At 70.6% G+C, this 55,786-nt stretch carries 49 protein-coding genes, 3 tRNA genes and 3 pseudogenes; 28 read left to right on the forward strand and 27 right to left on the reverse strand.

Annotated elements, in window-relative coordinates; all coding sequences use genetic code 11:
- The first annotated feature begins 256 nt into the window (after positions 1–256).
- The 7 genes and pseudogenes from ACFWP7_RS04420 to ACFWP7_RS04450 all read left to right on the forward strand — a co-directional run bounded on the left by ACFWP7_RS04420 (position 257) and on the right by ACFWP7_RS04450 (position 4,841).
- Positions 257–1,380, forward strand: a pseudogene (locus tag ACFWP7_RS04420) (TIGR03364 family FAD-dependent oxidoreductase).
- Positions 1,381–1,403: 23 nt separating this feature from the next.
- Positions 1,404–2,090 carry an HAD family hydrolase gene (locus tag ACFWP7_RS04425; protein ID WP_384375788.1) on the forward strand — a complete coding sequence of 229 codons (687 nt, stop codon included), beginning with the start codon at positions 1,404–1,406 and terminating at the stop codon, positions 2,088–2,090.
- Positions 2,087–2,283, forward strand: a pseudogene (locus ACFWP7_RS04430) (ATP-binding cassette domain-containing protein); the annotation flags it as partial. The gene ACFWP7_RS04425 and the pseudogene ACFWP7_RS04430, both read left to right, overlap by 4 nt.
- A pseudogene (locus ACFWP7_RS04435) lies at positions 2,284–2,446 on the forward strand (2-aminoethylphosphonate ABC transporter substrate-binding protein); the annotation flags it as partial.
- A 246-nt stretch (positions 2,447–2,692) separates the two neighbouring features.
- Positions 2,693–3,472, forward strand: a complete 780-nt coding sequence (locus ACFWP7_RS04440) for an HAD-IIA family hydrolase (protein ID WP_384375791.1) — start codon at positions 2,693–2,695, stop codon at positions 3,470–3,472.
- 159 nt (positions 3,473–3,631) lie between these two features.
- Positions 3,632–4,174, forward strand: a complete 543-nt coding sequence (locus ACFWP7_RS04445; RefSeq protein ID WP_384375794.1) for a hypothetical protein — start codon at positions 3,632–3,634, stop codon at positions 4,172–4,174.
- A gap of 40 nt (positions 4,175–4,214) precedes the next feature.
- On the forward strand, positions 4,215–4,841 hold the full coding sequence (locus ACFWP7_RS04450) for a class F sortase (RefSeq protein WP_384376113.1): 627 nt from the start codon (positions 4,215–4,217) through the stop codon (positions 4,839–4,841).
- 393 nt (positions 4,842–5,234) lie between these two features.
- Here ACFWP7_RS04450 and ACFWP7_RS04455 read toward each other — a convergent pair whose 3' ends face one another.
- On the reverse strand, positions 5,235–6,005 hold the full coding sequence (locus ACFWP7_RS04455) for an ANTAR domain-containing protein (RefSeq protein ID WP_384375797.1): 771 nt from the start codon (positions 6,003–6,005) through the stop codon (positions 5,235–5,237).
- Between the two features lie 318 nt (positions 6,006–6,323).
- Here ACFWP7_RS04455 and ACFWP7_RS04460 point away from each other — a divergent pair, with 318 nt between their 5' ends.
- Positions 6,324–7,301, forward strand: coding sequence for a glycoside hydrolase family 6 protein (locus ACFWP7_RS04460; RefSeq protein WP_384376116.1), 978 nt, complete (start codon positions 6,324–6,326; stop codon positions 7,299–7,301).
- Between the two features lie 61 nt (positions 7,302–7,362).
- Here ACFWP7_RS04460 and ACFWP7_RS04465 read toward each other — a convergent pair whose 3' ends face one another.
- From ACFWP7_RS04465 to ACFWP7_RS04475, 3 genes are all read right to left on the reverse strand, one after another.
- Positions 7,363–9,300, reverse strand: coding sequence for a galactose oxidase-like domain-containing protein (locus ACFWP7_RS04465; RefSeq protein WP_384375800.1), 1,938 nt, complete (start codon positions 9,298–9,300; stop codon positions 7,363–7,365).
- The gene (locus ACFWP7_RS04470) at positions 9,297–11,249 is read right to left on the reverse strand and encodes a glycosyltransferase family 2 protein (RefSeq protein ID WP_384375803.1); all 1,953 of its coding nucleotides are present in this window, start codon (positions 11,247–11,249) and stop codon (positions 9,297–9,299) included. Before ACFWP7_RS04470 ends, ACFWP7_RS04465 begins: the two co-directional genes overlap by 4 nt.
- Positions 11,250–11,654: 405 nt before the next feature.
- A tRNA-Lys gene (locus ACFWP7_RS04475) sits at positions 11,655–11,728 on the reverse strand.
- Between the two features lie 315 nt (positions 11,729–12,043).
- Here ACFWP7_RS04475 and ACFWP7_RS04480 point away from each other — a divergent pair.
- The 8 genes from ACFWP7_RS04480 (at position 12,044) to ACFWP7_RS04515 (ending at position 20,965) form a co-directional block, all read left to right on the forward strand.
- Positions 12,044–12,967, forward strand: coding sequence for a peptidoglycan-binding protein (locus ACFWP7_RS04480; protein ID WP_384375806.1), 924 nt, complete (start codon positions 12,044–12,046; stop codon positions 12,965–12,967).
- A gap of 58 nt (positions 12,968–13,025) precedes the next feature.
- Positions 13,026–14,243 (forward strand): SPFH domain-containing protein, encoded by a 1,218-nt coding sequence (locus ACFWP7_RS04485; RefSeq protein WP_384375809.1) that lies wholly within the window; start codon positions 13,026–13,028, stop codon positions 14,241–14,243.
- Between the two features lie 155 nt (positions 14,244–14,398).
- Entirely contained in the window at positions 14,399–15,016 is a 618-nt protein-coding gene (locus ACFWP7_RS04490; protein WP_384375812.1) for a lytic polysaccharide monooxygenase, read from the forward strand.
- A gap of 155 nt (positions 15,017–15,171) precedes the next feature.
- On the forward strand, positions 15,172–15,684 hold the full coding sequence (locus ACFWP7_RS04495; protein WP_384375815.1) for a DUF3592 domain-containing protein: 513 nt from the start codon (positions 15,172–15,174) through the stop codon (positions 15,682–15,684).
- A gap of 49 nt (positions 15,685–15,733) precedes the next feature.
- Entirely contained in the window at positions 15,734–17,395 is a 1,662-nt protein-coding gene (locus ACFWP7_RS04500) for an AMP-binding protein (RefSeq protein ID WP_384375818.1), read from the forward strand.
- Between the two features lie 72 nt (positions 17,396–17,467).
- Entirely contained in the window at positions 17,468–18,658 is a 1,191-nt protein-coding gene (locus tag ACFWP7_RS04505; protein WP_384375820.1) for a sensor histidine kinase, read from the forward strand.
- Between the two features lie 5 nt (positions 18,659–18,663).
- On the forward strand, positions 18,664–19,296 hold the full coding sequence (locus ACFWP7_RS04510; protein ID WP_384376119.1) for a response regulator: 633 nt from the start codon (positions 18,664–18,666) through the stop codon (positions 19,294–19,296).
- A gap of 346 nt (positions 19,297–19,642) precedes the next feature.
- The gene (locus tag ACFWP7_RS04515; protein WP_384375823.1) at positions 19,643–20,965 is read left to right on the forward strand and encodes a M18 family aminopeptidase; all 1,323 of its coding nucleotides are present in this window, start codon (positions 19,643–19,645) and stop codon (positions 20,963–20,965) included.
- 124 nt (positions 20,966–21,089) lie between these two features.
- On the opposite strand, the gene ACFWP7_RS04520 is transcribed toward ACFWP7_RS04515, so the two are convergent.
- The 6 genes from ACFWP7_RS04520 to ehuB all read right to left on the reverse strand — a co-directional run bounded on the left by ACFWP7_RS04520 (position 21,090) and on the right by ehuB (position 25,343).
- Positions 21,090–21,163: transfer RNA gene (locus ACFWP7_RS04520), tRNA-Lys, on the reverse strand.
- Positions 21,164–21,261: 98 nt separating this feature from the next.
- On the reverse strand, positions 21,262–22,020 hold the full coding sequence (locus ACFWP7_RS04525) for an IclR family transcriptional regulator (protein WP_384375826.1): 759 nt from the start codon (positions 22,018–22,020) through the stop codon (positions 21,262–21,264).
- A gap of 225 nt (positions 22,021–22,245) precedes the next feature.
- On the reverse strand, positions 22,246–23,046 hold the full coding sequence (gene ehuA / locus ACFWP7_RS04530; protein ID WP_384375829.1) for an ectoine/hydroxyectoine ABC transporter ATP-binding protein EhuA: 801 nt from the start codon (positions 23,044–23,046) through the stop codon (positions 22,246–22,248).
- A gap of 10 nt (positions 23,047–23,056) precedes the next feature.
- Complete coding sequence (gene ehuD, locus ACFWP7_RS04535) at positions 23,057–23,707, reverse strand: ectoine/hydroxyectoine ABC transporter permease subunit EhuD (RefSeq protein ID WP_384375832.1); 651 nt, start codon at positions 23,705–23,707, stop codon at positions 23,057–23,059.
- The gene (gene ehuC, locus ACFWP7_RS04540) at positions 23,704–24,423 is read right to left on the reverse strand and encodes an ectoine/hydroxyectoine ABC transporter permease subunit EhuC (protein WP_384375835.1); all 720 of its coding nucleotides are present in this window, start codon (positions 24,421–24,423) and stop codon (positions 23,704–23,706) included. Before ehuC ends, ehuD begins: the two co-directional genes overlap by 4 nt.
- A complete protein-coding gene (gene ehuB, locus ACFWP7_RS04545) occupies positions 24,420–25,343 on the reverse strand; it encodes an ectoine/hydroxyectoine ABC transporter substrate-binding protein EhuB (RefSeq protein ID WP_384375838.1) in 924 nt (307 codons plus the stop codon). The genes ehuC and ehuB overlap by 4 nt, the downstream gene beginning before the upstream one ends.
- 107 nt (positions 25,344–25,450) lie before the next feature.
- Here ehuB and ACFWP7_RS04550 point away from each other — a divergent pair, with 107 nt between their 5' ends.
- Positions 25,451–25,963 carry a DUF3830 family protein gene (locus tag ACFWP7_RS04550; protein ID WP_384375841.1) on the forward strand — a complete coding sequence of 171 codons (513 nt, stop codon included), beginning with the start codon at positions 25,451–25,453 and terminating at the stop codon, positions 25,961–25,963.
- Here ACFWP7_RS04550 and ACFWP7_RS04555 read toward each other — a convergent pair.
- On the reverse strand, positions 25,960–27,363 hold the full coding sequence (locus ACFWP7_RS04555; protein ID WP_384375844.1) for an amidase: 1,404 nt from the start codon (positions 27,361–27,363) through the stop codon (positions 25,960–25,962). The genes ACFWP7_RS04550 and ACFWP7_RS04555 overlap by 4 nt on opposite strands.
- 84 nt (positions 27,364–27,447) lie before the next feature.
- Positions 27,448–28,395: a D-2-hydroxyacid dehydrogenase gene (locus tag ACFWP7_RS04560; RefSeq protein ID WP_384375846.1), complete on the reverse strand. Its 948-nt coding sequence runs from the start codon at positions 28,393–28,395 to the stop codon at positions 27,448–27,450.
- 204 nt (positions 28,396–28,599) lie between these two features.
- Here ACFWP7_RS04560 and ACFWP7_RS04565 point away from each other — a divergent pair, with 204 nt between their 5' ends.
- The 3 genes from ACFWP7_RS04565 (at position 28,600) to ACFWP7_RS04575 (ending at position 31,570) form a co-directional block, all read left to right on the forward strand.
- A complete protein-coding gene (locus tag ACFWP7_RS04565) occupies positions 28,600–29,385 on the forward strand; it encodes an aspartate/glutamate racemase family protein (RefSeq protein ID WP_384375849.1) in 786 nt (261 codons plus the stop codon).
- Positions 29,382–30,113: a decarboxylase gene (locus ACFWP7_RS04570; RefSeq protein WP_384375852.1), complete on the forward strand. Its 732-nt coding sequence runs from the start codon at positions 29,382–29,384 to the stop codon at positions 30,111–30,113. Before ACFWP7_RS04565 ends, ACFWP7_RS04570 begins: the two co-directional genes overlap by 4 nt.
- Before the next feature lie 365 nt (positions 30,114–30,478).
- Positions 30,479–31,570: an LLM class flavin-dependent oxidoreductase gene (locus tag ACFWP7_RS04575; protein WP_384375855.1), complete on the forward strand. Its 1,092-nt coding sequence runs from the start codon at positions 30,479–30,481 to the stop codon at positions 31,568–31,570.
- A 9-nt stretch (positions 31,571–31,579) separates the two neighbouring features.
- Here the strand turns inward: ACFWP7_RS04575 and ACFWP7_RS04580 are convergent, their stop codons facing one another.
- Positions 31,580–33,616, reverse strand: coding sequence for an EAL domain-containing protein (locus ACFWP7_RS04580; RefSeq protein ID WP_384375858.1), 2,037 nt, complete (start codon positions 33,614–33,616; stop codon positions 31,580–31,582).
- Between the two features lie 297 nt (positions 33,617–33,913).
- Here ACFWP7_RS04580 and ACFWP7_RS04585 point away from each other — a divergent pair, with 297 nt between their 5' ends.
- The gene (locus ACFWP7_RS04585; protein WP_384375861.1) at positions 33,914–35,308 is read left to right on the forward strand and encodes a M6 family metalloprotease domain-containing protein; all 1,395 of its coding nucleotides are present in this window, start codon (positions 33,914–33,916) and stop codon (positions 35,306–35,308) included.
- 141 nt (positions 35,309–35,449) lie between these two features.
- Here the strand turns inward: ACFWP7_RS04585 and ACFWP7_RS04590 are convergent.
- From ACFWP7_RS04590 to ACFWP7_RS04620, 7 genes are all read right to left on the reverse strand, one after another.
- Positions 35,450–35,523: transfer RNA gene (locus ACFWP7_RS04590), tRNA-Lys, on the reverse strand.
- Entirely contained in the window at positions 35,514–36,116 is a 603-nt protein-coding gene (locus ACFWP7_RS04595; protein ID WP_384375864.1) for a bifunctional DNA primase/polymerase, read from the reverse strand. Before ACFWP7_RS04595 ends, ACFWP7_RS04590 begins: the two co-directional genes overlap by 10 nt.
- Before the next feature lie 274 nt (positions 36,117–36,390).
- Positions 36,391–36,780 (reverse strand): hypothetical protein, encoded by a 390-nt coding sequence (locus ACFWP7_RS04600; protein WP_384375867.1) that lies wholly within the window; start codon positions 36,778–36,780, stop codon positions 36,391–36,393.
- A 184-nt stretch (positions 36,781–36,964) separates the two neighbouring features.
- The gene (locus ACFWP7_RS04605) at positions 36,965–38,311 is read right to left on the reverse strand and encodes an AAA domain-containing protein (protein WP_384375870.1); all 1,347 of its coding nucleotides are present in this window, start codon (positions 38,309–38,311) and stop codon (positions 36,965–36,967) included.
- Positions 38,308–39,903, reverse strand: a complete 1,596-nt coding sequence (locus ACFWP7_RS04610; RefSeq protein ID WP_384375872.1) for a hypothetical protein — start codon at positions 39,901–39,903, stop codon at positions 38,308–38,310. The genes ACFWP7_RS04605 and ACFWP7_RS04610 overlap by 4 nt, the downstream gene beginning before the upstream one ends.
- Complete coding sequence (locus tag ACFWP7_RS04615; RefSeq protein ID WP_384376122.1) at positions 39,894–41,054, reverse strand: hypothetical protein; 1,161 nt, start codon at positions 41,052–41,054, stop codon at positions 39,894–39,896. Before ACFWP7_RS04615 ends, ACFWP7_RS04610 begins: the two co-directional genes overlap by 10 nt.
- Positions 41,005–42,054 (reverse strand): phosphatase PAP2 family protein, encoded by a 1,050-nt coding sequence (locus ACFWP7_RS04620; RefSeq protein ID WP_384375875.1) that lies wholly within the window; start codon positions 42,052–42,054, stop codon positions 41,005–41,007. The genes ACFWP7_RS04615 and ACFWP7_RS04620 overlap by 50 nt, the downstream gene beginning before the upstream one ends.
- Before the next feature lie 332 nt (positions 42,055–42,386).
- Between ACFWP7_RS04620 and ACFWP7_RS04625 the strand changes: the two genes are divergently transcribed.
- Positions 42,387–42,983, forward strand: coding sequence for a histidine phosphatase family protein (locus ACFWP7_RS04625; RefSeq protein WP_384375878.1), 597 nt, complete (start codon positions 42,387–42,389; stop codon positions 42,981–42,983).
- Positions 42,984–43,018: 35 nt separating this feature from the next.
- Here the strand turns inward: ACFWP7_RS04625 and ACFWP7_RS04630 are convergent, their stop codons facing one another.
- On the reverse strand, positions 43,019–44,557 hold the full coding sequence (locus ACFWP7_RS04630; RefSeq protein ID WP_384375881.1) for a hypothetical protein: 1,539 nt from the start codon (positions 44,555–44,557) through the stop codon (positions 43,019–43,021).
- Between the two features lie 310 nt (positions 44,558–44,867).
- Between ACFWP7_RS04630 and ACFWP7_RS04635 the strand changes: the two genes are divergently transcribed.
- Together ACFWP7_RS04635 and ACFWP7_RS04640 are read left to right on the forward strand one after the other, a co-directional pair.
- Positions 44,868–45,305 (forward strand): hypothetical protein, encoded by a 438-nt coding sequence (locus ACFWP7_RS04635; protein WP_384376125.1) that lies wholly within the window; start codon positions 44,868–44,870, stop codon positions 45,303–45,305.
- 104 nt (positions 45,306–45,409) lie between these two features.
- On the forward strand, positions 45,410–46,330 hold the full coding sequence (locus ACFWP7_RS04640; RefSeq protein WP_384375884.1) for a spermidine synthase: 921 nt from the start codon (positions 45,410–45,412) through the stop codon (positions 46,328–46,330).
- A gap of 17 nt (positions 46,331–46,347) precedes the next feature.
- Here the strand turns inward: ACFWP7_RS04640 and ACFWP7_RS04645 are convergent, their stop codons facing one another.
- Entirely contained in the window at positions 46,348–46,863 is a 516-nt protein-coding gene (locus tag ACFWP7_RS04645) for a hypothetical protein (RefSeq protein WP_384375887.1), read from the reverse strand.
- Positions 46,864–47,027: 164 nt separating this feature from the next.
- Here ACFWP7_RS04645 and ACFWP7_RS04650 point away from each other — a divergent pair, with 164 nt between their 5' ends.
- The gene (locus ACFWP7_RS04650; RefSeq protein WP_384375890.1) at positions 47,028–47,717 is read left to right on the forward strand and encodes a response regulator transcription factor; all 690 of its coding nucleotides are present in this window, start codon (positions 47,028–47,030) and stop codon (positions 47,715–47,717) included.
- A 28-nt stretch (positions 47,718–47,745) separates the two neighbouring features.
- The gene (locus ACFWP7_RS04655) at positions 47,746–49,122 is read left to right on the forward strand and encodes a sensor histidine kinase (RefSeq protein WP_384375893.1); all 1,377 of its coding nucleotides are present in this window, start codon (positions 47,746–47,748) and stop codon (positions 49,120–49,122) included.
- Positions 49,123–49,169: 47 nt separating this feature from the next.
- Here ACFWP7_RS04655 and ACFWP7_RS04660 read toward each other — a convergent pair whose 3' ends face one another.
- Genes ACFWP7_RS04660 through ACFWP7_RS04670 form a run of 3 tightly spaced genes read right to left on the reverse strand, consistent with a single transcriptional unit; the run spans position 49,170 to position 51,283 of the window.
- Positions 49,170–49,403, reverse strand: a complete 234-nt coding sequence (locus ACFWP7_RS04660; protein ID WP_384375896.1) for a hypothetical protein — start codon at positions 49,401–49,403, stop codon at positions 49,170–49,172.
- A gap of 12 nt (positions 49,404–49,415) precedes the next feature.
- Positions 49,416–50,564: an FAD-dependent oxidoreductase gene (locus ACFWP7_RS04665; protein ID WP_384375899.1), complete on the reverse strand. Its 1,149-nt coding sequence runs from the start codon at positions 50,562–50,564 to the stop codon at positions 49,416–49,418.
- 11 nt (positions 50,565–50,575) lie between these two features.
- Complete coding sequence (locus ACFWP7_RS04670; RefSeq protein WP_384375902.1) at positions 50,576–51,283, reverse strand: TetR/AcrR family transcriptional regulator; 708 nt, start codon at positions 51,281–51,283, stop codon at positions 50,576–50,578.
- A gap of 274 nt (positions 51,284–51,557) precedes the next feature.
- Here ACFWP7_RS04670 and ACFWP7_RS04675 point away from each other — a divergent pair, with 274 nt between their 5' ends.
- On the forward strand, positions 51,558–53,036 hold the full coding sequence (locus ACFWP7_RS04675; protein WP_384375905.1) for a cellulose binding domain-containing protein: 1,479 nt from the start codon (positions 51,558–51,560) through the stop codon (positions 53,034–53,036).
- Between the two features lie 174 nt (positions 53,037–53,210).
- Here ACFWP7_RS04675 and ACFWP7_RS04680 read toward each other — a convergent pair whose 3' ends face one another.
- Complete coding sequence (locus tag ACFWP7_RS04680; RefSeq protein ID WP_384375908.1) at positions 53,211–54,059, reverse strand: helix-turn-helix transcriptional regulator; 849 nt, start codon at positions 54,057–54,059, stop codon at positions 53,211–53,213.
- A 153-nt stretch (positions 54,060–54,212) separates the two neighbouring features.
- Between ACFWP7_RS04680 and ACFWP7_RS04685 the strand changes: the two genes are divergently transcribed.
- Positions 54,213–54,992 carry an NAD(P)H-dependent oxidoreductase gene (locus ACFWP7_RS04685; RefSeq protein ID WP_384375911.1) on the forward strand — a complete coding sequence of 260 codons (780 nt, stop codon included), beginning with the start codon at positions 54,213–54,215 and terminating at the stop codon, positions 54,990–54,992.
- A 435-nt stretch (positions 54,993–55,427) separates the two neighbouring features.
- Here ACFWP7_RS04685 and ACFWP7_RS04690 read toward each other — a convergent pair whose 3' ends face one another.
- A complete protein-coding gene (locus tag ACFWP7_RS04690) occupies positions 55,428–55,688 on the reverse strand; it encodes a hypothetical protein (RefSeq protein WP_384375914.1) in 261 nt (86 codons plus the stop codon).
- Positions 55,689–55,786 lie beyond the last annotated feature (98 nt).

Here is a 55,786-nt window from a genome sequence, read left to right on the forward strand (position 1 = left end):
CTGATCCTCCGCCGCCCTGCCCACTTGCGCGGCTGATCCTCCGCCGCCCTGCCCACTTGCGCGGCTGATCCTCCGCCGCCCTGCCCACCTGCGCGGCTGATCCTCCGCACTCCTTCCTGGGCGTGGCTGCGGCCACCCGGCTCACCCCCTTTTGTAACGAAAACATAACAGGTCTAGCCCAAGCGTAATAGGCGGTTCACCATCTGGATGCTGTGCGGTCCCTTCCGATTCCCCCCTTCCGAGGAGCGTTGCCGTGGTGAGAGTGATAGTCGTCGGAGCTGGAGTGGTGGGCACCCTGCATGCCTGGCACGCAGTGGAGCGCGGCCATGAGGTCGTGCAGATCGAGCGTGAGGCGGAGGCCCGCGGGGCCTCCCTGCGCAACTTCGGGCAGATCTGGGTCAGTGGCCGCGCGGGTGGAGAGGAGCTCGAAACCGCCCTGCGGGCACGGGAGTTGTGGGAGTCGATCGGGGCGCGCGTCCCGGGGATCGGCTTCCGAGCGAACGGGTCCCTGACCCCCCTGCGCGGCGAGCGCGAACTCGCCGTCGCCGAGGCGGCCGCGGCCCGCCCGGATGCCGCCGCCCGCGGCTACAAGTTGCTGACGGCGGGCGAGGCGCGCGCCGTGAACCCGGCGCTGCGCGGCGCGTACGACGCCGCGCTGTACTGCGAGCGTGACGCGGCCGTCGAGCCGCGCGTCGCCCAGCTCGCCCTCCGGGAGGAGCTGCGGAGGTCGCCGCGCTACACCTTCCTGCCGGGGCGCGAGGTCCGCGATGTGGTGGATGAGCACGCGGTCCGTGACGACCACGGGGATGTCCACCGCGGTGACGCCGTGGTGCTGTGCACGGGGGCCTGGCTGGGCGGTCTCGTACGGGAGTTGGCCGGGCCTGAGCTGCCCGTCCGGCGCGTGCGGCTGCAGATGATGCAGACCGAGCCGCTGGGCGAGCCGCTCACCACCTCGGTCGCCGACCCGGACAGCTTCCGCTACTACCCCGCCTACCGCGGCGAGGCGCTCGACCGGCTCAACTCCGGTCAGCCGCAGGCCGAGACCGCCGCCGCCCACCGTATGCAGCTGCTCATGGTGCAGCGCGCGGACGGCGGGCTGACCATCGGCGACACCCACGAGTACGAGCACCCCTTCGCCTTCGACACCGTCGAGGAGCCCTACGACCACCTGACCGGCGTGGTCGAGTCCTTCCTCGGACGGCCGTTGCCGAAGATCCGGCGGCGCTGGGCCGGGGTGTACGCGCAGTGCACCGACCCGAGCCGGGTGGTGCCCGGCAGCGGGTGCGGGACGGGGTGTGGCTGGTCACCGGGCCCGGCGGGCGTGGCATGACCTGCTCACCCGCGATCGCGGAGACGACCGCCAACGCACTGGGATGGTGAGGGAATTGACCCGGGACACAGTCATGGACATTCGACTCGTGGTGCTCGACATGGCCGGCACCACCGTCGCCGACGGCGGACTCGTCGAGCGGGCATTCGCCACGGCCGCGGGGAAGTTGGGCGTCGAGCCCGGTTCCGCCGACCACGCGGAGAAGCTCACCTACGTCCGGGCCACCATGGGCGAGTCCAAGATCTCCGTCTTCCGGCACCTGTTCGGGGAGGAGACGCTCGCCCAGCGGGCCAACTCCGCCTTCGAGAAGGCGTACGGCGAACTCGTCGACGGCGGGCTCATCGCACCGATCGGCGGTGCGCGCGAGGCGATCGAGGAGCTGGCGGACTCCGGGCGGACGGTCGTGCTGACCACCGGGTTCGCCCGGGTCACCCAGGACGCCATCCTCGACGCCCTGGGCTGGCGGGAGTTGGTGCCGCTCACGCTGTGCCCCGCCGACGCCGGGGGGCGCGGGCGGCCGTATCCCGACATGGTCCTTGAGGCGTTCCTGCGGACGCGGGCCGCGGAGAGTGTGCGACAGGTCGCGGTGCTGGGCGACACGTCGTACGACATGCTCAGCGGCGTACGCGCCGGGGCCGGGGTCGTCGCCGGAGTGCTCACCGGGGCGCACGGGGAGTCGGCGCTGCGGGCGGCAGGAGCCATGTCCGTCCTCGGGTCCGTCGCCGAACTGCCGTCCCTGCTCCAGGGAGTCGGATCATGAGCGGCCGCATCCGCTTGGCGAACGTGTCCGTCGCGTACGGCGGGACCACCGTCCTCGACTCGCTCGACCGCACCGTCGAGCGAGGCGAGGTTACGGCGCTGCTCGGGCCTCCGGATCCGGCAGGACGACTGCGCCGTGTGCCGTCGCCGGGTCCGTACGGCCTGTCTCGGGGCGGGTGTTCCTCGGCGGGCGCGGCGGCTTCTCCGCGCGTCAGGACATCAAGGCCACCGACGCGATCGCGATCGCGCTCACCAAGCTGATGGCCGACGTGGAGATCTTCGAGCCGGGACTGGTCCCACAACGACAAGAACCTCACCTCGTACGTCGAGGCCTGGAAGTCGGCGACCGGCGGCTGACCGAGGCCTGGAAGTCGGCGTCCGGCGGCTGACCGAGTGGGCGAGAGGTCCGCGAACCGGCGGCTGGCCGAGGGCGGGAAGTCCGCGAACCGGCGGCTGGCCGAGGGCGGGAGGTCCGCGAACCGGCGGCTGGCCGAGGGCGGGAAGTCCGCGACCGCAGCTGATCGCAACGGCTCGCTAGGCTGGGGATACGCAGCACGGCACCGCGCAAGTCGCGCAGTACGGCGTACGTCAGGAGATCGGCACATGGCAGAGCGCAAGCCCACCGAATCGTGGCTCACCGACATGGACGGTGTGCTCATCCACGAGGGTGTGCCGATCCCCGGCGCCGACGCCTTCATCAAGAGGCTGCGGGAGTCCGGGAAGCCCTTCCTCGTCCTCACCAACAACTCGATCTACACCGCCCGTGACCTGCACGCCAGGCTCCAGCGCATGGGCCTGGACGTGCCGGTCGAGAACATCTGGACCTCTGCCCTCGCCACCGCCAAGTTCCTGGACGACCAGCGGCCCGGCGGCACGGCGTACGTCATCGGTGAGGCGGGCCTGACCACGGCGCTGCACGACATCGGGTACGTGCTCACCGACCACGAGCCTGATTACGTCGTTCTGGGCGAGACTCGTACGTACTCCTTCGAGGCCATGACCAAGGCGGTCCGGCTGATCAAGGGCGGCGCCCGTTTCATCGCCACCAATCCGGACGAGACCGGCCCGTCCACGGAGGGTCCGCTGCCCGCCACCGGCGCGGTCGCCGCGCTGATCACCAAGGCGACCGGCAAGCAGCCGTACTTCGCCGGGAAGCCGAATCCGCTGATGATGCGGACCGGCCTGAATGCCATCGGGGCGCACTCCGAGACCAGCGCGATGATCGGTGACCGGATGGACACCGACGTGCTGGCCGGTCTTGAGGCGGGCATGGAGACGTTCCTGGTGCTCACCGGGCTGACCACGCCCGCCGAGATCGAGCAGTACCCGTACCGCCCCTCGAAGATCGTGAACTCGATCGCGGACCTCGTCGACCGCGTCTGAGGCGCTGCCCAGAGGATGAGCACACGGTGAGCACGCTGTGGGCACGCCGTGATCTAAACCGGTCGGGACCCGGACAGGACCCGTACGGAGCAGTCGTGCCCCTCTGAAGATGCGATCCCGCGCCCCTAGGAGGAGTCTCCAGGTATCTGGAGGTTCACGATGCGCTCACTGCGAATCACTCTCTGTGCCGGTGCGATGGTGGCGGCCGTGTTCACCCCCACCGCCCACGCGGCCGACGCGGGCGTCCGGGTGACGCCCGCCTCCCCGGCTCCCGGCAGCGACGTCCAGCTGCGGGCCACGGGCTGCGCGGGGCAGACGGGTACCGCGAAATCGGCCGCGTTCGTCGCGGATGCGCAGCTCACCGGCAAGGACGGCGCACTCGCCGGCGAGACCCGCGTGCCGACCTCGCTCCAGCCCGGCACCTATGACATCAAGGTGAGCTGCGACGGCCACGACGACAAGATCAAGGGCTCGGTCACCGTCGCCGGCGGCAGCGCCGGTCCCTCCGCCGCCGCCTCGCCGGTCGCACCCGTGCACGCGGGCGGCGGCGGTGCCGCCACCCAGCTCGCCATGGTGGACGCCCGGCAGACCGGCCCCGGCACCTGGCACGCGGTGATCGGCCTCGTCCTGGCGAGCGTCGCCGCCGTGGCCGTGGCGGTACGCAGCGCCCGCCGGAGCCGGCACGGCGACGCCCGCGACTGACGTGTCCGGACAGGAACGCTCCTCCACCGCCGGGCGCCTGATGACGGGTGTCGCCTGGGCGGTACTGCTGCTCGGGCTGTGGCTGTGGGGTCGCGAGGTGACGGACGTACGGCCCGGGACATCAGCGCCGACCACAGGGGACATGGCGGCGGTCGGACGGCCGCCTGAGATACAACTCCCGCCCGCACGGCCCCCGTTGGGGGACGCGAAGCCGCAGCGGGTGGACATTCCCGCGATGGGGGTGCAGGCACCCGTCGTGGCCCGCGGGCTCGATCCGCAGGGCGCGATCGACCCGCCGCCCTTCGACCAGCCGGGAGTTGTCGGCTGGTACGGCGCCGGGGCGACACCAGGGGCGGCCGGGACCGCACTGCTCGTGGGGCACGTCGACACCGAGACCAGGCCCGCGGTTTTCTACCAGCTCAGCACGGTACGGCCAGGCGAGATCGTCCGGGTGATCCGCGACGACGGGACCGTCGCCGAGTTCACCGTGGACGACGTACAGGTCCTCTCCCGTGACCACTTCGACGCTCAACAGGCCTACGGCACCCGGCAGTCGGGGCGGGCCGAGCTACGGCTCATCACCTGCGGCGGCACCTTCGACGCGACGAGCCGCACCTATACGGCGAACGTGATCGTGTCGGCGTACCTCACGGGCAGTGGACTCTGACCGAGCAGGGGGCCTTCCCGCCCGAGCACGCGCCCGCCGCCGCTCCACCGGCTCACCTGGCCCGGTCGACGACCCGCTCCCCCCGGGGCCGCCGACCGGGCTGGTCCTCGACCGCGCGCGCTCGGGCTGCGGGAGAAACCCGGCGTCCTGCGCGGGAGGTAAGGGGACCAGTCCGCGGATGGCGCGGTCCGGCCGGCCGGCCGGGGACCGGGGCCGTGTGAGGCAACTGTAGAGCGGATCAGCGTTCTGGCCTAGGGTCTTTCTGCCGCCAAGTCGACAGCTCGTCACGCGTGTGGTTCGTGCAGGTGGAGTGCGCTTTACGGACCGGACCTGGACCGGTTCCGGGCCGGTCCAGGCCCGTTCCCACAGTCTTACGACGGTTGCCCGGCAGTCTTACGACGGTCGCCCGCCCGGCCCTCCGCCCAGTTCCTGCCGGTCCACCGAGCCGTCGATCACCCCCGTCGCGACCTCGTCGAGCGGCAACCGGTGCCGGCGTGCGTACTGCCGCAGCGTGAGGAACGCCTGATCGACCCCGGTGTTCCAGCGCTCGGCGAGTATGCCCTTCGCCTGCTCGATGCGCACGCGGCTGGACAGGGCACCCTGCAACTGCCCCGCCAGGCTGCGGTACTGCGCGTACACCCGGTGGTTCTGTAGTCCGACGGCCGCCGCGTCGGCCAGGGCCTGGGCCAGGTGCACGCTCCAGTGGTCCTCGGGCGGGGAGGCGTGCTCGGGCAGGGTGGGCACGAAGACGTTGAGCGCGCCGAGCAGCGTCTCGCGGCGGCGCAGCGGGACCGCGAAGGTCGCGGCGATGTCGTGGCGCAGCGCCCGTTCGGTGAAGTCGGGCCAGCGGGCGGCGGCATGGGCGACGCTGATCGAGACGGGCGCGACCGGGCGGCCGGTGCCGTAGCTGTCCAGGCAGGGTCCGCCGAGGTGCTGGACGGCCAGCAGATCGAGCGCGACCTCCTGCCGGCGGGTGCTCCCGGCAAGGGAGACCGCCTCGCCGCCGTCGATCAGCATGACGCCGGCGGCCCGCGCGCCCAGGATCTCCACGCAGTGGTCGGACAGGCGCTGCAGATAACGCCCGGCGTCGAAACTGTCGGACAGCGTGTCCGAGGCCTCCAGCAGGGCCGATACAAGCAGCGTCTCCCGGGTACTGAGGTGCATGTGACCTACCCCGATTCCGTCGTCCCCCGGCTCCCGGCTCAGCCCGCACCTACCCGGAGGCCCGGGGCTGTAACAGCTCTCCACCAAGGCTCGGCTGATCTCGTGGGCGAGGCGAGACGTATGTCAGGATTGACCTTTCGGACAGTGCACCCAAGGGGGAGTTGGATGTACGGCAGCATGCACGGGGTGCTTTTTCGCGCCGCCGGGGCGCTGAAGCCGGTGTCGAGAGCCCGATCGTGCTCAACCCTTCGGGCCTCCGCGCGTTCGGACTCTCGACACCGGCGCGCCCCTTTGGCGGTTGCACGGGCGTCCGTGGCGATGGCGGGGGCGGCACTGCTGCTCGCGGGGTGTTTCTCGTCGGGGGGCGACGGCGACGAGAACAACGGCTCCGGTGCCGGCGTCACACAGCAGCCCAAGGACGCGGACCCGTTCTGGGTCAACCCGGACGGGAACGCGGCAGCGCAGGTCGCCGCGTACGTGAAGGCAGGCAAGGACGACGACGCCGAGCAGATCCGCAAGATCGCCCAGCAGCCGACGGGCGAGTGGATCGGCCCGGAGAACCCGGAGCAGGAGGCGCGCGGCTTCACCGAGGCCGCCGCGAAGGCCGACCGGGACGCGCTCCTGGTCCTCTACAACATCCCGCACCGCGACTGCGGCCAGTTCTCGCAGGGCGGCGCCGCCGACGGCAACGCCTACCGGGCCTGGATCGACGGGGTCGCCAAGGGCATCGCGGACCGGCCCGCCACGGTGATCCTGGAGCCGGACGCGGTCCTGCACCTGGTCAACCAGTGCACCCCGGAGGAGTTCCACGAGGAGCGCTACGACCTCCTCAAGGGCGCCATCACCGCGCTCAAGGCCCTGAAGAACACGAAGGTGTACGTGGACGCGGGCAACGCGGGCTGGGGCCACCCCGACCAGATCTTCGAGCCCCTCCAATGGGCGGGCATCGAGGCGGCGGACGGTTTCTCGGTCAACGTCTCGAACTTCTACACGACCGCTGACTCCATCGCGTACGGCAAACAGCTCTCGGCCAAGGTCGGCGGCAAGCCCTTCGTCATCGACACCAGCCGCAACGGCAACGGTCCGTACACGGAGGGCGAGGCCGACGAGAACTGGTGCAACCCGCCGGGCCGCGCACTGGGCGAGACACCGACGACCAAGACCGCCGATCCGCTCGTCGACGCGTATCTGTGGGTCAAGCGGCCGGGGGAGTCGGACGGCGAGTGCAAGGGCGGGCCCAAGGCCGGTGAGTGGTGGGTGGATTACGCACTGAAGCTCGCGAAGGCCTCGAGCTAGTCCGTACGTGCTTGGGGGCGCCCTCCGCGAGCAGCGGACGGCGCCCCCAAGCACGGAGAAACTAAGGAACCTTCACCCACTGCGCCTTGCTGGGCGTCCCCTCGTCATCGGTGACGAACAGCATGTACCACCCGGATTCGACCAGGTTCCGGTTCTTGGGAACCGTCACCGTGATCCCGTCCGCCGTCTTCTTCAGATCCAGCGCGATGGAACGCTGGTCGGTGTCGGTGACATGGGTGGACGCGCTCGGCCGGATCAGCCGGGCCGTCTTGATGGACGAGGCGTGCTGCGTCTTGAAGGTGCCCGAGTCGCCGCGGGCGATCGTCTCCGGGCCGCCGGAGAGGGTGGGCTGCGAGCCGTGGAACAGGTACGGCGGCGTGTAGATCTCGATGCGCTGCTCGAACACGCCGGGCTTGGTGTCGGCCGCGTCGGCGTACAGCGAGTCGGAGCCGAAGAACATCACGCGGCCGTCGGGCAGCAGGAGCGAGCCCGAGTGGTAGTTGCGGCCCACCAGCGGGTCGGCGACCTGGTTCAGCGCGCCGGACTTCGCGTCGTAGATCCGCGCCTGAAGGATGTTGGAGTCGCCGCGCCCGCGGTAGTCCTCCGAGCCGCCCGAGATCAGCACGGTGTCGTCGGGAAGGATCGAGGACTGCGGGTACCGGGTGCCCTTCTCCAGTGACGGCCCGTCCACGAACGCCGGGTCGTCCGCCAGCAGGTCGATGATCCGGGTCTTCTCGCTGGACTTGTCGGACTCGCCGACCCCGCCGCCGCCGATGACCATGTACTTCTCGTCCTGCGCGGGCGGCAGCAGCACCGTCCCGGAAGTCTCCAGCAGGTTCGGGTCGCTCATGCCGGGCAGCTTCGTGAACTTGTTGGTGTCCAGGTCCCAGATGCCGGGGTCGCGGCCGACGTCGTCGGGGCCGTAGCCCGCGTTCGAGCCGGAGTAGAAGAGCTCGCCGGACTGCATCAGTGAGATCGCCGGATAGGTCGGGAACTGCCGGATGCCCTGGGTGTACGTCCACTTCTTGGTCTTCGGGTCGTAGACCTCGTTCTTGCCGGGGACCAGCTGGCCGATCTCGTCCAGACCGGAGAGGCTGAGGACCTTGCCGTCCGAGAGGGTGGTCAGCGTCGGGTACCAGCGGGCCTCGTTCATCGGGTCGACCTTGATGTACCGCTCGGCGACCGGATCGAACTCGTAGGCGTCCCTGATTCCCTGGAAGTCCTTCTTGTCCAGGGCGAGCTTCTCCGCGATGCCGTACGTGTTGCGGGCGTCGGTGCCGGTGAGGCCCTGGACGCGGTAGTTGTCCTGGGTGCCCGTCTCGTACTTGGTGCCGCTCTGCTGCGCCTCGACGTAGATACGGCCGAGGCCGGGGTCGTTGCGCAGGAACGCGCCGGTGTCCGGGTCGAAGACCTTCGTGGCGCGCGGGACGAGTACCGGGTCCTTCGACACGAAGGTCTTGCCGTTCTCCTTGCCGGTGAACTTGGTGCCCGCGGGCAGGGTGATCGGCTCGTCCGGGTTTTCGTTGTGCACCACCATCAGACCGCCGGCCTTGGTGACGTCACCCTTCATCTTCTCGTAGCGCTTGGTGCCGCCCGCGATCAGCAGATTGCCGTTGGCGAGCTGGGTGTGGCCCGTGCAGAAGAGGTCGGCCGGGGTGGGGACCTTCTTGATGGTGCCCTTGACCGGGTCCCAGATCCGGGTGTCGAACTTCTTCGCGTCGAAGTTGTCCTGGTCGTTGCCGGAGCCCGCGATCAGCAGGATCTTGCCGGTGTGCAGCAGGGCCGCGTGGATGGTGTTCTGGCGGAACTCCTCGGGGAAGTCGATGACGTCCCAGTGGCCGTTCTCCGCCTTGTACTCCGACTTGTTGATCTTGTACTGGTGGTACTGCTCCGTCCCGAAGCGATAGAGCCACGGGCCGTTCATCCCGGCCAGCGCGAGGACCACCGCCGCGCCTATCGCAAGACGACGGGCACGGCGGCGGCTGGCACCGTCTTTCATTTCTGGTGTCCCCCAAGGGAAATCTGCATGGTCTGGTCGTTCCCGCTGTTCGCGGCGGCCCACTGGGGCTTGTGCTGCGGTGCGTGCGGGGCGTGCTGTTCCTGCTGGGGCACCGAGGCCTGCGGTGGCAGCGGGGCCGCCTCCGGCTCTCCCGGCTTGGGCTTCTTCCTGTCCTGCCGCATCGTCCAGCGCCAGGCGAAGATCGGCGAGGCGGTGATCAGCAGGGCGAAGGTGGCCCAGATGATCATCGCGGGGTGGGCGTGCCCGAGCAGGATGCCGGCGGTGATCGAGCCGGCGAAGACCAGAATGAAGAACAGGTGGATCCGGAAGGTCCCGAACAGCGTGTCGGGGCTCGCCGAATCGCCCTTGGGGGTCACCACGAACTTGCTCTTGCGGCGCAGTACGGCGTCCATGAGCGAGCGGGCGTAGATCGGTGCGGAGAGCGCCGACATCATCATGCCCGCCACCCCGCCGCTGCCCTCGGGCTCGTGCGGCGAGACGTTGTGGCGGCGGTTCCAGATGTAGAGCCCGATCTGCAGCGCCGACGCGTTGCCGTAGAGCATCAGCCAGACCGTCGGGTCGATGTTCACACCCGAGGCGCCCAGGCCCAGGAACAGCGCGCAACTCAGGGCCGCGAGGATCCAGTTGAGGGCCGACATCGGGTAGAAGATGATCATCATCGTGTAGTTGAAGAGCTTGCTCGGCGGCAGTGAGTACCAGCCCTTCCAGTACTGCTTGAGGATCGTCTCGTACGTCCCCCGCGACCAGCGCAGCTGCTGGGTGAAGAAGTCCGTCCAGGCGTTGGGCCCCTCGCCGACCGCGAGCACGTCCGGCGTGTAGACCGAGCGCCACTTCCTGCCGGTGGCCGGGTTCTTGGCGCGGTGGATCTCGAAGCCGGTCGCCATGTCCTCGGTGATCGAGTCGTACAGACCGCCGATCTGCTTCAGCGTCTTGATGCGTACGGCGTTGGAGGTGCCCACGAACATAGGGGAGCCGTAGGCGTTACCGGCGCGCTGGATCAGGGCGTGGAAGAGGAACTGCTGCGACTCGGCGGCCTTGGTGATGACGTTGTCGTAGTTGCCGTACACCTGCGGGCCGATGACGAAGCCGACGTCCGGGTCGCGGAAGAAGCCGAGCATCCGCTCCAGGTAGTTGGGCAGTGGCACGTGGTCGGTGTCGACCGAGGCGAAGTAGTCGTAGTCGCCGCCGTGCGCGTCCAGCCAGGCGTTGTAGTTGCCGTGCTTGGTCTTGGCGCGGTGCGGGCCCTTGGGCATGTTCCACTTCGCGATGCCCTTGCGGGAGAAGTGGTGCACGCCCAGGCGCGCGCAGACCTCCTTCACCTCCGGGTCGTCGCCCTCGTCCAGGAGCCAGATGTGCAGAAGACCCCGGTGGCGCAGCTTGACGGCTGCCTCCAGGGTCTTCGTCACCATGCCGAGGGGCTCCTTGCCGGGTACGAAGGAGGTGAGGAAGGCGACTCTGGTGCCGGTCTCGGGCACCACCGGGATCGGGTCGCGGGCGACCAGGGTGGCGTGCGCGTTCGACAGCACGTTCATGCAGCGGAAGAACTCGATGAGGCCGATCGAGACCAGCATCACGATGTCGAGGGCCGGCAGGAAGTCGTACGCGGGATAGTCGCGTTCGGTCCAGTGCGCGGGCTGGAGCAGCCAGACGAGCAGGACCACCGAGAGCAGCGGCGCGGCACCCAGCATGAGCGCCGCGCGTATGCGGTGCGGCTCCTGCGACAGGAGTGTGCGGTACTGCACCTTGTACGGTTTGGTCGGATCAGGTTGCGTGAGGGGCCCCGCGAGCCGGCTGTAGTGCTCGTAGTCGTATCTCGGCAGCGTCTTCTTGATTCTTCGGAAGCCGCCCGTCCGGTGCGATGGCACCCTGAGCTGTGTTGTCTCTGACGGGTCGAAGTCCTGTCGGGCGCCCGTCGGCGTCGACGTCATGAGTCATCCCCCCGCACGCGGATGTCCGCGTGTTCGTCGGTTCAGTCGTCCGTTCGGGTCCCCCTCGACCGTCCCGGACGCATCACTGGCAGGCCAGCGTCACCACATCATCTCCACCACAGAGACATGGAACGACGACCTTCCGGTTGCATGATGCCCCCCTCGGCACCTGTTCGTGAACGGGGCCCCATCCATCCCCATCGCACGTGCAGCCGGCCTTACCCCCAACTGTCAGATATCGACAGTCCCTTGAAGCCCAGGGTTCTACGTCGCACATCATGATCGCAAGATGCGAAACGCGGTGTTAACCGGTCATACGCGCTAATTGAGACGCGTGTACGACGAAGGGGGCGTAGTGGCACACGACGAAAGACCCCTCGCCGCTGCGAGGGGTCTTCCGATCGGTGCGCCGCCAGGGACTCGAACCCCGGACCCGCTGATTAAGAGTCAGCTGCTCTAACCAACTGAGCTAGCGGCGCGTGCTGACGCGGAAACTCTACCTGACCTGGAAGGGTGCCCCGGCCCCGTGGCCGGGTGCGGGCGGCCCCCTGCGCACGCCCTTGTACATCATTCGGACCGTCAACATGCGACACCGGATGACAGTTGAGAAACTGTCGCCTGTGCACAAGCGCGGAGATTTCGACCTGGAGTGTGAGGGGATTCGCATGAAGGCTCCGGTATTCGAGGAATTCGATGCCGCGAGTGACTGCGACTGCCCCGGATGCGCGCAGTGGCGACGCATCATGCCCTGTTCCTCGTCCCCTTCCTCTTTCCCTCCCTCTTCCTTTTCCTGTGTGTCCGGTGCCGTGGGCCGTCCGGCGGTCCGCAGGGCTCTCGTCCTTGCCGCGGCGGCGAGTACGGTCCTTGGCGCGGGCCCCTCGATCACGGCGGTCGCGGCCGCCCACGGACCCGCCCGGCCGGGCATCCCCGCAGGTGACGAGCCCGGCACCCCGCAAGGCGGCAAGGCCCCGCTGCACGGCCCGGCGGGGAGACCGTCCACCGCCACCAAGCCCGGCACCGTGTCCAAGGCACCCGCGACCACCCGGGCCGAGATCATCAACCGGGCCAAGACATGGATCGACGCGGACGTGCCGTACAACATGAACGAGTATTGGTCGGACGGTTACCGGCAGGACTGCTCCGGATTTGTCTCGATGGCCTGGAACCTTCCGGGCAACGAATGGACCGGCAGTCTCGACACCGTCAGCGACCGTATTACCCGCGACGAGCTCCAGCCCGGCGACATTCTCCTCTTCCACAACCCGGTGAACCCCGAGAAGGGCTCGCACGTCGTCATTTTCGGCGGCTGGACGGACTACACGCACACCTATTACATCGCTTACGAGGCGACACCTCCGCACGCCCGGAAGCAGGCCACTCCGTACGCGTACTGGAAGAACTCGGACCGCTATCTGGCCTACCGCTACAAGGGCCTGACGGAGAGCGCGAGCGGGGCGAAGCCGTCGGCGGAGAAGGGGCCCGGCCGCTTCCCGGGGGCCGCGTACTTCGGGCCCGGCGCCAACAACAAGTACGTCACCCAGCTGGGCCGGCTCCTCGTGGAGCGCGGCGCGGGCCGCTTCTACACCTCGGGTCCCGGCCCCCGCTGGTCGGCCGCGGACGGGCGGGCCACCCAGGCGTTCCAGCGGGCGCAGGGCTGGCGCGGCGGTGCGGCGGACGGCTACCCGGGACCGGAGACCTGGCGGCGGCTCTTCTCCTGAGCCTTTTCCGATCCCCACTTCTCGTGAATCTTCCAGGCGCGGAGGCATGGAGGCAGATATGAGTACGACGACTTCACACACCCCGGAGTCCGGACATACCCCGGAGTCCGAAGGGCCGTCCTCCCGGGCGCCCGGGCCGGATTCGGCGCCGGAGCGCGGCGGCGTGCGCGAGGGCGGCACGCGCTCCACCCGGCTCATCCACAACGAGGCGACCACCGAGATCCCCGTCCACCTGCTGTTCAGGGACGATCCCGAGCCGGTGTCCGTCCCGCTCGGGCCCGCCGTCGTGGGGCGGCGGCGCGGTACGGGGGAGCAGCCGCGCATCCGGCGCCCGGTGCCCGGTGCGGCCCCCCGCCCGATGCCGGAGATCGACCCCGAACTGGTGGAGCGCCCCGCACGGGTGCTGCCCGGAGCGGCGGGGGTGCTGGCCGGTGCCTGTGGGCTGGCCGGATGTGTACTCACCTCGTGGTGGGCGGGCGCCCTGCCTCCCTCGGTGGCTCGGGCGTTGGAGCTGCCGGGGCACGGCGGCGCCGGGCTCGGACCGGCGCAGTGGGCGGCGTACGCCGGGGCGGGCGCGCTCGGTCTGTTCGGCTTCGGCGGTCTGGCCCGGGGGCGGACCGGGCGGGCCTGGGTGCTCGGACTGTTCGGGCGCTACCGCGGCACGGTCCGGCGTACCGGACTCATGTGGGTCAACCCGCTGGTGCTGCGCCGCCGGGTCGACGTACGGCTGCGGCACTGGCGCAGTGAGCCGATGTCCGCGGTCGACACGAACGGGGTCGCGCTGCGGGTGGTCGTGCTCGTCGTCTGGCGGGTCAGGGACACCGCGCGCGCCACGCTCGGGGTGGAGGACCACGAGACGTATCTGCGCGAGTGCGTGGAGGCGGCGCTCTCGCGGGTGCTCTCGCGGCTCCCGGCCGAACTGCCGCCCGCTGTGGTCAAGGACGCGACCCTGCGCAACACCGAGGCGGTCGGCGAGGCGCTGACCCGGCTGGTGGCCGCGGACACGGCGCCGGTCGGCCTGGAGGTGTTCTCGGCGCAGCCCACGAAGATCGATTACGCGCCCGAGGTCGCCGCCGTGATGCAGCGCCGCCGGATCGCCGCGCTGGACGCCCAGCACCGCGACACCGTGCTCACCTCCGTCGTCGACTCGGTCGAGGACACGGTGACCCGGCTGACCGTGCGGGGGCTCGTCGAACTCGACGACTACGAACGCAAGGCGCTGGTCAAGGACTTGACGGTGGCGTTCTACACGGGCCGCAGGGAGTCTTCTTCATGAGCGGTCGGGGTACGTCTTGATGAGTGACGGGTAAACGACTTGATGATTGGTATGGACATGTTCAACAACTGGCAATAATCTAAGACTTGGTCTAGACCTGCAAGGCAGCGCGCACAGCTCATGTGAACCTCCCCCACGTCCTCAGGAGCAGCAGGATGCGCATACGTGCGACGAGAAAAGCGAAGTGGTACGCGGGCATGGTCGGCCTCGCCACGACGGGAGCGCTCGTGCTCTCCAGCGGCGGTGCCAGTGGCCACGGCTACACGGACCTTCCCCTCAGCCGTCAGAAGCTGTGTCAGAACGGCGCGGTGGCCAACTGCGGCAACATCCAGTGGGAGCCGCAGAGCGTGGAGGGCCCCAAGGGCTTCCCCGCGGCGGGTCCGGCCGACGGTCAGATCTGCTCGGCCAACCACACCGAATTCGGTCAGCTCAACAGCCCGACGACCCCCTCGGGCGGCGCCTGGCCGACGACCAAGGTCACTGCCGGGGCCAGCTACACGTTCCGCTGGCAGTTCACGGCCTCGCACGCCACGACCGACTTCAAGTACTACCTCACCAAGCAGGGCTGGAATGCGAGCCACGCGCTGACCCGCGCGGACCTGAACACCACGCCCTTCCTCACCGTCCCCTACAACAACGCGCGCCCGCCGGCCACGATCTCGCACAGTGGCACGATCCCCACGGGCCGCACCGGGCACCAGGTCATCGTCGCGGTGTGGACGATCGCCGACACGGCGAACGCGTTCTACTCCTGCGCGGACGTCACGTTCTAGAGCTTTTCGGGCGTCACGTTCGAGAGTGTCCTGAAGGAGCCTTGTTTTCTGAGGCTCCCTTGAGCTGCACACCCCTTCCTGGCGGGTAAGTTCCCCGCACGCCGACATGACCGTGTCGGCGTGCGCGGAACCGCACCGAAAACCGGGGGCTCGTGATGGACGTGTTCTTCTATGCCATTCCAGGGTTGATCATCGCCGCGGTGGTCTTCGCGGCGGTCAGGATCATCCGCCGCTCGCTCGACCTGCGGCGCGCCTGGAACAGCGGGCTGACCGCCGAAGCGCGCTGTCTCCGCTCGTACACCACGACCAGTGGCGGCGGTGGCGACACCTCCGTGACCACGACGCTGCACCACGTCTACGAGTTCCGGACACGCGAGGGCCGGGCGGTCCGCTTCGAGGAGCGCGGCGGCCCCTCGACAGTCATCGAGGGCGACATCGTCACCGTCCACTACACGGCGGAGCGCCCCGAGCGGGCCACCGCCCACGCGCCGAGCCCGGTCAAGGCCGCCGCGGGGACGATCGGCGTCCTGGTGTTCTTCGGCGTGATCGCCGCCTTCTGCGTCGGCTTCATGGTCACGTATCACGAGATGAGCTCGGAGTTCGGCATGCCCTTCGGGGGGCCGCACGTGACCTACCAGGAGCCTGACGTGCCCTACGAGCAGCCGTAGGTCCCGCGAGTCTCCCCATCTGACGGGCCGTCAATTATGGTTCGCCCTCATGGGATCCAAGAGGCGTACCGTCGCGGAGCTCGTACAGGAACGGTGGAACGACCACCGGCCGGGGCTGTGGTTCGAGGGGCGGGTCCTGACCCACCACCGGGTGGCGGCGGGCGCGGCGGCCCGGGCGGCGCTGCTCGCCGACCTGCTGCCGCCGAAGGCCGACCCGCCGCACCTCGGTGTGCTGCTCGACAACACCCCCGAGTACCCGATGTGGTTGAGCGCGGCAGCCCTCGCAGGGGCCGCCGTCGTCGGCATCAACCCGACCCGGCGCGGCCCCGAACTGGCCCGCGACATCCTGCACACCGAGTGCCGCGTCCTGATCACCGAACAGGCCCACCTGCCCCTGCTCGACGGCCTCCAACTCCCGGGCGTACGGCTCCTGGTGACCGACACGGAGGCGTACGCCGACCTCCTCACCCCGTACGAGGGCACGAAACCGGACGGCTCCCCGGCCTCCCCGGACGACCGTCTACTCCTCTACTTCACCTCCGGCTCGACCGGTGCCCCCAAGGCCGCGATCTGCACCCAGGGCAGGCTGGCCGCCGCGGGGCAGTCGCTCGTGGACCACTTCGGGGTGCGCCGGGAGGACACCCACTACATCTGCATGCCGATGTTCCACGGCAACGCGGTGATCGCCGACTGGGCGCCCGCGCTGGCGGCGGGAGCGGCGGTGGCGCTGCGGAGGCGCTTCTCGGCCTCCGGGTTCCTCGCGGACGTACGGGCCTGCCGGGCCACGTACTTCACCTATGTGGGCCGCGCCGTCCAGTACATCCTGGCGACCCCGGCCCGCCCCGACGACCGCGACAACCCGCTGCGCATGGGCTTCGGGACCGAGGCCGGCGCCGTCGACGCGGGCGCCTTCGAACGGCGCTTCGGGGTGCGGCTGGTCGAGGGATACGGCTCCTCGGAGGGTGGCGCGGCCATCCAGCGGACGTCCGGGACACCGGCCGGGGCGATCGGACGCGCGGCGCCCGGCGACGACCTCGCCGTGGTCGACCCGGCGACACGGCGGGAGTGCCCGGCCGCCACCTTCACCGGGAACGGCCGCCTCCTCAACGGGGCCGAGGCGATAGGCGAGTTGGTGAATCGCGGCCCCAACCCCTTCGAGGGATACTGGCGCAACCCGGACGCGGATGCCGCCCGGCGGCGCGACGGCTGGTACTGGACCGGCGATCTCTTCTACCGCGACGCCGACGGATTCCTGTACTTCGCGGGGCGCACCGACGACCGGCTGCGCGTCGACAGCGAGAACCTCGCCGCCGCCGTCATCGAGAACATCCTCGCCCGGTACGAGGACGCCGCCGCTGTGGCGGTGTACGCCGTACCGGACGCGGTCGCGGGAGACCAGGTCATGGCGGCCGTGACCCTGCGGACCGGGGTCTCCTTCGATCCGCTCGCCTTCGGCGAATTCCTGCTGTCCCAGCCCGACCTGGGGACCAAGATGGCCCCGCGCTTCGTACGGATCGTGCGGCGGATGCCGGTCACGGCGACGAACAAGGTCCACCGGGTCGGACTGCGGCGCGAGGGCTTCAGATGCCCGGACCCGGTCTGGTGGCGGCCGCCGGGGGAGTGCGCCTACCGCAGGCTGACCGAGGAGGAGATCGGGGAACTGGTCGCCGAGTACCGGGCGCGCGGGCGCGAGGAGTTGCTGACGAGGTAGGCCCTGCCCTACCGCCGATACACCCACCACTCCCCATGGTCCGTGAGGTCACGCGCCGCCTACCGTGAGCCCGTGATCCGTTCGGTGCGGTACCTCATCAGCGGCGTTCTGGCCGGCGCCCCGCTGCTCGTCGGGATGCTGCTGCTCGGCATCGCCGGAGCCGCGCTGACCCCGGTACTCGTCGGGCTGCCGCTCCTTGCCCTGCTCGCCCTGACCGGCGTGCCCGTCGGGGCGGTTGAGCGGTGGCGGCTGCGGCTCGTCGACCCGGCGCCGGTGCCCACCCCGCACCGGACCCCGGACGAGGCCGGCCCGGCCGCCTGGGCCAGGCTCCGGTTCACGGAGCAGGCGACCTGGCGCGAACTGGCGTACGCCGTGCTGCTCGCGGTCGTGCTGTGGCCGCTGGACACGGTGGTGCTGACCGTCGCCCTCGGGATCCCCGGCGCGATGATCGGAACGCCGGTGCAACTGGCCCTCACCGGCGGCGAGACCCGGGCCGTCAAGCTCTGGCTGATCGACACGTACGGGCAGGCGTTCCTGTGCGCCGCGGCCGGCGCCGTCCTCATCCTCGTACTCCTGCGGCCCCTCGCCCGGTACGCCCGTGCCCGCGCCGCCCTCACCCGGCTGCTGCTCGCACCGCGCCAGGCGGAGGGGCGGCTCGCCGAGGTGACGAGGTCCCGGGCCCGCCTGGTGGCGGCCTTCGATGCCGAGCGACGGCGGATCGAGCGGGATCTGCACGACGGGGCGCAACAGCGGCTGGTGGCGCTGAGCATGCGGCTGGGCCTTGCCCGCCTCGACGCCCCGCCCGCGCTGGCGGGGCGCCTCGCGGAAGCCCACGCGGAGGCGGATCAAGTCCTCGTCGAGCTGCGTGAGTTGATCAACGGCATCCATCCGCAGGTGCTCGCCGACTACGGTCTCGGCGACGCGATCGCCGACGCCGCCGACCGGTCCGCCGTACCCGTGGAGGTGGACGTGGAGCTGCCGAGGTTCGCCGAACCCGTGGAGTCCGCCGCGTACTTCGCGGTGCGGGAGGCGCTCGCCAACGTGGGCAGGCACAGCGGGGCGGAGCGGGCTCGGGTCCAAGGGCGCTACGAGGAAGGGCGGTTGAGGATCGAGGTGCGGGACGACGGAGGCGGGGGAGCCGACCCCGGAGCCGGCTCCGGGCTCACCGGGCTCGCCGACCGGCTGGCCGTCCTCGATGGGACACTGGCGGTCGACAGCCCGCCCGGTGGGCCGACCGTCCTGACGATGGAGATCCCGTGCTGAGAGTCGTGCTCGCCGAGGACAGCGTGCTGTTGCGCGAGGGGCTGGTGGGGCTGCTGAACCGCTTCGGGCACGAGGTCCTCGCGGCGGTCGGCGACGCGGACACCCTCCGCGACGCCGTCTCGGCGCACGCCCCCGACCTTGTCATCACCGACGTACGCATGCCTCCCGGCTTCCAGGACGAGGGCCTGCGCGCGGCGCTCGCCCTGCGCGAGGCGGACCCACGGCTGCCGGTGCTCGTGCTCAGCCAGTACGTCCAGCGCGCGTACGCCGCCGAACTCCTCGACACCGGGGACGGCACCGGCGTCGGCTACCTCCTCAAGGACCGCATCGGCCAGGTCGAGCAGTTCGCGGAGGCGGTGCGGCGGGTCGCCGAGGGAGGCACGGTCGTGGACTCCGAGGTCGTACGGCAGTTGCTGCGCCGTCGGCGCGATCCGCTGCAGGCGCTGACTCCGCGCGAGCGCGAGGTCCTCGGCCTGGTGGCCGAGGGGAAGTCCAACGGCGCGATCGCCCGCCAACTGGTCGTCACCGAGGCGGCCGTGGGCAAGCACATCGGCAACATCCTGGGAAAGCTGGATCTGCCCCCGGCGCAGGACACGCACCGACGGGTGCTGGCCGTACTGGCCTATCTACGGGACTAGGGCTAGGGCATGCCCGACCGCGCGGCGTCCGTGGATCAGTGGGTCCAAGACCGCGCGGCGTCCGTGGATCCGCGGCTCTCTGGACCCGCGACTCCGTGGATCCGCGGCTCTCTGGACCCGCGACTCCGTGGATCCGCGGCTCTCTGGACCCGCAACTCTGTGGATCAGCAGCTCTCTGGATCCGGGGATCCAAGCCCCGCAGATCCGTGACTCCGCGAGGAATCCCCCGAGCTCGACGGGGGGAGGATGCACCCCGACAACCGCGTCGGCGCCGGGCCTCCCCTCATAGGTGGTTGTCATGTGCCTGCCTGCTATGACAACCCTCGACGCCACCTGAAAGGCACTCATGTCCCCCACGCAGGACCCCGCACACGACCCTGCACACGACCCCGCGTACGACCGTCGCCACAGCGACGACCTGCTCACCTTCGTCAGGACCAGCCCCTCGCCGTACCACGTGGTGGCGAGCGCCGCCCAGCGGCTGGAGAAGGCGGGCTTCGAGGAGCTGAGCGAGAGCGACGACTGGACCGGCGCCGAGGGCGGCCGCTATGTCGTACGGGGTGGCGCGCTGATCGCCTGGTACGTCCCGCACGGCGCCCCGGCCCGCACGCCGTTCCGGATCATCGGCGCGCACACCGACTCGCCGAACCTGCGGATCAAGCCCTCGCCCGACACCAGCTCGGCGGGGTGGCGGCAGATCGCCGTGGAGATCTACGGCGGCGTGCCGCTCAACACCTGGCTCGACCGCGACCTCGGCGTCTCGGGGCGGCTGACCCTGCGCGACGGGTCGACCCGGCTGGTCCGCGTCGACAAGCCGCTGCTACGCGTGCCGCAGCTCGCCATCCACCTGGACCGGACCGTCAACGAAGGCCTCGCCCTCGACCGGCAGCGGCACATGACCCCGCTGTGGGGGCTCGGCGGCAGCGAACCGGGCGGGCTGCTCGGCCGGATAGCAGAGGAGGCCGACGCCGGCTCCGCCGAGATCCTCGGCTGGGACCTGATGCTGCACGACATCCAGCCGCCCGGATACCTCGGCGCGGACGAGGAGTTCATCGTCTCCCCGCGTCTGGACAACCTGATCTCGGTGCACGCGGGAGTCACCGCGCTGGTCGCCGCGGCCACCTCCCGGCCGCCCGCGCACATCCCCGTACTCGCCGCCTTCGACCATGAGGAGGTCGGCAGCGGTTCGGAGTCCGGCGCCCAGGGCCCGCTCCTGGAACGGGTCCTCGGTCGTGGTGTCGCGGCGCGCGGCGGCAGCGGCGAGGACTGGAACCGGGCCCTCGCGGGTGCCTTCTGCGTCTCCTCCGACATGTCGCACGCCGTCCACCCCAACTACACCGAGTGCCACGACCCCGACCACCGGCCGCTCCCCAACGGCGGCCCCGTCATCAAGGTCAACGTCAACCAGCGGTACGCCACCGACGGCACCGGCATCGCCGCGTTCGCCGCCGCCTCGGAGCGGGCCGGCGTGCCGTGGCAGCCGTTCGTCTCCAACAACGCCATTCCGTGCGGTACCTCGATCGGACCGATCACCGCGGCCCGCCTCGGCGTCACCACCGTCGACGTGGGCGTACCGGGACTGTCGATGCACTCGGCGCGCGAACTGTGCGGGGCGCGCGACCCGGGGCTGCTCGCCCGGGTGCTCACGGAGTTCGTCACGGCGGACTGAGGACAGCGGACTGAGGACAGCTGATTGAGAACGGCTGATTGAGGACAGCGGACTGAGCCCGCACCCGGCAGATGCCCGACATGCGTGAAAGGCCCCCCACATCGTGGAGGGCCTTCATCAGTTGTGCGCCGCCAGGGACTCGAACCCCGGACCCGCTGATTAAGAGTCAGCTGCTCTAACCAACTGAGCTAGCGGCGCATGACTCTCGCCTCCCGCGCTCGGCGGGCGACGACAAAAGAAATACTACCTGGTCCGCACGGGTGCTCCGGACCACCCTCTGACCGGGGAACGCCGCGCTAGAGAGCCATGGAAAGGAGCATCGGGGCCGCCCCGCGGTTCAGCGAGTCCGCCGCCTGGCGGAGCCGGTGCGCGTGCTCGACGGGCAGCGACAGGGCGAGGCAGCCGACGGAGGAGCCCGCCGTGACGGGGACTGCCGCGCAGACCGTGCCGATCGCGTATTCCTGGAGGTCCAGGACGGGGACCGTGGGCGGCTGGGCGCCGAGCCGGGACAGCAGCAGCCGTTCGTTCGTGATGGTGCGCGAGGTGAGGCGGGCCATCTTGTGGCGGGAGAGATGGTCACGGCGGCCGTCGTGGTCGAGCTGGCCGAGCAGGCTCTTGCCGATCGCGGTGGCGTGGGCGGAGGAACGGAAGTCGACCCACTCGTTGACCGCGGGGGTCGCCGGGCCGTCGGCGTACTGGGTGATGTGGATCTCACCGTCGACGTACCGGCTGAGGTAGATCGCGGCGCCGACCGTGTCGCGCAGCCTGTCCAGGGTCCGCTGGAGCTGCTCGCGCAGAGCCTGGTCGCGGCCGTGGGCGGAAGTGAGGCGGTCGAGGGCGGCACCGCTGATGTACGCGCCGTCGGCGAGCTGCTCGACGTATCCCTCCCGGCGCAGCATCAGAAGCAGTGCGGGCAGGCGGTCAGCGCTGAGTCCGGTCCGGCGGGCGATCTCGGCGTCGAGGACACCGGTGGAGTGCCGTGACACCGTCTCCAGAACGCGGAGGGCGTCCTGGGCCGAGTGGTACGGCGCGATCGGCTCGTGCTTCAGCGCCACGGTTTCCCCCTGGCTTTCTGGGCCGTATTTCGGACAGCTGAGCTTCCACCACGATAGCCGTCAAAGCCCTTACTGTGAGCGTCCGTTGACGAGATTGGTGGCGCGCCCCCGCCCGCTCAGCAGGAACGCGCCACGCTGGCATATGCCCATGTCATGACACCTGGGGCATGCCCCAGGACCCGGACCTCGCGGCTTCCCGTACGCGATCGTGTTCACTCCCCGCAATCAGAGGACCGCACCGAGGAATTCCCGGGTCCTTTCCTGGCCGGGATCGCTGAAGATCCTCTCCGGCGGCCCTGACTCGATGACACGGCCGGAATCGAACATAAGGACCTGGTCCGAGATGTCCCGGGCGAAATTCATCTCGTGGGTCACGCAGAGCATCGTGATGTCCGTGGTGTGGGCGATGTCACGGAGGACATCGAGGACTCCTGCGACCAGTTCCGGGTCGAGCGCGGACGTCACCTCGTCCAGCAGCAGCACCTGCGGGCGCATCGCCAGCGCCCGCGCGATCGCGACGCGCTGCTGCTGGCCGCCGGACAGCTGACCCGGGTGCGCGTCCCACTTGTCGGCGAGACCAACCAGGTCGAGCAGTTCGCGGGCGCGCGCCTCGGCCTCGTCCTTGGACAGCCCGAGGACGGTGACGGGCGCCTCCGTGATGTTCCTGCCCACCGTCATGTTCGGGAACAGGTTGAACTGCTGGAAGACCATCCCGATCTTCTTGCGGACCTCGCGGATCTCCTTCTCCCCGGCCGGGAAGAGCCGCTCCCCGGCCACCGTGATCGTGCCCTCGTCCGGCTGGGTCAGCGTCATCAGCATCCGCAGGATCGTCGTCTTGCCGGAGCCGGAGGGCCCGATCAGCGTGACGTGCTTGCCGGAGGCCACGGAGAAGTCCAGCCCGTCGAGGACGGTGTTGTCCCCGAAGCGCTTGGTGACGTGGTCGAAACGGATCAGCTCGCTGCCGTCCACCGCCGGATTCGCCGCTTCCACGGAATGCGTTTCTTCCACGGGGTCGGTCTCTTTCATGGGATTCGTGTCAGCGGACAAGACGTCGCTCCAAAGCTCGCAGGAGGAGGGAGGCCGGATAGGAAATGAGGATGAAGGCCACACCGATGACCGTCAGCGGCTCGGTGAACTGGAAGTGCTGCTGCGAGAACAGCCGCGCCTCACCGAGCATGTCCAGCACCGTGATCGCCATCAGCAGCGGTGTGTCCTTGAGCATCGAGATGACGTAGTTGCCCAGGGCAGGGACCACCCGCCGGATGGCCTGCGGAAGGATCACCGCCGTCCAGGTGCGCGCCACGGGCAGGCTGAGCGCCATGGCCGCCTCCCACTGGCCGGCGGGCACGCCCTCGATACCGGCCCGGTAGACCTGCATCGTGTACGTCGAGTAGTGCAGCCCGATCGCGACGACACCCGTGGTCAGCGCGGAGAACGTGATGTCCCACTCGGGCAGCACGTAGAAGAGGAAGAACAGCTGCACCAGCAGCGGGGTGTTGCGGACGAACTCCGTGACGACACCGACCGGCCAGCGCACCAGCCTGCTCGGCGTCCGCATCAGCAGCGCCCACACGAGCCCGAGCGCGAAGGAGATCACCGAGCCGAGGGCCAGCGCCTGGAGGGTGACCAGCAGCCCGTCCCAGAAGTGCGGCATGAAGTCGCCGACAGCGCTCCAGTCCCAGGTCATACGGCACCTCCGCCGACTCCGGTGGTCTCGGCCCGCCGCAGCTCACGCCGGGTCACGCCACGCGCCGGCGCCTTCCCGATCCCGGCCTTCAGCCGCTTCTCCAGCCCGCGCATGATCCGCGTGAGGAGGAAGGCGATCACGAAATAGATCAGCAGGATGTACGAGTAGATCTCCGCGCTCTCCTGCAGGGCCAGCCGCACCAGGTTGCCGCTGAACGCCAGGTCGCCCATCCCCATGATCGAGACCAGGGCCGTGCCCTTGAGGAGCTCGATCAGCAGATTGCAGAAAGAGGGGATCATCTCGGGTATCGCCTGCGGCAGCAGGATCAGCCGCATCCGCTGCCAGGGCGTGAAGCTGAGCGCGACACCGCCCTCGCGCTGCGCGGGATCGACCGCGTTCAGCGCGCCGCGCACGATCTCACTGCCGTACGCCCCGTACGTCAGCCCCAGCGCGAGCGTGCCCGCCCACATCGGTACGAGCTGCCAGCCGAACGCGAGCGGCAGCACGAAGTACACCCAGAAGATCATGATCAGTGCGGAGGTACCGCGGAACACCTCGGTGTAGAAGCCCGCGAGGAAGCGGACGATCCACCGACGGTGCGTGCGCGCGATGCCGACGACGAAGGAGACGCCACCGGCCAACAGGGCGCTGAAGAACAGCAGTTGGACGGTGACCCAGACTCCTTCGAGTACGAGTTCCCAGAGTCCCGAGGTCATCCGCGGCACAACTCCTTCGCGGTCATGTCGGTCATCTCGGCCTTGGTGAAACCGAAGGGCTGAAGGATGCGGAACAACTCACCGCTGGCCTTGAGCTTCTTGAGCTCCACGTTGAAGGCGTCCCGCAGCTTCGTCTCGGTCGGCCGGAACGCGAAGCCGCCGCCGTCCACGTGCGGCTTGCCGCCCACCAGTGGCGCGAAGGCCTTGGTGCTCTCGGCCTTGGCGGACTTCTTCACCGTTTCACGCGCGGCCAGCGCGGTCCCCGCGAAGACGTCGGCGCGGCCCGCCTCGACAGCGTTCAGCCCGGCGACCTGATCCGGCACGATCAGGATGTCGCTCTCCTTGTATCCGGCCTCGACGGCGAACTGGATGTCGGCGTAACCGGTCCCGGTCGCGAACGTGGCCCCGGCCTCGACGACGTCCTGGTAGTTGTGCAGGTTCTTCGGGTTGCCCTTGCGCACGATGAACGCGTCGAGCATCTGGTAGTCCGGGTCGGAGAAGATGACCTGCGCACAGCGCTCGGGGTTGATGTACATCCCGGCGGACACGACGTCGAAGGTCTGCGCCTGCAGCCCGGGGATCAGTGAGCCGAACTCGATGGGAACCGGCTGGACGCGATCCACCCCCAGCCGCTTGAAGATGACCTTCGCGAGCTCCGGCGCCTCACCGGTCAGCTCGCCGTCGGTGTCGATGTAGCCGAACGGGATCTCACCGGCGATACCCAGCCGTACGACACCCTGCGCCCTCAGCCGGTCGAGCAGCTCGCCGCCTCCCGCGCCGGAGGCCGTGGCGACCCGGCTGCAGCCGGCCGCGCCCAGCGCCCCGACGGCACCGATCGCGGAAGCGCCGGCGAGCAGAGCCCGCCGGCTGGGCCTTCGTCCCTGTCTGTCCTGTGCGTCTTTCCCAAGTGGTGGAGCCATGGGCGCGCGGCTACCCGAGTCGATGCGACTTATTCGGATCGATTTCAGCCCCGTACGGCTCCTTGCGTCCCTGACGCCCCCTTGACCGCGGCGGGACCATGGAATGCATGACCGACCGCGATACCGCACGGCACATCGAAATCTCCCTGGTCAAGCGGGGAGTCCACTGCACGGCGAAACTGCTCGACGACCGCGCGCCGATCACCTGCGCCGCGGTGTGGGACGCCCTCCCGCTGAGCGGCGACGTCTACCACGCGAAGTACGCGCGCAACGAGATCTACGCCCTGTTCCCGCCCTTCGCACCCGCCGAACCACCCCTGGAGAACCCGACAGTCACCCCCATACCGGGTGATCTGTGCTATTTCGCCTTCGCGGGTACCGAGCTGGGCACGAAGGCGTACGGCTACGAAGCCGGCGTACGCCCCGGCACCACCGTCGTCGACCTCGCCCTCTTCTACGAGCGCAACAACCTGCTGCTCAACGGCGACGTCGGCTGGGTGCCGGGCATCGTCTGGGGCCAGGTGACCGAGGGCCTCGACGCGATGGCCGAGGCCTGCAACGACCTGTGGCGCTCCGGGGCGCTGGGGGAGACGCTCAGCTTCCGGCGGGCCGAGCGTTAGGCGAGCTCGGGAGCGGGGACTCCCGCAGCGCCCGCCGTGTACAGCGCGTGCGCCGTCCGCAGGACGAGGTCGTCGCGGTGGCGGGCGGCCACGATCTGCAGGCCCACCGGAAGTCCGTCGCCGTCCACGCCGACCGGGACCGTCGCCGCGGGCTGCTGGGTGAGGTTGAAGGGGTACGTGAAGGGGGTCCAGCCCGTCCAGCGGCGGTGGCCCGACCGAGCGGGGACCTCGACGCCCGCCTCGAAGGCGGTCAGCGGGAGCGTCGGTGTGACCAGGATGTCGTACGACTCGTGGAAGAGGCCCATCCGCCGGCCCAGGTCCATGCGGACGTCCACCGCGGCGAGGTACTCCAGTGCGTTGTGGCGGGCGCCGAGATCGCGGATCTCACGGAGGCCGGGGTCGAGCAACTCCCGCTGGTGGGGCCCGAAATGCTGGGTCAGGCGGGCCGCGCCGGAGAACCAGAGCGTGTGGAAGGCGTCCACCGGATCGGTGAAGTCGGGGTCGGCCTCCGAGACATGGGCGCCGAGCCCCGCGAGCCGCTCCACCGCCCGCCGTACCGCCGCCGCGACGGCCGGCTGGACCGCGACCTGCCCGCCGAGCGAGGCCGAGTACGCGACCCGCAGCCCCCGCACCCCACCCTCCAGCGCGTCCACGAAGGAGCCGTTCACCGGCCCGAGCGCCGACCAGTCACGCGCGTCGGGCCCGCTGATCACGTCCATCATCAGCGCGGCGTCGGCGGCGTCCCGGGTCAACGGCCCCACATGCGCCAGCGTCCCGAACGCGCTCGCCGGATACAGCGGCACCCTGCCGTACGTCGGTTTCAGCGCGAAGATCCCGCAGAAAGCGGCCGGGATACGGACACTGCCGCCCCCGTCCGTGCCGAGGGACAGGGGGCCCGCGCCCAGCGCCACGGCCGCCGCGCTCCCGCCGCTGGAGCCGCCCGCGGTGCGTGAGCCGTCGTACGGATTGCGTGTCACACCGGAGAGCGGCGAGTCCGTGACGCCTTTCCAGCCGAACTCGGGTGTCGTCGTCCTGCCGAGGAACACGGCGCCGTGTTCGCGCAGTCGGGCGACGGACGGCGCGTCCTCGTCCCAACTGCCCTGCGGATCTGTGTTCCTGGAGCCACGCAGGGTCGGGCCGCCGCGCAGCAGGAAGATGTCCTTGACCGTGACCGGGACGCCGTCGAGGAGGCCCGCGGGCTCACCACGCCGCCACCGCTCCGTCGACTCCCCTGCCTGTGCGAGCGCTTCGTCCGTGTCGAGCCGGACGAAAGCGTTCACCGCGGCCTGGGTTCGACCGGCCCGGTCGAGGGTCGCGCGGGTGACGTCCACGGGGCTGAATTCGCCCTTGCGATAGCCGTCGACGAGTTGCACGGCGGTCAGCTCGGTGAGTTCCGACATCGGCCCCTCCAAAGGGAGTACAGCAGGGTGGGTGGTGACGGGAGTTCGGTTACCGGGCTCGGCGACCGGCTTCGGTGACCGGGTTCAGTGACCAGATACGTACCCGCGCTTCTTGTCGACGACGTTCGCCAGCGGCTTCCCCGCCTCCCAGCGCTCGAACAACTCCACGAACTGCGTGCCGAGTTCATCACGCCAGCCGATCGTGTCCCCGCTCATGTGGGGCGACACGATCAGCCCGGCCACCTCCCACAACGGGCTGTCGGGACCGAGCGGTTCGTGCTCGAAGACGTCCAGCGCGGCCCCGGCGATCCACCGCTTCGACAGCGCCTCGACGAGTGCGTCCTCGACGACGAGCTGCCCGCGTCCGACGTTGATGAAGCGGGCCGACGGCTGCATCATCCCGAAGCGCCGCGCGTCGAACATGCCGTGCGTGGCCTCGGTGAGCGGCGCCGCGGAGACCACCCAGTCGGCGCGCGCCATCAGCCGGTCCAGCTCAGCGGGTCCGTGGACACCGGTGCGCGGGGTGCGCCCCACCAGAGCCGTGGTGATGCCAAGTGCCTTGAGGGACTTGACGATCGCCCGCCCGATCGGACCGGAACCCACCACGCACGCGCGGGTGCCCGCCACCCGCTGCGACTCCCGGTGCCGCCATTCCCGCCGCCGTTGCAGGTCCCAGGTCCTCGGCAGGTCCTTGGCCATCGCGAGGACCAGTGCGGCGACGTACTCCGCGATCGGTTGGTCGAAGACTCCGCGCGCGTTGGTCACCACCGTGTCGGACGCGGCGAGTTCGGGGCACATGAGGTGGTCGACCCCCGCGCTCGCCGTGTGCACCCAACGGGGTCTGGGACCCGCACCGGGCCAGGCGTGGCGCACGGCGTGCGAGCTGAAGTCCCAGACGAGCAGCACATCGGCCGCCGACAGCCGGTCGGCCAGCGTGGAGGCGTCGGCGTGCTCGACCCGCACCCGCCCGGTGAGCTTGCCGAGGCGGGGGAGCGGTTCGGCGTCGAGGACAAGCAGAGTCGTATCGGGCATCGTCGGGAAACCGTTTCGCAATACGGGTCCGCTTCTCTGAAGGGGTGCTTCGTCGAAGGGGGCTTCGCTGAAGAGGTGAGGGTGGGCCGTAGCCGTCTGAGATGCGCGGATTGACCACGCTCGCACCCGAACCTACCTTCGTCAACACGGACCCGCTCATGGTCCGTTGCTCACCCGTTTCCCTTTGTGAGGCCGGTGCCTGCCATGGACGTCTCCTTTCTCGGCGGACCCCGTCCGCAACGCGGTGTCGGCGTCGTAGCCCCCTTCGATTTCGCCCTCGACCGCGAGCTGTGGCGCTGGGTCCCGGACGATGTCTCGCTGCACCTGACCCGTACCCCGTTCGTGCCGGTCGAGGTCAGCCTCGACCTGGCCCGCCTGGTCTCCGAGCACGAGACGCTCGGCGACGCGGTGCGCGCGCTGAACGCGGTCGCGCCCGAGATCATCGCTTACGCGTGCACCTCGGGCAGTTTCGTCGGCGGTGTCGCGGGTGAGCGGGCGATGTGCGAGGCGATGACACGGGCCGGCGCGGTCCCCTCGCTCACCACCTCGGGCGCCCTGCTCGAAGCGCTGGACGAGCTGGGCGCCCGCCGTATCGCGCTCGTCACCCCCTACACCGTCTCGGTCACCCAGTCCCTGGAGGAGTACCTCGCCGAAGCGGGCATCACCGTGACCGGCCGCGCCTACATGGGCCTCACCAGCCATATCTGGAAGGTCCCGTACCGAGAGGTGGTCGACATGGCCCGCGCAAGCGTCCGGGACTCGGCCGACGCGCTCTTCATCAGCTGCACCAACCTTCCGACGTACGACGTCATCCCCCAGCTGGAGGCCGAACTGCGGATCCCGGTGATCTCGGCCAACCAGGTCACGATGTGGGCAGCCCTGCGGCATCTGGGTACCCGAGCCGTGGGCCCCTATCAGGCGCTGCTGGACCAATCAGCTCGTAGGGGGCCCGTACTGCCGGAACAGAACCCGCAGGAAGGTTGGGCATGACCACACTGGGATTCCTCTACCCGGGCCATTCGGCCGAGGACGACTACCCGCGCATGGAGCAGCTGCTCGGCAGCGACATCCGGCTCTCCCTCGTCCACACCGACATCGGCGAGGACGCGCACCGCGTGGACGCGCTCCTGGAGATGGGCTCGCAGGACCGGCTCGTGGCGGGCATCGAGGAACTGCGTCTGTCGGGCGCCGAGGCGGTGGTGTGGGCCTGCACCAGCGGCAGCTTCGTGTACGGCTGGGAGGGCGCCCACGAGCAGGTCCGCGCCCTCGCGCGAGCGGCAGGGCTGCCTGCCTCCTCCACGTCGTTCGCCTTCGCGCACGCGGTGCCGGAGCTGGGGGTTCGGCGGGTCGCGATCGCTGCGACCTATCCCGACGACGTGACCGCGCTCTTCGCCGCGTTCCTGAAGGACGCCGGGGTCGATGTGGTCGCGGTGCGCGCCTCCGGGATCGTCACCGCCGCGGAGGTCGGCACCTGGGGCGAGGCCGAGACCCTCGCCCTCGCCCGCGCCGCAGACCACCCCGACGCGGACGCGATCCTCGTCCCCGACACCGCCCTCCACACCGCTTCCTTCCTCCCGGCCCTGGAGAAGGAACTCGGCAAACCCGTCCTCACCGCGAACCAGGTCACCGTCTGGGAGGCCCTACGCCTGACCGACCGCCGCGTGAACGCGCCCGAGCTGGGGGAGCTGTTCACGAGGGAGCGGCGGGTGCAGGTGTGAGGGGTGGGTTTTTCGCCCCCTCCGCCCCAGACCCCGCTCCTCAGCCCCGGCCGGGGCCAAAGATTTTCAGCCCGTCCGGCGTTTGAGGAGGAGGCAGAGCCATGCCGATCCCCCAGCCGCCCGTGGGGCGGAAGTCTTCATCCCCGGCCAGCACCATCCAGCCCGTCCGGCGTTTGAGGACGAGGCCGCTCAGGCCGACAGCGGGGGTCTGGGGGCGCAGCCCCCAGATACGGGACGGGTAGGGGCGGAGGGGGCGAAAACAGCTCCACCCCAGCACCCACCCGGGCCGCCCGGGAATAAACGGAGACACCCTCCTGTTCGTAATCCGCGGACGACACAACGTACGAAAACAGGAGGCACCCCCGGTGAACGAGACGGACGAGATCCGCGGCACGGCACAGGGCACCGCCCCGGTCCCCCTCTCCGTACTGGACCTGGTCACAGTCGGCGCAGGCCACACAGCGACCGAAGCCCTCCAGACCAGCGTCAAGATCTCCCGCCTCGCAGAATCCCGCGGCTACCACCGCTACTGGGTGGCCGAACACCACTCCATGCCGGGCGTGGCATCCTCGTCCCCCGCCGTGATCCTCGCCCACCTGGCAGCCCACACGACCCGCATCCGCCTCGGCTCGGGCGGCGTCATGCTCCCCAACCACGCCCCCTTGGTCATCGCGGAACAGTTCGGCACCCTGGAGGCAATGGCCCCGGGCCGAGTGGACCTGGGCCTGGGCAGGGCCCCCGGCACGGACGGCGCGACCGCCGCGGCCCTCCGCCGCACCGAGCGCCTGCACGAAGGCGCCGACGACTTCCCCGAACAGCTCGCGGAGCTGATCCGCTTCCTGGACGACAGCTTCCCCTCCGGCCACCCCTACGCCCGCATCCACGCGGTCCCGGGCCCGATCCAGTCGACCTCCCCCGGCGGAGTCCAGTCCCCGCACCGCCCCGTGATCTGGCTCCTCGGCTCCTCCGGCTTCAGCGCCCGGCTGGCCGGAACCCTCGGCCTCCCCTTCGCCTTCGCGCATCACTTCTCGGCCCAGAACACGATCCCGGCCCTGGACCTCTACCGCGAGTCCTTCCGCCCGAGCGCCGTCCTGGACGCCCCGTACGCGCTCATCGGCGTCTCCGCCCTCGCCACGGACGACGAGCAGGAAGCCCGTCGGCAGGTGCTCGCCGCCGCACTGAACATGGTCCGCCTGCGCACCGGCCGCCCCGGCCTGGTCCCGACGCCGGAAGAGGCCGCGGCATACGAATTCAGCCCCATGGAGCAGGATTTCATCGCCTCCTGGAACGCCAACGTCATCCACGGCACCGCCGGCGAGGTCCGCGCCGGCCTCGACGACCTCCAGAAGCGCACGGGCGCGGACGAGTTGATGCTCACGTCCCACGCCCACACCGGTGACGTACGGCTGCGCTCGTACGAACTGATCGCGGACGCCTACGGGTTGCCGGGAGCCTGAACCCGCTGCTCAGACCTGACCGCAGGTCGCCGCCGCCTCCAGCAGTGCGGAGATACGATCCGGCGCCACCGGGCGCGAGTACAGCCACCCCTGCCCGGTGTCGCAGCCGATACCGCGCAGGCGGGAGGCCTGTGAGGCGGTTTCCACGCATTCGGCGGTGACCGTAAGGCCCAGCCGGTGGGCGAGTTGGATGAGGGCCTCGACGATGACCTCGTCGGCGGGGTTGGGGTGGGCGTCGGTGCCGTCGCGGCTCTCGTACTGGAAGCCCCGTACGAAGGCGCCGTCCAGCTTGAGCACCGACACCGGGAGCCGGCTGAGGTATGCCAGGTTCGAGTAACCGGTGCCGAAGTCGTCGATGGCGATGCGTACGCCCATGTCGCTGAGGGCCTGCAGGGCCTGGAGGGGACGGCCCGCCGAGCCCATCACCGCGGACTCGGTGAGCTCCAACTGGAGGAGTTGCGGCGGGAGTCCGGTCTCCGCCAGGATCTCCGCCACGTCCGCGACCAGGTCGGAGTCCCAGACCTGACGCACCGCCACATTCACACTGACGAAGATCGCTGCGGCGTCCGGGTGGTCCAACTGCCAACGGCGGGCCTGTCGGCAGGCGGTGGCGAGGACCCAGCGGCCGAGCTGCACGATCGAGCCGTCCTCCTCGGCCAGTCCGATGAACCGATTCGGCGTGAGCATTCCGAACTGGGGGTGGTTCCAGCGGACGAGCGCCTCGACTCCGCGCACGCTGCCGTCCTCCATGCCCACCAACGGCTGGTACTCCAGGGTGAATTCACCGCGCTCGACGGCGGCGCGGAGGGTGGAGGAGAGGGCCTGGCGAGTCATCCGGTGCGCGTTGCGCTCCGGGTCGAAGAGGGTCCAGCGGCCCTTGCCGTCCGCCTTCGCCCAGTACAGCGTGGTGTCCGCGGCCTGCATCAGCCCGGTCGCCGAGGTCCCGGCGGCCCGGCGTTCGACGACACCGATGGACGCGGAGACGGAGAGCCGCTGACCGGAGAGGTCGAAGGGCGCCTGCAGTGACTTGAGGACGGACTCGGCGAGGTCGGCCAACTGCTCCGTTCCCGTGGAGTCCTCGACGAGCAGCGCGAACTCGTCACCTCCCAGTCTCGCCACCAGGGGAGTGGTCGCCCGTGCGTGGCCCGCCTCCTCCGCGCAGCGCGTGAGGCGTTCCGCGACGGCGGCGAGGAGCCGGTCCCCGACCCGGTGGCCGAGGGTGTCGTTGACCGCCTTGAACCCGTCCAGATCCAGATAGCAGAGCCCGATCCGGCCGGTGCCGCCCTCCTCGTACGCCTCCGCCTCAAGCGCGGCCGTCAGGCGCTCGAAGAACAGGGTGCGGTTGGGCAGCCGGGTCACCGCGTCGTGCATCTGCAAGTGCCGTAGCCGCGCCTGGAGTTCACGCCGGGCGCTGATGTCGGAGACGGAGAGCAGCACCGCCCGCTCCTGGGCGGGCAGCGGCGAGACCGTCACCTGGACCCAGAGCGAGTGCCCGTCGGGGTGCTTGAGCCGACGCGTGCAGCGCAGCCTGGCCTGCCGGCCGCGCAGCACCTCGCGGTACGCGTGCCAGGTGCGGGCGTCGGACGCCAGATCCATCAGGTCGGAGGCGATCTGCCCGGCGAGGACGCCGGAGTCGCTGCCGAGCAGCGTGCCCAGCGACTCGTTCGCCGTGACGACCAGGCCGTCGCGGTTGACGACTGCCATCGCGAGGGGCGCGGTGGCGAACGCGGCCTGGAAGGCACGGGATGACGCCACGTCAGGAGGCGTCATGGAGGGGTCGGATGCGACGGCAGGCGTCTCGGTGGGAGCAGGTGTGCCGGGAGGCGTCTCGGTGAGGTCGGATGCGACGGCACGCGTTTCGGTGGGGACGGATGTGCCAGGAGACGTTTCGGTGGGGACGGATGCGACGGGAGGTGTCCCGGGGGATGCGGAGGGGCCGGGAGGTGGCCCGGCGGGCGTACGGGGAGAATGATTGATGTGACGCTCTGTGACGGCCGGCCGGACGAAGTCTGCCGCGGGCGCCTGCCCTTCGGACGTTCCGCTCACCGCTCGCTCCCGCAGTGCACTCGTTCTTCGTATGGGTCTCTTGGGGTGGTCGGCCGGTGATGGGCGGCCGCACAAGCCGTGTCCGTGCAGGAAAGTGTGCCGATCATAGAGGCTGGCCCCGGGGAGTCGCAGCCACTGTCCAGTGTCCCGGAACAACCACCCGTTCTGACAGATCGTTTCTGCCTGCATCTGGACGGGTTCCTTCCTCCTCCGATCGCATGTGACGTTCCGTGAGTGTTCGGGGTGTCGCCCTCTCCTGCCCTCTCACCCTTCTGGTGTAGACAAACAGGGCAAAGTATGACGAACCATCACAGGCTGGGTGCGGTGTTCCGAAATCCGCATCCGGAGGTCGATGTGCCGCGTCCGCTCCCACTGAAGGAGCTCACCCGTGAGGTTCTGCGGGTCTTCACCCGTGACGGGGCGCCCCGTTGGCGCAGCACCGCGGCCGTGTTCACCTCGATGTCAGCGCTGGCCGCGACCTCACTGCTGCCGGGTCCCGCGCTCGCTGAACCCCGCTCGGAACTGTGCGCCCTGAAGCGGACCGAGGCGCATCACTCGGAGGGCCTCGACACCTGGAACGCCGCCTACACCCGCCCGACCCGCGCCCTCGACGCGGTGATGGTCTTCCTGTCCTTCCCCGACTCGCAGCCGCAGACCACGCCCGCCGAACTGACCGCCGACTACTTCCCGGCCACCAGCCACTTCTTCGAGCGCGCCTCCTACGGCAAGTTCACGGTGCGCCCGCACCCGCAGCGCGACTGGATCCGGATGCCGCATCCCTCCACGGCGTACGCCATACAGCGCGACTGGAACTCCGCACACCGCGCCGCCTATCTGCGCGACGCGATCGCCGTGGCCGACCGGCAGGTCGACTTCTCGCGCTACGGCATCGTCTACTTCGTGGCCGACCCAGATGCGCCGGGCGTCGACTCGGACGCGACGAAGGTCGTCAACCTCGACACCCCCCTGCGCGCCGACGGCAAGGCCATCCGCCGGGTCGTCACCGTCTTCGAGAAGCACCCGCCGGACCGTCTCGTCCTCGCCCACGAGACGGGCCATGTCTTCGACCTCCCCGACCTCTACCACCGCCCCGTCGACGGCAAGGGCGACTGGGACACCTATGTCGGTGACTGGGACCTCATGGGCAGCCAGTTCGGCCTCGCCCCCGACCTGTTCGGCTGGCACAAGTGGAAGCTGGGCTGGCTGGAACCGCGCCAGGTCGCGTGCGTGCGTGGCCGGGGGAGTACGCGGCTGACGCTGGAGCCTTTGGGGGCGGGGCCGGCGACGGTCGGCGCGGCGGGAGCTCTCGGCGACTCCGCCGGCTCCAGCACCTCCGGTGCGCGGGCCTTCGGTTCCGGTCGGGGCACCAAACTGGCCGTGGTTCGTACGGGTCCCGGCAGTGTGCTCGCCTTCGAGGCGCGCGGCTCGGCGGGCAACGACGGGTCGACGTGCACGCAGGGCGTCCTCGTCTACCGCGTCCGCAGCGAGGCCCAGTCCGGCCGCGGCCCCATCGAGGTCCTCGACGCGCACCCCCGCTCCGAGTCCTGCTGGGAGGACTCGGTCTACCCGCCGCTCGCGGACGCCCCGGTGGTACTCGGGGAGACTTTCACGGTACCCGGCGAGAACGTACGGATCGAGGTGGAGGACCGGACGGCTTCGGGGGCGTGGACGGTCAAGATCACGACCGGGTGAGCTTTCGAGCGGGCGGTCACCGTGGCCGACCTCGGCGGAGGCGTGGGTGGCGAAGCCCCCACAACGCGCGGCGAAGCCGCGCAAAAACAACGATGGCGAGACCGTTCGCGTATTCCGCGAACCATCTCGCCATCGCTAGCGTGCGCCGCCAGGGACTCGAACCCCGGACCCGCTGATTAAGAGTCAGCTGCTCTAACCAACTGAGCTAGCGGCGCCTGCTGACGTCGTAGACCTTAGCATCCAAGTCCTGGGGAGGAAAAATCGATATCCGCACTGCCGCGCGGGCTGCCCGTACGGTTGCCCACAGCAGGATCTCGGGGCCCGGGAGCCAGGGATGCCGGGTGTCGGGGGCGACGAGCCAGCGGGATTCCAGGCGGCAGGAGGGGCTCGGATCGCCGGAGTCGTGGGTACTCGGCGCGGGGACGGTGACCGCGTCGCCGATGCCGTGGCAGAGCAGGGGTGGAATCCCCTCGCTCCGGGAGCCCGACTCCTCCCATTCGAGAAGCGAGGGCAGTCGCTGTGCCGTACCGGGCGCGGCGAACAGCAGCATCCGCCCGCGGTACGCGGCCACCGGGCCCGAGCCCGGCCCCTCGTCCCACAGCCGGTCGAGCATCCACCGCCCGAAGACCGCCGGGACGTTCACGACGTCGAAGGCGCTCCCGCAGGGCAGCACGACCGGGGCGCTCGGCCGTTCCTCCCAGAGCGCGAGCGTGCTGCGTGGGTACGTTCCTGCTGAGGCGAGCCAGGCGACTCCCTCGGACGTGACACCCGAGACGTCGAACTCGCCCGCCGGATTCTGTGTGCTCATGGCAACAACATCTACCGGCGGTGAGCATGCGGTCTCCGAGAGTTGCCGGAAACCGGGACAGGAGAGGGTCGGATGCGGTATTTCAGCCCGTCCGGCGTTTGAGGACGAGCGCGTCAGCGCGTCAGCGCGTCAGCGCGTCAGCGCGTCAGCGCGTCAGCGCGTCAGCGCGTCAGAGGGGGCCTGGGGGCGGCAGCATCCAGGGACAAGGGACGGGTAGAGGCGGGTAGAGGTGGGGGGGGCGAAACCCCCCACCCCACCCCAGGCGCCCCCGGCATCACGCATGGTCCCCAACCCCATGCCCAAGCCCATGCGCCCGCCCGCTGCCTTCCACCCCCCGAAGCAGATCGCGGCCGAACTCGATCATCTTCTTCGCGTAGTCCTCGGTCCACTCGGCCCGCTCCGCGACCGCGGCCGCCGTGAGCCGGTCGAAGCGTCGCGGATCGGCCAACTGCGCGGCGGCGACCGCCTGGAACTCGACGGCCCGGTCAGCCGCGGCGCGAAACGCCAGAGTCAGCTCCGTCGCCCGCGCCAGCAGCGCCTGCGGATCGTCTATCGACTCCAGGTCGAAGAAATGCTCCGGATCGCCGGCGGCCTCCGCCGGCTCGAAGAGCAGGGGCGCGGGGCGTAGCCGCGGTTCGTTCTGACGCGGCGTGGGCTCCGCCATGTCTTCTCCTCCTCGTACGGTTCTCAGGGCACGCCTTGCGAGCGGGCCACCGTCTATTGTCCCCCGGCGGCGCAAGAGGGCCCGGGGAACCAGCGAACCGGGGGTTGCCCACCGAGCGGGAGCTGCGGGCGCCCACCGGGCGGTCGCCCACCGGCGGGAGCTGCCGCTCCCCACCAAGCGTGAGCTACGGCCGCCAAGCCACCCGATGCTCGCCCAGATGGGACAACACCGAATGGTTCGCCTCCCAACCATCGGGAAACTTGACGGTGACCCCCAGCTGAACCGGTTCCGTGGACGGATGATCGTCCAGCAGGTCCGTCACCCCCGCCCGGCACACCACGATGCACGCGTGCCGGTGCCGGGACGCGAGCACGCACAACCGGCCCGTCTCCAGATGGAACGCCGTCGCGTCGGGCCGCCCCGAGAGCGGATGCAGAACCACCGTCACATCGAACTCCCGCCCCTGAAGCCGGTTCGCCGTGTCGACGGTGACGTCCAAGACGCCGAGCTCGACCAGCGCGGCCCGCACCGCGGCGGCCTGGTCCCGGTGGGCCGTGCCGACGGCGATCCGGTCGGCGGTCAGCGGCACCGGCTCGGCGGACCGCTCCGACGTGGCCGCCCCACCCCGGTCCAGGAGTCGGCGTACGACCTGGGCCACGGCCCGTACCGCTTCGGGATCCGTACGAGGTGTGTGCCCGGCCGGCAGTTCCAGCAGCCCCCAACCCGCCTCCGCCGCCTCGTCGATGACCCGGTCGGGACCCGAACCGTCCGACGGGACACCGAAGTCGAGCCGCCGGTCACCGTGGCCCGTACCGCTGCGGAACGGCGTGTACGGGTAGAACGCGTCCGAGACGAGCGGCGCCGCCGACGCGGGCAGCCGCCAGGACACCGGCAGCCGGTGCTGGGGCAGTTCGGGATTGTGGGCGAGCAGCGTCGTCACGGCGGACGCCGACGGGTCGTACGACAGGCCCGCCCACTGCTCGGATCCCACGGTCGCGAACGGGTCCAACTGCCCCGGGTCGCCCACGAACAGCGCCCGCTCGAAGAGCCCCGCGACGGCCAGCAGCGCGTCCGAACGCATCTGGTAGGCCTCGTCGACGATCGCGTGCCGCCACGGCTCGACGCCCTTGACATGCGCCCACTTGGCGGCGGTCGAGATGACGACGTCGAGGCCCGCCAGATCGGCCGCCTTGGTGGACTTGCGTACGTTCGCCAGGCCGTCGAGCGTCTTGTCGTACGGGTCGGGGTCACTGCTGTGCAGCCGCCCGACGGGCAGCTCGGGGTCCTTCTCGGCGAGCCGCAGCACTAGGTCGTCGACCTGGGCGTTGGTCTGCGCGATGACCATCAACGGGCGCCCCGCGGAGGCCAGTTCGAGCGCGGCCCGGACGACAAGGGTGGACTTGCCCGCGCCGGGCGGGGAGTCGACCACGACTCCGCGATGTGTGCCGTGCAGCGTGTCGTGGAGGATCGCGTCGGTCGCCCGGGTGGCGGCGGTGCCCGGATCGAAGTCGGTGCTCGTCGGGGATGTCACAGGACGTCCTCCTCCGTCACCTGGTCGGGACGGGGTACTGCGTCGGCCTCACCCGGCGGCCCGCCGTGCGTCCAGGGCGTCTCCTCCGGGTCGGGCAGCTTCGCCCCGCCGCGCTGCTCGTGCTCGAAGAGCGTGAAGCAGACAAGGTCCCCCTTCTCCGGCACGGACCCGGCCTCGGGCTCCTTGCCGCGCCCCATCTTGTCGACCACGCGCAGGACGATCAGGGCGCCGTCCTCCTCGGCCGCGACGAACTCCGCCGCCTGCGGTTTCCCGCTCAACGAGCGGTACACCTTCGCCCGTTGCCCCAGATGCGGCCGGTCCTCCGTCCGTACGGTGACCAGGGGGCGCGGGCTCGGCCGCTTGCCCTCGCTGTACGCCATGACGACATCGATGACCTCGCCCGCGAAGGCCTCACCGCCGAGCCGCCGTCCGGCCATGACAAGGGTGTCGTCCAGGGCCTCCTGGGCTTCCAGGCGGGCCTGTTCCCGCTCGCGTGTGGCGAGTTTGTTGGCCGCGGTGACCGCGTCGTCGCGACGCGGCTGCGGGGGTTCGCCCGCGGTGATCCGGTCGCGATGACCGGTGAACGACCAGCGGTCGCGGGTCCACCGGTCGGCCGCGTGGGCGCCTTCGGGCAACTCCCGCAGCAGGTCCAGGCCACGCCACACGGCGTCCCAGGTGGGCCGCGTGACGCTCTCGACGAGGGAGTGGATCTCCCGCTCGGCATTGACGAGGTCACCGAGCCGGTCGTCCGCCTCGATGCCGTCCTCGGCGGCGGCGAGTGCGGTGCGTGCCCGGCTGTAGCGCTCGATGGCGGGGGCCAGCAGCCTGTTGTCGAAGGCCGGGTCGGTGGCCGGTCCTGCGGGCGGACAGACGAGCTGCCCCCGGGAGTCCCGCAGCAACTCCGCCCGCAGCGCCGCCTCCGCGCCCGACGCGCCGTCCGCCGGGTCGATCCAGGCGAGCAGCGCTCCCAGGTGCTGGTCCTCAAGACTGCTCTGCCCGGTGGCCCAGTGCCGCGACAGGACGTCGGTGAGGGCGAGCAGCAGCGCGGATCCGGGCACCCGGGCCCGCTCCCCGTAATGCGTCATCCACCGCCCGAGCAACGGCACCCGGGGCGGCGCCGGATGGGGCGCCTCCGGCTCCTCCTCGGCGGTGCGCCTGAAACGCATGGAGCGCCCCAGGAGTCGTACGAACTCCACGCCCGACCGGCTCGGCACGATCAACTGCGGTGCGTCCGCGCACAGTTCGACCTCGACCTTGACGCGCTTGCCGGTCTCCGGATCGGTCTCGTTGCGCTCGGCGGCCTCCACCACGTCCGCGTACGAGTCGATGTACGGCAGTACGACGTCCGCGAGCTCGGCGAGGAACGCGAACCGCAGGTCGCGGTCCCTTGGCTGCGGTACGACGAGCAGCCGTGGCGCGTCCCGCTCGGTCCCGACGAGTGCCCCGAGCGGCGCCCCGGCCTCACCCGCGGTGATCAGCGGCACGAACACGAGGGGCCGCTCGGCGAGATGGCGGTGCCGCACGGTGGCGGTGGGCTGGGCCCGGCCGCTGTCGACGGCTTCGAGACGGGCGAGCGTGGCGATCAGCGACATACGGCGCCCTCCTGGACTCCCGAGGGCCCAAGCTCCAACGGCCGTACTCCAAGGGGCTCGGCCCGCAGCTCCGCCGCTCTGCGCAGCGCCGCGACCGCCGGATCGGCCGGATCCCCGGCTTCTCCATGGGCCGCGGCCAGCACGTCACCCACCGTCGTCAGCCCGCCCAACTCGGCCCGCAGCGAGCGCCCCAAGGACGTCACCGCGCCCTGGGCGCGGGAGCGGCCGCGGCAGTGGAAGGCCAGCTCACAGGCGGCCAGGCACTCGGGGGCGTACGTCGCAGGGACGGACTCGACCGCGGCCGTGAGGGCGTCGGCGGAGAGGTCGGGGGAGAAGCAGGTGCCTTCGGGGAGGGCGTCGGCGATGTCCTCGACCCGGGTGAGGCGGGCGAGCTGGCGGCGGGTGACCGCGCGCTGCTTGCGGACGTCGACGGCGGACGCGGTCGGGAGATTGGAGAAGTCCTTGGGGCAGACCAGGAGGATGCGGTGGCGGACCTCGGGAGCGGGGTCCAGCCGGGCGGCCACCTCCTCCAACGCCAGTACGTACACAGCGGACTGGCGCGCGGCCGCGCCCACCTTCGCCGGATCCGCCGAACCGTCCAGCATGGGGAAGGACTTGATCTCGACGACGGTCCAGCCGCCGTCGGGGTGCACGACCACCGCGTCGGGCTCCAGGAAGGCCGGGGAGCCGGCGACATCGAGGGCGATCATGGGATGGTCGAGCAGGGTCCAGGCGCCGACATCGGTGGCCTCGCGCAGGGCGAGGGCCGTACGGGCCGCGCGCCCCTGGGGGCCGACCGCCGAGAGGTCGGGCACGCGCCCCGACGCGGGCGGCTCGGCACCGGGGTCCAGCTTCTCGTGCACGAGGCGGAGCAGCTCCGCGCCCCCGTCGGCCTTGACCCGGGCCTCGAACGCGTTGCCCCGCATGAAGGCGAACTGTGACTGCCCGAAGGCGGACGGCGAGCCCAGGCCTTCCGCCAGCTTCGCCTTGTCAACCCCCGCGCCGTCCAGGAGAGCCCGCCGGTCGCACCCGGGGTTGGCGGCGAGCGCCGCGAGGGCGCGCGCATCCAGCGCCTTGGGGGGTACTGCCGGGCCGCGCAGGTCAGCGAGCCGCTGCCGCAGCGCCGTCCCCCGCGTCCGTGGGGGCGGCACCCGGCTCGGCTTCGGGCCCGGTACGGGACTCGCGCTGTCGGGGAAATCGTTCACCCGCGGAAGTCTGGCACCCCGCACTGACAATTGAGGAACCTGCGCCGCGCGAGGTGCCCGAGGCCCGTGCGATCAGGGCGCCGGGGACCTTGGTGAAAGGCACGCCCACGACCTGTGCGAAACGCGCGCCCAGTGTCGTCCTCGCGCGGTCGGCGACCCGCATCATGAAGGGGGTCAACAGCAGCCCGGCCCCCATCACCGCGGCGCCCGCGACCGCGTCGAGGAAGTAGTGGTTCGCAGTGCCCATCACGACGATCGTGGTGATCAGCGGATACGCGACGGCCGCGGCCTTGGCCACCGGCGTGCGGCCGTACTTCCACAGGATCACTCCGCACCACAGCGCCCAGCCCACGTGCAGGCTCGGCATCGCCGCGTACTGGTTCGTCATGCCGCCCAGGCCGCGCGGGGCGCTCGCATCGCCGGCCCACCAGCCGTAGTCGCTGTACTGCGCCATCGTGTCGACGAAGCCATGGCTCGCGTCGAGCAGTCGGGGCGGGCAGGTGGGCAGCAGCGTGAAGCCGATCAGGCCGATGAACGTGGAGGTCATGAGCCAGGTGCGGGCCGCGCGGTAGCGCACGGCGCGGGACCGGAAGAGCCAGATCAGGATCGTGGGCGTGACCAGGTAGTGCAGGGACGCGTACCAGAAGTCGGCGGGTATGCCGAGCCAGGCCTCGCGGGTGAAGAGGCGGTTCAGCGGGTGCTCGGCGTTCAGCCGGAGCGCCTTCTCGATGCGCAGGATCTCCACCCCGTGGTCGACCGCGCCCGCCTCATTGCCCCGGGCGAGCAGCCGGCCCGCCGAGTAACACGCGTACACCATCAGGATCAGCGGGAGCTCGGTCCACCAGCGGAGCCGGGCCCGCGATCCCCCGGAGGTACGCAGCTCCGTCCACCGGCGAAGCCGGGCGCGTGGTGCCGCCTCGGCGCGCGGTGCATCGGTCTGCGGCATCCGATCGCCCTCCCCCATCTGCTTGCGGTGACCCGACAGTCTGCACGGTCCGCCGACAGCGAGGTCTGCACAGTCTGCACACGAAGATCCGTGGCCACATTCGATTTTACGGTGTATGTGAACTCCCCGAACGGGCGCCCCTCGGTCGTCAAAGACGCAGAGATCTCCCCCCGGGTTGCCCGGCGAGGGGGTGCGCGATGATGGGAATGACCGATCCCGCACACCTTGACGACCCACCCAGCACACCTGAAAGACCCTCTCCCCACACCCGAACAACTCTCTCCCCACACCCGAACAATCCCTCCCCACACCCATCGGAAAGGCATCTCTCCATGGCATCGCGCATCCTGCTGGCCCGGCATGGACAGACGGCATGGTCGCTGTCCGGCAAGCACACCGGCAGGACCGACGTCCCGCTCCTGGAAGAGGGCAGGCGCGGCGCCAAGCTGCTCGGCGAGCGGCTGCACCGGGCGCCCTTCGACGGGCTGGACGGGGTGGAGGTGCGCACCAGTCCGCTGGCACGCGCGCGTGAGACGTGCGAACTCGCCGGGTTCGGGGACCGCGCGACCACCTGGGACACGCTCATGGAGTGGGACTACGGCGCGTACGAGGGCATGACCCCGGCCGAGATCCAGGCGGTCCGGCCGGGCTGGCTCATCTGGCGTGACGGTGTCCCCGAGGGCGAGACCCGGGAACAGGTCTCCGCGCGCGCGGACGAGGTCGTCGCCTGGGCCCGCGCCGCCGACCGTGACGTGCTGATCTTCGCCCACGGCCACATCCTGCGCTCCATAGGAGCCCGCTGGCTGGGCCTCCCTATCGACTTCGCGGCCCGCGTCCGCCTCAATCCGACCTCGCTGTCGATGCTCGGGTGGGCCTATGGCGAGCCGGCGATCGAGTCGTGGAACGACTGCGGCCATCTGACCGCGTGATCACAGGGGCTGATTCTCGGCGCCGGCGACCGTCCTCACGCCGATCGCGGCAGCGACGCGTGCCGGTCCAGGAACGCCCCGACGCCCGACGCCCTCCGGTGCGGCAGGAGCACCCGCGCCGTTCCCGCCAGCATGGTCTGGATGCGCGAGGACTGGACCTCGTTCAGAAGGTCCAGGACACGCAGTCCCGCGACGGCGGCCTCGTCGGGGCGGCCACCGCGGGCGAGGTCGTCGGCGAGTTCGGCGGTGTACAGGGCCAGGTTGCGGGCGAAATGCGGGTCCTGAAGGGCCGCGGCCCGGTGTGCGTGCCGGGCAGCGCGGGGCCAGTCGCCAAGCGTCGACCAGCACTGCGCCTCCAGACCCTCCAGTTCGGCCTCTCCGTAGAAGGTCATCCACTCGGGATCCGTATCCGAAGGACCCCGCTCGTAGAGGGCCTGCGCACGCGCCAGCGCCTGCTCGCACCCCGCCCGGTCGGTGAGCCCCGCCCAGCCGCCCGCCTCACGCAGCGCGAGCAGCGACAGCAGTCGCGGGGAGCCCAGCGGGCGCGCGGCCCGCTGCGCCGCCTGCGCCGCGCGCACGGCCTCGCGCGGGCGCCCCGCGTCGCGCGCGAGGAACGCCGTGTTGCAGAAGGCGTGGGCCTCCAGAGCCGGGTCGCCGGACATCCGCGAGGTCGCGAGCGCCTCCGCGTAGTGCGAGCGTGCGTCGTCGAAGCGCCCGGAGTCGTGCGCCAGCCACCCCACCGAGATGGCCAGTTCACCCGCGCCCGCGTACAGCCGGTCGGCGGTCGCCTGCCGGGTGGTGCCGGCGTCGAGCAACTCGTACGCCGTCCGCAGCGGCGCCGCGGCCCGCCGGTAGAGACCGTCGGCCCCGTGCCGGTCGTCGAGCAGCCGGATCTTGCGTACCGCCTCTTCGAGGGCGCCGGCCTCGGACGTGCCCGCCCGGTGGACACGCCGGTCCGCGGCCGCGGCGGGGGAGCCGAACGCGACCCCGAAGGGCATCAGTGAGGCAGCCGCCACGGTGGCGGTGCCTCCCGTCATGAATGCGCGACGCTGCACGTCGCTCTCCTCGTGGTCCTGTTCGTGGTTCTCGTACGGATCGTGCGGGTCGTACGAGTGGCACCGATCGTGCGGGTCATGCGGGTCGTATCGAAGGTCTTGCGCTTCATACGGCCGGTCTTGCGCTTCGTACGTCTCATACGTCTCGCGCGCCCCCTCCGTCTCAGGTGAGGCGTGAGAAGGGCGTGCAGGGTGCGGAGGGAGCGCTTCGTCGGTGTCGCGCGCTCCGCGTCCGCGTACCGATGAGCGGGGCGCGAAGCCCAGGTCGGTGAGCGTGCGGCCGGGGAACATGTGCAGGAACACCCGCTCGTACGCGTAGTTGGGGCACCGGATCTCGCCCGCCTCGACGCGCCCGATGTAGCGCGCGTCGCAGCTGACCCGCTCGCCGATCTCACGCGCGGCCCGCCGCACCGCCGCGGCGAACTCGCCGGGCGAGCGCTGCGCGCGCAGCCGCCGGAAGGCGAGGTTCGGTCGCGATGCCCTGGGGGGCTGGGACGAGGTCACCGTTGACGACGCCATGGTCGGGCCCTCTCTTGCGATCCGTCGATCCGTCGAACCGTGCCGGATTCAAGACGAGTTACCCGGGTTGTGCCCTATGGGTGCCCTGCGTCCGGCGGAGCAAGAACGTACCTGCTGTGACGGTGTCCCTACGCTGGGTTTGGCTACAAACCGGATATCTCATCCACGATCTGCCATGAACTGCCATCCTTTGCGGCGGTGTTACGCCGTAGCCGTTGACGTTCTGACGCGTTGAACTCTGTGGACCGGGAGCCCCACCCGAACTCCCGACCCACTCGTCAGGAGGAGGGGTTCCGTGTTGGAGGCCGGGATGGAGACCAGGCAGACCACCGAGTTCCGTACGCCGCTGTCGACCGCGCAGCACCGGCCGTCGCCGGAGTCCAGCGCTCCACCGGAACCGGTTGCCGACTGCGACCTGGTGACGGTGCCCACGCGGCAGGGCCTGGAGGCGGTCGACATCCTGCGCCGTGGCTCGGGCGACGCCGTCGGACCCGTACTGCACGACGACGGCTGCGACACCCTCGGCTTCCTGGTGCCGCCCGGCACCGCGGACGCCTGGGACATGCCGGGCAGCACCTGTACGCACACCAACGGCCGCGGCCTGAGACTGGCCCCCGAACCCCCGGTCGAGGGCTCGGACTGGCTCCTTCCGCCGGGCGACGCGGACCTCGCGACCGACCCGGCGGTACTGCGAGCGGCGCTCGGAGAGGCGGCGCGGCTGATCGAGGCGGCGGACAACTGCCGCTGAAACGCCCAAAGGGCCGCCACTGAATTCGCCACCGAACCCGCCGCTGGACCCGCCACCGAATCCGCCGCTGAGCCGACCCGCCCTTACGCCCCGATAATGGCGGGATGGCAAGGGCGAGGAACAAGCGGTCCGACGACGGGCGCGACGCGGGTCGTGACGCCGGGCGTGGCTCGCGGCGCGGGCAGGCGGCCGCGGCCGAAGCCGTCGTCGAGGCGGTCGACGGCGGGCTCGCCGAGCTGATGCCCGACCGGGACCGGGCGCGCGCCTGGACCCTGCTGATCGACGGCGCCCCGCAGTCGCACGTCGACCTCGACGACCCCAGGTATCTGAACTTCGAGTACCAGCGCCGCCTCGGCCACGTCATCGATCTCGTCGCCCCGCCCGGCAAGCCCGTGCACGCCGTGCACCTCGGCGGCGGCGCCCTCACCCTCGCCCGCTACACCGCCGCGACCCGCCCCCGCTCCACCCAGCAGGTCATCGAACGCGACGCCACTCTCGTCCAACTGGTCCGCCGCGAGCTGCCGTTGGATCCCGGCGCCCGCATCCGGGTGCGCTCCCTGGACGCCCGTGAAGGACTCGCGAAGGTGCCGGACGGCTGGGCGGACCTGGTGATCGCGGACGTGTTCAGCGGGGCACGCACGCCGGCCCACCTCACCTCGGTCGAATTCCTCACCGACGTCCGCAGGGCCGTCAAACCCGGGGGCCTGTACGCCGCCAACCTCGCCGACGGCCCGCCGCTCGCGCATCTGCGCGGCCAGATCGCCACCGCCGCGGCCGTCTTCCCCGAACTCGCGCTGATCGCCGACCCCACGGTGCTGCGCGGCAAACGCTTCGGCAACGCCGTCCTCGTCGGCTCCGCCCGTCCGCTCCCGCTGGCCGAACTGACCCGCCGGGCGGCCTCGGACCCGCACCCCGGACGAGTCGAACACGGCAAGGATCTCGCCGACTTCACCGGGGGAGCCATACCGGTCACGGACGCGGCGGCGGTGGCGTCACCCGCGCCGCCGCCATCGGTCTTCCGCTGAGCCGTCCCCGTCGACGCTCAGTACACCTGTACCTGCGGCGCGCTGTCGTGCCACGTGCAGAACACCGTCAGCCGGTCCACCCCCGAGCTGAACTCCACCCGGATCCACGTCTCCGTCTTCCACACCTGCATCGACCAGCCCGAACCCGGGGTCGCCGAGACGAGCGTCGCGGACGCCTTGCCGAGCGCGAAGACCGCCCGGCCGCCTTCGGTGTCGTAACTCTTGACCTGGGCGGACGAGGTACCGGACGAGGACGGCGAGGGGCCTGCGCCCAGAGTCTTCGAGGAGGTCGGAGTCGGCACAGGGCTCTGCGGCGCCTTGCTCGACGGGCCGTTCGACGGCTCGGCCCGTTCCGCCGAGGTGGCGAGCGGTTTCGCCTCCGGCGGCGTCGCGTCGCCCGCCGTGATGGGCAGGGCGCGCGGCGGGTCGTACGCCGTCCCCGTCATCACCGAGTGGACACCCCACCACGACAGTGCGACCGCCGCGCCCGTGGCGAGCGACCAAGCGAGTACGTGTACGAGTCCTCTGCGCATCGCGGCCATACTGCCTCACGACCGCCTCACACGTCCCAGGGGTCTCTCAGATTTCGCGCGCCGCTGGGCCCTGGTGGCCTTGTCCACAACCGGCTCGTGCGGACTCGTACCGAGTTATCCACAGGCACCGGAGCGGCTCGCCCCGATGGCGTACGGTCCTGCCCATGGCAAGTGTGCTCGTGGTCGAGGACGACCAGTTCGTACGCTCAGCCCTCATCCGGCATCTGACCGATGCCGCGCACATCGTGCGCAGCGTCGGCACCGCCCTTGAGGCGCTGCGCGAGGTCGCCCATTTCTCCTTCGACGTCGTGATCCTCGACCTCGGTCTGCCCGATCTGGACGGGGCCGAGGCGCTGAAGATGCTGCGCGGAATCACCGACGTCCCGGTGATCATCGCCACCGCGCGGGACGACGAGGCGGAGATCGTCCGGCTGTTGAACGACGGCGCCGACGACTATCTGACCAAGCCGTTCTCGGTCGAGCACCTGTCGGCGCGGATGGCGGCCGTCCTGCGCCGCACCCGGGTGCCCGCGGGGGACGTGCCCCCGTCGTCGGTCATCCGGGTCGGCGGACTCGCCATCGACCCGCTGCGCCGCCAGGCCGAACTGGACGGCGTACGGCTGGATCTCACCCGGCGTGAGTTCGACCTGCTCGCCTTCCTGGCCGGGCGGCCCGGCGTCGTCGTGGCACGCAGGGAACTGCTCGCGGAGGTGTGGCAGCAGGCGTACGGGGACGATCAGACCATTGACGTCCATTTGTCGTGGCTGCGGCGGAAGTTGGGCGAGACGGCGGCCAGGCCGCGCTATCTGCACACCCTGCGGGGTGTCGGCGTGAAGCTGGAGCCGCCGCTATGAGCCGGATCTCGGTCGGGGGGTGGGCGTCATGAGGTGGGCGCTGGTCAAGGTGTGCGTGGCGGTGACCACGATGGTCGTGGTGGCCTTCGCGGTGCCTTTCGGCCTTGTCATCAAGGAGATGGCCAGGGACCGGGCGTTCTCGAACGCCGAGCGGGAGGCCGCGGCGATCGCGCCCGCGCTCTCCATCACCACCGACCGGGACCAGTTGGAGCGGGTCGTCGCCTCCGCGGGTTCGGACCAGGGCATCGCCGTGCACATACCTGCCGCCGACGGCGCGGCCGCCGTCGAGATCGGCAAGCAGCGCGCCGCCGACGCGGACATCACCACGACCCGGAAGCTGGGCCGCGCCTCCACCACCGAGGTCCCCGGCGGCTCCACCCTGCTCCAGCCCGTCGCGCTGAGCTCCGGCAAGATCGCCGTCGTCGAGGTCTACGTCCCCGAGTCCGAGGTCGGCAACGGGATCGGCCCGGCCTGGGCGGTACTCGCCGCGGTCGGCGTCGCGCTCATCGTCGGCTCGGTCGCGGTGGCCGACCGCCTTGGCGTGCGGATGGTGCAGCCCGCGCAGCGACTGGCCGAGGGTGCGCACGAGTTGGGCGAGGGCAAACTGGGGGCGCGGGTGCCCGAGGAGGGGCCCACCGAACTGCGCCTCGCGGCGGTCGCGTTCAACTCGATGGCCGATCAGGTCGTACAACTGCTCGCCAACGAAAGGGAGTTGGCGGCCGACCTCTCGCACCGGCTGCGCACCCCGCTGACCGTGCTGCGGCTCAACACGGCCTCGCTGGGCGACGGACCGGCCGCCGAGCAGACCCGGGCGGCCGTCGCACAGTTGGAGCGCGAGGTCGACACGATCATCCGGACGGCCCGGGAGGCCAAACCGCAGACCGCCGCGATAGGCGTCGTCGCCGGGTGCGACGCGTCCGAGGTCGTGCGCGAGCGGATGGACTTCTGGTCGGCGCTCGCGGAGGACGAGGGCCGCAAGGTGCGGGTCGCGGGCGTGGACCGTCCGGTACGCATACCCGTCGCCCGCACCGAGCTCGTGGCCTGCCTCGACGCGCTGCTCGGCAATGTCTTCCGGCACACCCCCGAGGGCACCGCCTTCGCGGTCGACGTGCACAACAGCGAGGACGCCGTGATCGTGCTGGTGTCGGATGCGGGTCCCGGGATCAGGGACCCGGAGGCGGCGATGGCACGCGGGCGCGGGTCCGGGAGCGACGGCTCGACGGGGCTCGGCCTCGACATCGTGCGCCGGCTCGCGGAGTCGACGGGCGGGGATGTGCGGATCGGTTCGTCCGTGCTTGGGGGGACGGAGGTGCGGATCTGGATCCAGCTGGACGGGCGCGCGCCGGTCCAACGCGGGCATCGGGGGTCAGTACGGCGTCGTCGGCGCGGAGTGGGTGTGGGCTGACGTTTGTCAGGGCCGTCCGAGTCGTCCGGGTCGTCCGGGCGGGTGGGTCAGTTTGCCTGGGCTTCGGCTTGGGCGGCCTGGACCTGGGCTTCCGCTTGGGCCTGGGTTTCCGCTTGGGCCTCGGCCTGGGCTTCCGCTTGGGCCTGGGTTTCCGCTTGGGCCTCGGCCTGGGCTTGGGCGGCCTGGGCCTGGGTTTCCGCCTGGGCCTTGGCCTGGGCTTCGGCAGCCTGGACCTGGGCTTCCGCCTGGGCCTTGGCCTGGGCTCCCGTCGGGGCTCGCACCTGGGCTTCCGCCTAGGCCTGGTAGCCGGCGAAGAGGTCGAGCAGGCCCTGAGGGGCGTCGTCGCGGAAGCAGGTGATCAGGTTCTCGGCGGACTCGGCCGCGGAGGTCTCGCTGCGGGGGAACAGTGCCTGCTCGTAGGCGGCGAGGGCGGCTTCGGTGTCGCGGGGGTGTGCGGCGAGGGCGGCGCCGAGTTCGGCTCCGTCCAGCATGGCGAGGTTGGCGCCCTCGCCGGCGAACGGTGACATGACGTGGGCGGCGTCGCCGAGCAGGGTGACGCCGGGGACGCGGTCCCAGCGGTGGCCGACGGGCAGGGTGTGGATCCGGCGCGGGACCAGCGCACCGTCCGCGTCGGCGACCAGCGCCCGCAGGCTCTCGTCCCAGCCGGCGAATTGATCGAGGACGGCGGCCTTGGCCAGGGCGGTGTCGGTGAAGTCGATGCCGTCGATCCACTCCTCGGGCACCTTGAGCGCGGTGTAGATGTGCAGGCTGCCGTCGGGCTCGCGGTGGGCCAGGAAGCCCTTGCCCGCGCCGAGGGCCATGAACATACCGCCGCCGACGACGCCGGCACTGTCGGGGTGACGGGTGTCGGCGTCGAGCAGGTCCGCCTCGACGAAGGACAGGCCGGAGTAGACAGGGGTGGCGTCGGAGACCAGCGGACGGATCCGGGACCAGGCTCCGTCGGCGCCGATCAGCAGGTCGGTGGTGAAGACGGAACCGTCGGCGAGGGTCACCTCGTGGCGGCCTCCGCCGAGCGGGCGTGCCCCGGTGACCTTCGCGCCCCAGCGGATCGTGCCTTCGGGCAGCGAGCCGAGCAGGAGGTCACGCAACCTGCCGCGCTCGACCTCGGGGCGGTCGCCGTCGCCCTCGTCGTCCTGCTTCATACGGACGACGGAGTGCTGGTCGAGGACGCGCATGGCCTCGCCGCCGGGGTGGACGAGGGTGCGGAAATCGTCGTGGAGGCCGGCGGCGCGCAGTGCGGCCTGACCGGATTCCTGGTGGATGTCGAGCATGCCGCCCTGCGCGCGGGCGGTCGGTGAGGCGTCCAGGTCGAAGAGGGCGGCCTCGATGCCGTGGACGTGCAGGACGCGGGCGAGGGTGAGGCCGCCGAGCCCGGCACCGATGACGGCTACGGGGTGGTGAGTGGGCGTGGCTGTGGTCATGGTCGTGCTCCTTAAGTCGAGGTGGGCGTGGGGGTGTGCAGGATGCCGTTGATCAACATCTGGAAGCCCCAGGTCATACGTGCTTTCGGGGCGCCTGCCAGGAGTTCGTCGGCGAGCGAGGCGATGTGCGGGTGGGTGTCGCCGGAAGCGTTCTGAAGGGCGTGGGCGAGGGCGTCCCAGTCGTCCTGGGCTCCGGCGGCCCGGTCCTGGACGGCATGCTCGGCCGCGGTTGCGGTCGCGACCTGTAGCAGCAGGTCCACGCCCCAGGCCGCCTGTCCGGGCGGCACGCCGCCCTCGTCCAGCAGGGTCAGCAGCCTCTCGACGAGGTTCAGGTAGTGCTCTCCGCTGGGGCGGGCCACCAGAGCGGACTGGGCGAGGCCCCGGTACGCGAACAGCACCCCGGTGTAGGAGGTGAGGACCTTCTCCAGACGCTCGCGCCAGTCGCCCTCGTCGGCCGGGGGTGACTCGACGGTTCCCAGGAGCTCGTCCAGTACGGCGGCGTGCAGCTCCGCGGTGTTGCGGACGTACACGTACACCGAGGCCGGGCCGGTGTCCAGCTCCTGCGCCAGCCGCCGCATGGTGACCCTCTGCAGGCCCTCGGCGCGCGTGATCTCGACGGCGGTGGCGACGATGCCGTCCCGTGTCAGGGCCGGTTTGGCCGGGCGCTCGCGGCGACTGGGGCCGCGACTGCTCGGTGTGTCGGGGTGATGGGCTGCCATGTCTTCCAGGGTAACGAACATGTTCGTTACGAACAAGTTCTTGACGAACATGTTCGTTCGTGACTCCATCGGCAGCTCCGCGTGGGGCTCAGTTCGCGGCTCAGCGTCGCGGAAATTGGTCTCGACCTTTAACCGCCCCCGATGCCTTCCTTAAGCGCACCCTAAGATCGCCAACCTCCGTCCGGATGAAGCGGTTTGCCCGAATCCGGATCGCTAGCGTGCTGCCGCACCCACTCCCCGTGAAACCGTGAAACCGCGAAGGCAGGCACACGCGATGAGCAGTACGCAGCACCGGCGCAAGGTCAGTGGCAGGAACAAGGCGATAGGCGGCGTCGTCGCCGCTGCCGTGGTCGGCGGTGGCGCCCTCCTGTTCTCCGGGACCGCGCAGGCGGCCGATGTCGGAGCCGCGTACACCAAGACCAGTGACTGGTCGACCGGCTACACCGGGCAGTACGTCATCACGAACGGCACCGGCCAGGTGAGGGGGGACTGGACGCTGGAGTTCGACCTGCCGTCCGGCGCCACGCTGAGCTCGCTGTGGAACGCCGAGTCCGCGGTGAGCGGGCAGCACGTCACGGTGAAGCCGCCGGCCTGGGACAAGGACGGCCTGGTGGCCGGTGAGTCCGTCACCGTCGGGTTCGTCGTGAACGGCACCGCGAACCCGACGGGCTGTCTCATCGACGGCGCCAAGTGTTCGGTGGACGACGGCGCGACACCGGAACCGAGCGGCCGCCCGACGGAATCGGCGACCCCGAGCTCCAGCCCCTCGCCGACCGCTTCCCCGACCCCGACCCCGACCCCGACGGTGACGGCGACCGCCACTCCCACCCCCTCCGAGACCTCAAGCGGCGGCACCACCGCGAGCGCCGGTTTCGCTCCCTACGTCGACACCTCCCTCTACCCCGCCTTCGACCTGGGCGCCGGCGCCACAGCCACCGGCGTGAAGCAGTACAACCTCGCCTTCATCACGGACGGCGGCGGCTGCACGCCCAAGTGGGGCGGTGTGACGGACCTGGCGAGTGACGCGGTCGCGGCGCAGATCGGCGCCCTGCGGGCGAAGGGCGGCGACGTCCGCGTCTCGTTCGGCGGCGCCTCCGGCTCCGAACTGGCCACGGCCTGCTCATCGGCGGACGCGCTGGTAACGGCGTACAACAAGGTCGTGGACGTCTACGACCTCACGAAGGTCGACTTCGACGTGGAGGGCGGCGCGCTGCCGAACACGGCGGCGAACACGATCCGCGCGAAGGCCATCGCGCAGCTCCAGCAGCAACACCCGTCGCTGGACGTGTCGTTCACGCTGCCGGTGATGCCCGAGGGCCTCACCCAGGACGGCGTGAACCTGCTGTCCAACGCCCAGGCGAACGGCGTCTCCATCGACACCGTCAACATCATGGCGATGGACTACGGGCCCGCGTACAGCGGTGACATGGGTACGTACGCCGAGCAGGCCGCGACCGCGACGCAGGCCCAGGTCAAGAGCGTCCTCGGGCTCTCCGACAGCGCGGCCTGGAAGGCGGTCGCGATCACCCCGATGATCGGCGTCAACGACGTGGCGACGGAGATCTTCAAGGTCGAGGACGCCACCCAGCTGGTCGCCTTCGCCAGGTCCAAGGGCATCGGCTGGCTCTCCATGTGGTCCGTCACCCGCGACAAGCAGTGCCCCGGCGGCGCGAAGAACTCCGCCGACGCGACCTGCAGCTCGATCGTCCAGGACGCGAACGCGTTCGCGAAGGCCTTCAGCGCCTTCAACTAGCCCCCTGTACGGGGTACGCATCCCCTCCAGCCCCCTCTGTCCGGGGGTACGCGTCCCGGCCGGACTTTCCCCATCCGGCCGGGACGCGTGGGACCACAGCGTGTCCGTGGGGACGTGGGGACGTGGGGGCGTGCGGACGTGGGTTTTGCACGGCGGTGGGTGGGTGTCGTCGAGTTACTCGCGGAATGGAGCGTTCACCGGGGGATGCGCGTCAGTGATGTCCGCGCCCAGGCCCGCGAGCAGGCGCAGCCCGTCCTCGGCGGGGCTGCCGGGGGTCGCGGACAGGACCAGCAGCTCCATGTCCGACTCGTCCGGTAGCGTGAAGTTCTCCTGGTGCAGTTCCAGCAGGCCGACCAGCGGGTGCCGGTACGCCTTGCGTCCGTGGGTGCGGGCGCGCACGTCCGCACGGGCCCACAGGCGGCGGAAGCGCTCACTGCCCATCGCCAACTCGCCGATGAGCGAGGCCAGCCGGGGATCCTCGGGGTACTTGCCGGCGGCCAGACGCAGGTGTCCGACCACGTCGAGGGTGCAGTTCTCCCAGTCCGCGTAGAGGCCGCGTTCGGCCTCCTCGAGGAAGATGTGCCGGGCGGTGTTCAGGCCCGGTAGCGGCCGGCCGTAGAGGAGCCAGGCGAGACGGTTCCCGGCGAGCACGTTCAGGCGGTGGTCCATGATCAGCGCGGGTGCGTCGGTGACCAGGTCGAGGACGCGCAGCAGCTCCGGCCGGACCCGCCCGGTCGGCGCCTTCGCGGGGCGGCGGCGCTGCTGGGTGAGCCGGCAGAGGTGGTCGCGTTCGGTCTCGTCGAGGCCGAGGACGCGGGCGAGCGCATCGAGGACCTGCTGGGAGGGCTGGGTCGCGCGGCCCTGCTCCAGCCGTACGTAGTAGTCGACGCTGACTCCGGACAGGTGCGCGACCTCTTCGCGGCGCAGCCCCTCGACCCGGCGGCGGCTGTCGGTGGGGATGCCGACGGCCGCCGGGTCGACCCGGGAACGCCGGGTCCGCAGGAAGCCCGCGAGATCGTCCATGTCCTCAGTATGGCCGCGGTGGTGCCCGTGAAGGTGGTCCTGCCATTACCAGGAAGTCCGGTACCAGGAAGTCCGGTCCTACGGAAGAAGCGCCCCTGAACGCCGGGCGCCGCGGCGCCCAGTATCGAAGGCACCCGATCCGAAGGAGTTCCCATGAAGACGCTGATCGTCTACGCCCACCCGGAGCCGACGTCGCTCAACGGCTCGCTGAAGGACCTCGCGGTGTCGACGTTGGAGACCGCCGGGCACGAGGTACGGGTGAGCGATCTGTACGCGATGAACTGGAAGGCGGTCGTGGACGCCGCGGACTACGGCCCCGAGGCCTCAAGTCCGCTGAAGGTCGCTCCGGACTCGGGCCGGGCCTTCGACGCCGGGACGCTCACCGCGGACGTCCGCGCCGAGCAGGAGAAGCTGCTGTGGGCCGACACGATCATCTTCCAGTTCCCGTTGTGGTGGTACACGGTGCCCGCGATCCTCAAAGGCTGGGTGGACCGGGTGTTCACCTACCACTTCGCCTACGGCGTCGGCGAGCACAGCGACACCAAGTACGGCGAGCGCTTCGGCGAAGGCACCCTCGCGGGCAGGAAGGCTCTGCTGTCGGTGACCACCGGCGGCCCGGAGTCGCACTACGCCGCTCGCGGGATCAACGGCCCCATCGACGATCTGCTGTTCCCGATCCACCACGGCATCCTCTACTTCCCGGGCATGGAGGTGCTGCCGCCGTTCGTGCTGTACGGCGCCGACCGGCTTACCGGCGAGGACTACCCGGACGTCGCCAAGGCCTGGGAACAGCGCCTGCTCACCCTGGAGTCGACCGAGCCGATCGCGTTCCGGCGGCAGAACTTCGGTGACTACGAGATTCCCTCGCTGCACCTGAAGGAGGGACTGGAGCCCGCGGGCCGCACGGGTTTCGGGCTGCACGTGCGCGGCTGACCTCCGGCGACGGACGGGACGAGCCGGGGCGAACCCGAGGAGCGGCCCGAGGGCCGTGGCGGAGGTGAGGGTGAGCGCCACCGGTCGGGGTGTGCGGGTGGGGCACCGACTCGGCGATCAACCCGGTCGCGGCCGGCGGCCACCAGCACACCGAGGAGCAGCCGTGCTGGATCGCGCGCCGCAATCCGACCCGTGAAAGCGCTCGAAGCCCTGGGCAGCATGGAGCACGCCCCCTCCGAGATCGCCGCTTCAACTTCCTGAGCCCGATGGACTGCCTCGGCCGGCCGCTGGGAATCGCCGCCGAGAGCCGACTCGACGGGGCGCTCGCGGCGGCTGCGGCTGTGGCCGCTTGGCGGCAACTGGACTCCTCTGTAAGGGGGTTGAGCGCCCCGGCCGGATCTTTTCTGCATCCGGCCGAGGCGCTCGGCACGTCACTCACCTCCCGCCACCCGACGACCACACCGTGACCGCGAGCGCGATGGCGGAGGTCACCGCGGCCAGTGCCGGCAAGGGCCACCGGGTCCGTTCCAGCGCGTCGATCCGTTCCTCGTGGTCGTTGAGTGTCTTGTCGGTCTGGTCGGCGCGTTGCAGCAGCAGCGCCAGGTCGCCGCGCGCGGTGGCGAAGCCGACGTCGACGGCCCGTCTCAGCCGCTCCAGTTCGAGAGCGACTCCGGCGCGTTCGTCACTGTTCACCATCCGCGCCCTCCCGCGGCCGCAGCCAGCCCGGCAGCAGCCGTTCGACGGCCGGGACGGTCCTCAGCCGGCTGAGGACACCGGCGGCGGCCACCACGGTG

Source organism: Streptomyces sp. NPDC058470 (assembly GCF_042721055.1).
Classification (GTDB): Bacteria; Actinomycetota; Actinomycetes; order Streptomycetales; family Streptomycetaceae; genus Streptomyces.

Excerpts from the sequence above, each read along its gene's own strand:
- ACFWP7_RS04425 (WP_384375788.1), top strand. The coding sequence starts at position 1,404 with ATGGACATTCGACTCGTGGTGCTCGACATGGCCGGCACCACCGTCGCC.
- ACFWP7_RS04440 (WP_384375791.1), top strand. The coding sequence starts at position 2,693 with ATGGCAGAGCGCAAGCCCACCGAATCGTGGCTCACCGACATGGACGGT.
- ACFWP7_RS04445 (WP_384375794.1), top strand. The coding sequence starts at position 3,632 with ATGCGCTCACTGCGAATCACTCTCTGTGCCGGTGCGATGGTGGCGGCC.
- ACFWP7_RS04450 (WP_384376113.1), top strand. The coding sequence starts at position 4,215 with ATGACGGGTGTCGCCTGGGCGGTACTGCTGCTCGGGCTGTGGCTGTGG.
- ACFWP7_RS04455 (WP_384375797.1), bottom strand. The coding sequence starts at position 6,005 with ATGCACCTCAGTACCCGGGAGACGCTGCTTGTATCGGCCCTGCTGGAG.
- ACFWP7_RS04460 (WP_384376116.1), top strand. The coding sequence starts at position 6,324 with ATGGCGGGGGCGGCACTGCTGCTCGCGGGGTGTTTCTCGTCGGGGGGC.
- ACFWP7_RS04465 (WP_384375800.1), bottom strand. The coding sequence starts at position 9,300 with ATGAAAGACGGTGCCAGCCGCCGCCGTGCCCGTCGTCTTGCGATAGGC.
- ACFWP7_RS04470 (WP_384375803.1), bottom strand. The coding sequence starts at position 11,249 with ATGACGTCGACGCCGACGGGCGCCCGACAGGACTTCGACCCGTCAGAG.
- ACFWP7_RS04485 (WP_384375809.1), top strand. The coding sequence starts at position 13,026 with ATGAGTACGACGACTTCACACACCCCGGAGTCCGGACATACCCCGGAG.
- ACFWP7_RS04490 (WP_384375812.1), top strand. The coding sequence starts at position 14,399 with ATGCGCATACGTGCGACGAGAAAAGCGAAGTGGTACGCGGGCATGGTC.
- ACFWP7_RS04495 (WP_384375815.1), top strand. The coding sequence starts at position 15,172 with ATGGACGTGTTCTTCTATGCCATTCCAGGGTTGATCATCGCCGCGGTG.
- ACFWP7_RS04500 (WP_384375818.1), top strand. The coding sequence starts at position 15,734 with ATGGGATCCAAGAGGCGTACCGTCGCGGAGCTCGTACAGGAACGGTGG.
- ACFWP7_RS04515 (WP_384375823.1), top strand. The coding sequence starts at position 19,643 with ATGTCCCCCACGCAGGACCCCGCACACGACCCTGCACACGACCCCGCG.
- ehuA (WP_384375829.1), bottom strand. The coding sequence starts at position 23,046 with ATGAAAGAGACCGACCCCGTGGAAGAAACGCATTCCGTGGAAGCGGCG.
- ehuD (WP_384375832.1), bottom strand. The coding sequence starts at position 23,707 with ATGACCTGGGACTGGAGCGCTGTCGGCGACTTCATGCCGCACTTCTGG.
- ehuC (WP_384375835.1), bottom strand. The coding sequence starts at position 24,423 with ATGACCTCGGGACTCTGGGAACTCGTACTCGAAGGAGTCTGGGTCACC.
- ehuB (WP_384375838.1), bottom strand. The coding sequence starts at position 25,343 with ATGGCTCCACCACTTGGGAAAGACGCACAGGACAGACAGGGACGAAGG.
- ACFWP7_RS04550 (WP_384375841.1), top strand. The coding sequence starts at position 25,451 with ATGACCGACCGCGATACCGCACGGCACATCGAAATCTCCCTGGTCAAG.
- ACFWP7_RS04555 (WP_384375844.1), bottom strand. The coding sequence starts at position 27,363 with ATGTCGGAACTCACCGAGCTGACCGCCGTGCAACTCGTCGACGGCTAT.
- ACFWP7_RS04560 (WP_384375846.1), bottom strand. The coding sequence starts at position 28,395 with ATGCCCGATACGACTCTGCTTGTCCTCGACGCCGAACCGCTCCCCCGC.
- ACFWP7_RS04565 (WP_384375849.1), top strand. The coding sequence starts at position 28,600 with ATGGACGTCTCCTTTCTCGGCGGACCCCGTCCGCAACGCGGTGTCGGC.
- ACFWP7_RS04570 (WP_384375852.1), top strand. The coding sequence starts at position 29,382 with ATGACCACACTGGGATTCCTCTACCCGGGCCATTCGGCCGAGGACGAC.
- ACFWP7_RS04585 (WP_384375861.1), top strand. The coding sequence starts at position 33,914 with ATGACGAACCATCACAGGCTGGGTGCGGTGTTCCGAAATCCGCATCCG.
- ACFWP7_RS04595 (WP_384375864.1), bottom strand. The coding sequence starts at position 36,116 with ATGAGCACACAGAATCCGGCGGGCGAGTTCGACGTCTCGGGTGTCACG.
- ACFWP7_RS04600 (WP_384375867.1), bottom strand. The coding sequence starts at position 36,780 with ATGGCGGAGCCCACGCCGCGTCAGAACGAACCGCGGCTACGCCCCGCG.
- ACFWP7_RS04610 (WP_384375872.1), bottom strand. The coding sequence starts at position 39,903 with ATGTCGCTGATCGCCACGCTCGCCCGTCTCGAAGCCGTCGACAGCGGC.
- ACFWP7_RS04620 (WP_384375875.1), bottom strand. The coding sequence starts at position 42,054 with ATGCCGCAGACCGATGCACCGCGCGCCGAGGCGGCACCACGCGCCCGG.
- ACFWP7_RS04625 (WP_384375878.1), top strand. The coding sequence starts at position 42,387 with ATGGCATCGCGCATCCTGCTGGCCCGGCATGGACAGACGGCATGGTCG.
- ACFWP7_RS04630 (WP_384375881.1), bottom strand. The coding sequence starts at position 44,557 with ATGGCGTCGTCAACGGTGACCTCGTCCCAGCCCCCCAGGGCATCGCGA.
- ACFWP7_RS04635 (WP_384376125.1), top strand. The coding sequence starts at position 44,868 with ATGGAGACCAGGCAGACCACCGAGTTCCGTACGCCGCTGTCGACCGCG.
- ACFWP7_RS04640 (WP_384375884.1), top strand. The coding sequence starts at position 45,410 with ATGGCAAGGGCGAGGAACAAGCGGTCCGACGACGGGCGCGACGCGGGT.
- ACFWP7_RS04645 (WP_384375887.1), bottom strand. The coding sequence starts at position 46,863 with ATGCGCAGAGGACTCGTACACGTACTCGCTTGGTCGCTCGCCACGGGC.
- ACFWP7_RS04650 (WP_384375890.1), top strand. The coding sequence starts at position 47,028 with ATGGCAAGTGTGCTCGTGGTCGAGGACGACCAGTTCGTACGCTCAGCC.
- ACFWP7_RS04655 (WP_384375893.1), top strand. The coding sequence starts at position 47,746 with ATGAGGTGGGCGCTGGTCAAGGTGTGCGTGGCGGTGACCACGATGGTC.
- ACFWP7_RS04665 (WP_384375899.1), bottom strand. The coding sequence starts at position 50,564 with ATGACCACAGCCACGCCCACTCACCACCCCGTAGCCGTCATCGGTGCC.
- ACFWP7_RS04670 (WP_384375902.1), bottom strand. The coding sequence starts at position 51,283 with ATGGCAGCCCATCACCCCGACACACCGAGCAGTCGCGGCCCCAGTCGC.
- ACFWP7_RS04675 (WP_384375905.1), top strand. The coding sequence starts at position 51,558 with ATGAGCAGTACGCAGCACCGGCGCAAGGTCAGTGGCAGGAACAAGGCG.
- ACFWP7_RS04680 (WP_384375908.1), bottom strand. The coding sequence starts at position 54,059 with ATGGACGATCTCGCGGGCTTCCTGCGGACCCGGCGTTCCCGGGTCGAC.
- ACFWP7_RS04685 (WP_384375911.1), top strand. The coding sequence starts at position 54,213 with ATGAAGACGCTGATCGTCTACGCCCACCCGGAGCCGACGTCGCTCAAC.
- ACFWP7_RS04690 (WP_384375914.1), bottom strand. The coding sequence starts at position 55,688 with ATGGTGAACAGTGACGAACGCGCCGGAGTCGCTCTCGAACTGGAGCGG.